48 protein-coding genes and 2 pseudogenes (1 of these 50 only partly in view) are annotated in these 57,671 nt (G+C 70.4%); 29 read left to right on the top strand and 21 right to left on the bottom strand.

Annotated features, from left to right (window positions below; genetic code table 11):
• The first annotated feature begins 31 nt into the window (after window positions 1–31).
• Entirely contained in the window at window positions 32–1,252 is a 1,221-nt protein-coding gene (dnaJ, locus tag O7621_RS04835; protein ID WP_282232920.1) for a molecular chaperone DnaJ, read from the top strand.
• A gap of 7 nt (window positions 1,253–1,259) precedes the next feature.
• Window positions 1,260–1,727 (top strand): MerR family transcriptional regulator, encoded by a 468-nt coding sequence (locus O7621_RS04830; RefSeq protein WP_278172684.1) that lies wholly within the window; start codon window positions 1,260–1,262, stop codon window positions 1,725–1,727.
• Here the strand turns inward: O7621_RS04830 and O7621_RS04825 are convergent.
• The 4 genes from O7621_RS04825 to O7621_RS04810 form a co-directional block, all read right to left on the bottom strand.
• On the bottom strand, window positions 1,724–2,368 hold the full coding sequence (locus O7621_RS04825) for a hypothetical protein (RefSeq protein ID WP_282232919.1): 645 nt from the start codon (window positions 2,366–2,368) through the stop codon (window positions 1,724–1,726). The two genes, O7621_RS04830 and O7621_RS04825, sit on opposite strands and share 4 nt — an antisense overlap.
• A gap of 109 nt (window positions 2,369–2,477) precedes the next feature.
• The gene (locus O7621_RS04820) at window positions 2,478–2,909 is read right to left on the bottom strand and encodes a hypothetical protein (RefSeq protein WP_123606516.1); all 432 of its coding nucleotides are present in this window, start codon (window positions 2,907–2,909) and stop codon (window positions 2,478–2,480) included.
• Window positions 2,910–3,026: 117 nt separating this feature from the next.
• Window positions 3,027–4,256: a cation:proton antiporter gene (locus tag O7621_RS04815; protein ID WP_282232918.1), complete on the bottom strand. Its 1,230-nt coding sequence runs from the start codon at window positions 4,254–4,256 to the stop codon at window positions 3,027–3,029.
• Window positions 4,257–4,263: 7 nt separating this feature from the next.
• Window positions 4,264–4,764, bottom strand: coding sequence for a cation:proton antiporter regulatory subunit (locus tag O7621_RS04810; RefSeq protein ID WP_282232917.1), 501 nt, complete (start codon window positions 4,762–4,764; stop codon window positions 4,264–4,266).
• Between the two features lie 69 nt (window positions 4,765–4,833).
• On the opposite strand from O7621_RS04810, the gene O7621_RS04805 reads away from it, so the two are divergent.
• The 7 genes from O7621_RS04805 (at window position 4,834) to O7621_RS04775 (ending at window position 12,439) form a co-directional block, all read left to right on the top strand.
• Window positions 4,834–6,045 carry a hypothetical protein gene (locus O7621_RS04805; RefSeq protein WP_282232916.1) on the top strand — a complete coding sequence of 404 codons (1,212 nt, stop codon included), beginning with the start codon at window positions 4,834–4,836 and terminating at the stop codon, window positions 6,043–6,045.
• Window positions 6,046–6,155: 110 nt separating this feature from the next.
• Complete coding sequence (gene clpB, locus O7621_RS04800) at window positions 6,156–8,747, top strand: ATP-dependent chaperone ClpB (RefSeq protein WP_282232915.1); 2,592 nt, start codon at window positions 6,156–6,158, stop codon at window positions 8,745–8,747.
• A 158-nt stretch (window positions 8,748–8,905) separates the two neighbouring features.
• Window positions 8,906–9,691 (top strand): hypothetical protein, encoded by a 786-nt coding sequence (locus O7621_RS04795; protein WP_282232914.1) that lies wholly within the window; start codon window positions 8,906–8,908, stop codon window positions 9,689–9,691.
• Between the two features lie 84 nt (window positions 9,692–9,775).
• Window positions 9,776–10,567, top strand: coding sequence for an SDR family oxidoreductase (locus tag O7621_RS04790; RefSeq protein ID WP_282232913.1), 792 nt, complete (start codon window positions 9,776–9,778; stop codon window positions 10,565–10,567).
• Window positions 10,568–10,722: 155 nt separating this feature from the next.
• Entirely contained in the window at window positions 10,723–11,262 is a 540-nt protein-coding gene (gene pyrE, locus O7621_RS04785) for an orotate phosphoribosyltransferase (RefSeq protein ID WP_282232912.1), read from the top strand.
• Window positions 11,263–11,320: 58 nt separating this feature from the next.
• A complete protein-coding gene (locus tag O7621_RS04780; RefSeq protein WP_123606510.1) occupies window positions 11,321–11,698 on the top strand; it encodes a metalloregulator ArsR/SmtB family transcription factor in 378 nt (125 codons plus the stop codon).
• 78 nt (window positions 11,699–11,776) lie between these two features.
• The gene (locus tag O7621_RS04775; RefSeq protein ID WP_282232911.1) at window positions 11,777–12,439 is read left to right on the top strand and encodes a class II aldolase/adducin family protein; all 663 of its coding nucleotides are present in this window, start codon (window positions 11,777–11,779) and stop codon (window positions 12,437–12,439) included.
• Window positions 12,440–12,483: 44 nt separating this feature from the next.
• Here O7621_RS04775 and O7621_RS04770 read toward each other — a convergent pair whose 3' ends face one another.
• The 4 genes from O7621_RS04770 to O7621_RS04755 form a co-directional block, all read right to left on the bottom strand.
• On the bottom strand, window positions 12,484–13,422 hold the full coding sequence (locus O7621_RS04770; protein ID WP_282232910.1) for a DUF368 domain-containing protein: 939 nt from the start codon (window positions 13,420–13,422) through the stop codon (window positions 12,484–12,486).
• A gap of 25 nt (window positions 13,423–13,447) precedes the next feature.
• Window positions 13,448–16,015 (bottom strand): polynucleotide kinase-phosphatase, encoded by a 2,568-nt coding sequence (locus O7621_RS04765; protein ID WP_282232909.1) that lies wholly within the window; start codon window positions 16,013–16,015, stop codon window positions 13,448–13,450.
• Window positions 16,012–17,499: a 3' terminal RNA ribose 2'-O-methyltransferase Hen1 gene (locus O7621_RS04760; protein WP_282232908.1), complete on the bottom strand. Its 1,488-nt coding sequence runs from the start codon at window positions 17,497–17,499 to the stop codon at window positions 16,012–16,014. Before O7621_RS04760 ends, O7621_RS04765 begins: the two co-directional genes overlap by 4 nt.
• Window positions 17,500–17,574: 75 nt before the next feature.
• Window positions 17,575–17,790: a hypothetical protein gene (locus O7621_RS04755; RefSeq protein WP_123606506.1), complete on the bottom strand. Its 216-nt coding sequence runs from the start codon at window positions 17,788–17,790 to the stop codon at window positions 17,575–17,577.
• Between the two features lie 136 nt (window positions 17,791–17,926).
• Between O7621_RS04755 and O7621_RS04750 the strand changes: the two genes are divergently transcribed.
• The 3 genes from O7621_RS04750 (at window position 17,927) to O7621_RS04740 (ending at window position 20,121) form a co-directional block, all read left to right on the top strand.
• A complete protein-coding gene (locus O7621_RS04750) occupies window positions 17,927–18,310 on the top strand; it encodes a phage holin family protein (protein ID WP_282232907.1) in 384 nt (127 codons plus the stop codon).
• Between the two features lie 144 nt (window positions 18,311–18,454).
• The gene (gene fbaA, locus O7621_RS04745) at window positions 18,455–19,480 is read left to right on the top strand and encodes a class II fructose-bisphosphate aldolase (protein WP_282232906.1); all 1,026 of its coding nucleotides are present in this window, start codon (window positions 18,455–18,457) and stop codon (window positions 19,478–19,480) included.
• Between the two features lie 122 nt (window positions 19,481–19,602).
• On the top strand, window positions 19,603–20,121 hold the full coding sequence (locus tag O7621_RS04740; RefSeq protein WP_278172659.1) for a hypothetical protein: 519 nt from the start codon (window positions 19,603–19,605) through the stop codon (window positions 20,119–20,121).
• A 45-nt stretch (window positions 20,122–20,166) separates the two neighbouring features.
• Here the strand turns inward: O7621_RS04740 and O7621_RS04735 are convergent, their stop codons facing one another.
• Window positions 20,167–20,925 carry a metallophosphoesterase family protein gene (locus O7621_RS04735; RefSeq protein WP_282232905.1) on the bottom strand — a complete coding sequence of 253 codons (759 nt, stop codon included), beginning with the start codon at window positions 20,923–20,925 and terminating at the stop codon, window positions 20,167–20,169.
• A 135-nt stretch (window positions 20,926–21,060) separates the two neighbouring features.
• Between O7621_RS04735 and O7621_RS04730 the strand changes: the two are divergent.
• A pseudogene (locus tag O7621_RS04730) lies at window positions 21,061–21,970 on the top strand (MerR family transcriptional regulator).
• Between the two features lie 8 nt (window positions 21,971–21,978).
• Here O7621_RS04730 and O7621_RS04725 read toward each other — a convergent pair.
• Window positions 21,979–23,223, bottom strand: a complete 1,245-nt coding sequence (locus tag O7621_RS04725; RefSeq protein ID WP_282232904.1) for a hypothetical protein — start codon at window positions 23,221–23,223, stop codon at window positions 21,979–21,981.
• Window positions 23,224–23,473: 250 nt separating this feature from the next.
• On the opposite strand from O7621_RS04725, the gene O7621_RS04720 reads away from it, so the two are divergent.
• Window positions 23,474–23,902, top strand: a complete 429-nt coding sequence (locus O7621_RS04720; protein WP_282232903.1) for a DUF3151 domain-containing protein — start codon at window positions 23,474–23,476, stop codon at window positions 23,900–23,902.
• Window positions 23,903–23,906: 4 nt separating this feature from the next.
• Here the strand turns inward: O7621_RS04720 and O7621_RS04715 are convergent.
• Window positions 23,907–24,863, bottom strand: a pseudogene (locus tag O7621_RS04715) (chromosome partitioning protein); the annotation flags it as partial.
• A 1,186-nt stretch (window positions 24,864–26,049) separates the two neighbouring features.
• Window positions 26,050–27,078 (bottom strand): hypothetical protein, encoded by a 1,029-nt coding sequence (locus O7621_RS04710; RefSeq protein ID WP_282232902.1) that lies wholly within the window; start codon window positions 27,076–27,078, stop codon window positions 26,050–26,052.
• Window positions 27,079–27,206: 128 nt separating this feature from the next.
• Between O7621_RS04710 and O7621_RS04705 the strand changes: the two genes are divergently transcribed.
• The 3 genes from O7621_RS04705 to O7621_RS04695 all read left to right on the top strand — a co-directional run bounded on the left by O7621_RS04705 (window position 27,207) and on the right by O7621_RS04695 (window position 31,696).
• Entirely contained in the window at window positions 27,207–28,493 is a 1,287-nt protein-coding gene (locus tag O7621_RS04705; RefSeq protein ID WP_281552466.1) for an adenylosuccinate synthase, read from the top strand.
• Window positions 28,494–28,725: 232 nt separating this feature from the next.
• The gene (locus O7621_RS04700; protein ID WP_282232901.1) at window positions 28,726–30,078 is read left to right on the top strand and encodes a ferredoxin reductase family protein; all 1,353 of its coding nucleotides are present in this window, start codon (window positions 28,726–28,728) and stop codon (window positions 30,076–30,078) included.
• A 148-nt stretch (window positions 30,079–30,226) separates the two neighbouring features.
• Window positions 30,227–31,696 carry an FAD-dependent oxidoreductase gene (locus tag O7621_RS04695; RefSeq protein ID WP_282232900.1) on the top strand — a complete coding sequence of 490 codons (1,470 nt, stop codon included), beginning with the start codon at window positions 30,227–30,229 and terminating at the stop codon, window positions 31,694–31,696.
• Here O7621_RS04695 and O7621_RS04690 read toward each other — a convergent pair.
• Both O7621_RS04690 and O7621_RS04685 read right to left on the bottom strand, forming a co-directional pair.
• Window positions 31,690–32,556 carry a S1 family peptidase gene (locus O7621_RS04690; RefSeq protein WP_282232899.1) on the bottom strand — a complete coding sequence of 289 codons (867 nt, stop codon included), beginning with the start codon at window positions 32,554–32,556 and terminating at the stop codon, window positions 31,690–31,692. The genes O7621_RS04695 and O7621_RS04690 overlap by 7 nt on opposite strands.
• A 164-nt stretch (window positions 32,557–32,720) precedes the next feature.
• Window positions 32,721–32,864: a hypothetical protein gene (locus O7621_RS04685; protein ID WP_282232898.1), complete on the bottom strand. Its 144-nt coding sequence runs from the start codon at window positions 32,862–32,864 to the stop codon at window positions 32,721–32,723.
• Window positions 32,865–33,060: 196 nt separating this feature from the next.
• Between O7621_RS04685 and O7621_RS04680 the strand changes: the two genes are divergently transcribed.
• Window positions 33,061–34,281 carry a hypothetical protein gene (locus O7621_RS04680; RefSeq protein ID WP_282232897.1) on the top strand — a complete coding sequence of 407 codons (1,221 nt, stop codon included), beginning with the start codon at window positions 33,061–33,063 and terminating at the stop codon, window positions 34,279–34,281.
• Window positions 34,282–34,385: 104 nt separating this feature from the next.
• Here the strand turns inward: O7621_RS04680 and O7621_RS04675 are convergent, their stop codons facing one another.
• Window positions 34,386–35,696: an ABC transporter permease gene (locus O7621_RS04675; protein ID WP_282232896.1), complete on the bottom strand. Its 1,311-nt coding sequence runs from the start codon at window positions 35,694–35,696 to the stop codon at window positions 34,386–34,388.
• The gene (locus O7621_RS04670) at window positions 35,693–36,391 is read right to left on the bottom strand and encodes an ABC transporter ATP-binding protein (RefSeq protein WP_282232895.1); all 699 of its coding nucleotides are present in this window, start codon (window positions 36,389–36,391) and stop codon (window positions 35,693–35,695) included. Before O7621_RS04670 ends, O7621_RS04675 begins: the two co-directional genes overlap by 4 nt.
• A gap of 321 nt (window positions 36,392–36,712) precedes the next feature.
• On the opposite strand from O7621_RS04670, the gene O7621_RS04665 reads away from it, so the two are divergent.
• The 4 genes from O7621_RS04665 to O7621_RS04650 all read left to right on the top strand — a co-directional run bounded on the left by O7621_RS04665 (window position 36,713) and on the right by O7621_RS04650 (window position 39,784).
• Window positions 36,713–37,780 (top strand): histidine kinase, encoded by a 1,068-nt coding sequence (locus tag O7621_RS04665; RefSeq protein WP_282232894.1) that lies wholly within the window; start codon window positions 36,713–36,715, stop codon window positions 37,778–37,780.
• Window positions 37,777–38,460, top strand: coding sequence for a response regulator transcription factor (locus O7621_RS04660; RefSeq protein ID WP_282232893.1), 684 nt, complete (start codon window positions 37,777–37,779; stop codon window positions 38,458–38,460). The genes O7621_RS04665 and O7621_RS04660 overlap by 4 nt, the downstream gene beginning before the upstream one ends.
• Before the next feature lie 85 nt (window positions 38,461–38,545).
• On the top strand, window positions 38,546–39,154 hold the full coding sequence (locus O7621_RS04655; protein ID WP_282232892.1) for a hypothetical protein: 609 nt from the start codon (window positions 38,546–38,548) through the stop codon (window positions 39,152–39,154).
• 21 nt (window positions 39,155–39,175) lie between these two features.
• Window positions 39,176–39,784: a hypothetical protein gene (locus O7621_RS04650; RefSeq protein WP_282232891.1), complete on the top strand. Its 609-nt coding sequence runs from the start codon at window positions 39,176–39,178 to the stop codon at window positions 39,782–39,784.
• A 73-nt stretch (window positions 39,785–39,857) separates the two neighbouring features.
• Here O7621_RS04650 and O7621_RS04645 read toward each other — a convergent pair whose 3' ends face one another.
• Window positions 39,858–41,978 carry a UvrD-helicase domain-containing protein gene (locus O7621_RS04645; RefSeq protein WP_282232890.1) on the bottom strand — a complete coding sequence of 707 codons (2,121 nt, stop codon included), beginning with the start codon at window positions 41,976–41,978 and terminating at the stop codon, window positions 39,858–39,860.
• A 135-nt stretch (window positions 41,979–42,113) separates the two neighbouring features.
• On the opposite strand from O7621_RS04645, the gene drmD reads away from it, so the two are divergent.
• Both drmD and O7621_RS04635 read left to right on the top strand, forming a co-directional pair.
• On the top strand, window positions 42,114–45,347 hold the full coding sequence (gene drmD / locus O7621_RS04640; RefSeq protein ID WP_282234453.1) for a DISARM system SNF2-like helicase DrmD: 3,234 nt from the start codon (window positions 42,114–42,116) through the stop codon (window positions 45,345–45,347).
• Window positions 45,347–49,480, top strand: coding sequence for a DNA methyltransferase (locus O7621_RS04635; RefSeq protein WP_282232889.1), 4,134 nt, complete (start codon window positions 45,347–45,349; stop codon window positions 49,478–49,480). Before drmD ends, O7621_RS04635 begins: the two co-directional genes overlap by 1 nt.
• Window positions 49,481–49,497: 17 nt before the next feature.
• Here O7621_RS04635 and O7621_RS04630 read toward each other — a convergent pair whose 3' ends face one another.
• On the bottom strand, window positions 49,498–49,926 hold the full coding sequence (locus O7621_RS04630; protein ID WP_282232888.1) for an Imm1 family immunity protein: 429 nt from the start codon (window positions 49,924–49,926) through the stop codon (window positions 49,498–49,500).
• Between the two features lie 908 nt (window positions 49,927–50,834).
• Between O7621_RS04630 and O7621_RS04625 the strand changes: the two genes are divergently transcribed.
• Window positions 50,835–51,446: a DUF6879 family protein gene (locus O7621_RS04625; protein WP_282232887.1), complete on the top strand. Its 612-nt coding sequence runs from the start codon at window positions 50,835–50,837 to the stop codon at window positions 51,444–51,446.
• 3 nt (window positions 51,447–51,449) lie between these two features.
• The gene (locus O7621_RS04620; RefSeq protein WP_282232886.1) at window positions 51,450–53,846 is read left to right on the top strand and encodes a tetratricopeptide repeat protein; all 2,397 of its coding nucleotides are present in this window, start codon (window positions 51,450–51,452) and stop codon (window positions 53,844–53,846) included.
• Between the two features lie 106 nt (window positions 53,847–53,952).
• Here the strand turns inward: O7621_RS04620 and O7621_RS04615 are convergent, their stop codons facing one another.
• The 3 genes from O7621_RS04615 to O7621_RS04605 all read right to left on the bottom strand — a co-directional run bounded on the left by O7621_RS04615 (window position 53,953) and on the right by O7621_RS04605 (window position 56,510).
• Window positions 53,953–54,786, bottom strand: coding sequence for a hypothetical protein (locus tag O7621_RS04615; protein WP_282232885.1), 834 nt, complete (start codon window positions 54,784–54,786; stop codon window positions 53,953–53,955).
• A 624-nt stretch (window positions 54,787–55,410) separates the two neighbouring features.
• The gene (locus O7621_RS04610) at window positions 55,411–55,617 is read right to left on the bottom strand and encodes a DUF397 domain-containing protein (protein WP_282232884.1); all 207 of its coding nucleotides are present in this window, start codon (window positions 55,615–55,617) and stop codon (window positions 55,411–55,413) included.
• Window positions 55,614–56,510: a helix-turn-helix transcriptional regulator gene (locus tag O7621_RS04605; RefSeq protein WP_282232883.1), complete on the bottom strand. Its 897-nt coding sequence runs from the start codon at window positions 56,508–56,510 to the stop codon at window positions 55,614–55,616. Before O7621_RS04605 ends, O7621_RS04610 begins: the two co-directional genes overlap by 4 nt.
• Before the next feature lie 138 nt (window positions 56,511–56,648).
• Between O7621_RS04605 and O7621_RS04600 the strand changes: the two genes are divergently transcribed.
• The 3 genes in view from O7621_RS04600 to O7621_RS04590 are tightly spaced (at most 18 nt apart) and all read left to right on the top strand, a layout consistent with a single transcriptional unit that may run on beyond the window.
• Window positions 56,649–56,978, top strand: a complete 330-nt coding sequence (locus tag O7621_RS04600; RefSeq protein WP_282232882.1) for a hypothetical protein — start codon at window positions 56,649–56,651, stop codon at window positions 56,976–56,978.
• Between the two features lie 2 nt (window positions 56,979–56,980).
• Window positions 56,981–57,634 carry a DUF433 domain-containing protein gene (locus O7621_RS04595; protein WP_282232881.1) on the top strand — a complete coding sequence of 218 codons (654 nt, stop codon included), beginning with the start codon at window positions 56,981–56,983 and terminating at the stop codon, window positions 57,632–57,634.
• An 18-nt stretch (window positions 57,635–57,652) separates the two neighbouring features.
• Window positions 57,653–57,671, top strand: partial view of a DNA-processing protein DprA gene (locus O7621_RS04590; protein ID WP_282232880.1) — the 5' portion only. It continues 992 nt past the right edge of the window; 19 of the gene's 1,011 nt are visible here — the first part of the coding sequence; its start codon is at window positions 57,653–57,655; the stop codon falls past the right edge of the window.

Raw genomic sequence — 57,671 nt, 5'->3', positions numbered from 1 at the left:
GGGGTCCGGTGACGGACAGGAGGAGGACAGGGTGAGTTCCAAGGACTGGCTGGAGAAGGACTTCTACGCCGTGCTGGGGGTGCCCAAGACAGCCTCCGCCGACGAGATCAAGAAGGCGTACCGCAAGCTGGCCCGCGAGTTGCATCCCGACCACAATCCCGGCAACTCGGCCTTCGAGGAGCGGTTCAAGGCGGTGTCGGAGGCGTACAACGTGCTCGCCGACGATCGGCGGCGCAAGGAGTACGACGAGATGCGCTCGCTGTTCGGTTCGGGTGCGTTCCGCCGGGGGGCGCGTGGCGGCGGGCCGGGCTTCGACCCGGCCGACCTGTTCGGTGGCTTCGCCGGGGCTGGTGGTGCCGGGGACCGTCGGTTCGGTGGGGCCGGGTTCTCCGACATTTTCAGCTCGATCTTCTCCGGCGGCGGGGCCGGGGCCGGGATGCGTACCCGTGGACCGGCCCGGGGCCGCGACGTCGAGGCCGAGGTGGTGCTGGACTTCGGCGCCGCCGTACGCGGCACGACGTTGCCGCTGAGCCTGCGGGCACCCGGGGTGTGCGACACCTGCCACGGCAACGGTGCCAAGCCGGGCTCGGTGCCGAGGACCTGCCCGACCTGTGCCGGGTCCGGGCTGACCACCCGCAACCAGGGGTCGTTCAGCTTCTCCGAGCCGTGCCGTGACTGCCAGGGGGTGGGCACGATCGTCGACGAGAAGTGCCCGGAATGTCATGGCTCCGGCGGGGTGACCAAGACCCGGACGCTGAACGTCCGTTTCCCACCCGGCGTGGCGGACGGTCAGCGGATCCGGCTGGCCGGGCGGGGCGAGCCGGGCGACCGGGGCGGCCCGGCCGGTGACCTGTTCGTGCTGGTCAAGGTCCGCAACGACGAGCTGTTCGGGCGGGCCGGCGACGATCTCACGTTGACCGTGCCGATCACCTACGCCGAGGCGGTGCTCGGCACCGACCTGCGGGTCCCGACCATGGACGGGGCGGTGACCTTGCGGGTGCAACCAGGTACGCCTAGTGGGCGTACCTTGCGGGCGCGTGGCAAGGGCGTGCCCCGCCGGGACGGCACCGCCGGCGATCTTCTGGTGACCGTCGAAGTCGTCGTTCCGGCTACCGTGGACGAGTCGGCACAGGCCGCCCTGCGGACCTTCGCGGAGCACACCCCCGCTGCCGACCGGGAACGTCTCGCCGCCCGGCTGCGTCGCAACGAGGAGCAGGCCGCCGGGTCGCGGCGAGGGACAGACGGGAGGTGAGTGAGGGGTGGACGAGGAGCTGCTGATCACGTTCGAGGCCGCCTCCGACGCCAAGGTTCTGATCATCTCGGTGGCGGCGCGGATGGCCGGCATGCATCCGCAGACGCTGCGCCAGTACGACCGGCTGGGCCTGGTGCAGGCCGGCCGGGCGGCTGGCGGCGGCCGCCGGTACAGCGTCCGGGACGTGGTGCTGCTGCGCGAGGTCCAGCGGCTCAGCCAGGACGACGGCGTCAACCTGGCCGGCATCAAGCGGATCATCGGGCTGGAGCAGCTCGTCGGCGACCTGCAGCAGCAGGTTGACGGGTTGCGCGCCGAGCTGGCCGAGGCGTACCAGCGGATCGCCGAGCTGGAGTCGGTCGGCCCGTACCCGCGACGTGACCTGGTCCCGACCAGCCGCACCTCGACCGCCCTGGTGGTGTGGCGGCCGCAGCGCCGGGACCGGCCGGCCCGCCCAGGTTCCGAGCAGACCGGCTAGCCGGCCCTGCGGACCGGCCACCAGGCGCGGTGACTGAGCAGGCTCAGCAGCGTAGTCCATCGGCAGGCCGAACAGCACGGCGAAGAGCAGCATCGGCACCACGGACATGATCGGTACCGGGCGGTCGACACGATCAGCCACAGTCCCCACCTCCGCTGGAAGACCACCACCAGTACGCCGTACGCGGTGCCGATGGACAGCAGCGCCAGCACGGCGGCCTTGACCGCGATCAGCGGTGCCCGGAACATCGCCACCAGCAGCAACCCGGCGAGGATGTCAATTCCGGCACCAAGGAGGAGGTCCTCTTCGCGGACAACACCGAGCGGCTGCGCCTGGCCCAGGCCGAGATCCGGCTTCGGCACCCCGGCGAAAACCCGGCCGACGTGCTGCTGCGTACCGCCCAACGGATCTTCGCCACCAGCACCTTTTCCGACCAGCTGTTCGCCCGGCTGGTACCGGTCCGGGTCCGGATGATCCTGGCCAGCCCGGCGCTGCAGGGCTACGCGCTCCGGCTGCTGCTCAGCGGACAGACCGAGCTGGCCCGAGGGCTGCACGAATCCTTCCCGGACGAGCTCGACGAGGTCACCGCCGCCGCGATGGTGGGATCGTTCGTCGGCGCGCTGGTCGCGGTGATGATGCAACTCCTCACCGAGCTGCCCGAGCCGGAGCGGGCGATCCTGGTCGACCAGGACCAGCTGCTGGCCAGCCTGCAGCGGGCGATGCAGGTCGCGGTCGCGGGACTCGCGGATGCTAGCTCAGCCGGCGGGACTTGCGGACCAGGCCGCCCTCGCACCAGTCGTGATAGTCGAACAGCTGCGGCTTGGCCAGCAGCACCCGGGTGTTGTGCGCCCAGACCGACATCAGCTCGTCGCCGTCCTGCTCGGCCTGCTCGACCAGCTTGCGCAGCCGCCGTTTCGGGTGGGCGCGGAAGTTGGTCCGGATGCCGTCCGCCGCGTAGATGTAGAGGCAGTGCAGCGCGAACCGGCGGGCCGGACAGGTCGGATCCATCGCCAGGTCGAACAGCGTGGTGATCAGCCGGTCACCGGAGACGAGCAGGTCCCAGTCCTGCGGCATCGACTGCAGCGGGACCGAGTCCGGCTGGTACGCCCAGGCGCGCAGCTCGGCGGGCGCTGGGTCCACCGGGTTGGCGAAGCCGCGGAACGCCGACTCTTGCACGCTCAACGGGGACCCTCCCGTTCGCGGCCGACAGGGCACAACCGGCCCTGGGCCTACCACTAGCTACTGCCGCGCCACGGTAGCGTGTCGGAGGGTGATCGGGGAAGTCCCTGGTAATGCCTTTCACGAAGCCGGTACGTGTTGGTCCGCTCCCGTCAGGTGATCTCCGCTGGCCGCGAGGGGTGCGGGCCGCCCCCGCAGCCGATGCTTGAACCAGCGGGAATCCGGAATCCGGGCCAGCACCGGTCCGGTTACCACCGTGATCAGCACGTACGCGGTGGCCAACGGCGCGAGCGCCGGCTCGATGCCGGAGCTGGCGACCGCAAGGCCGGCGATCACGATGGAGAACTCCCCACGCGGCATCAGCGCAAGCCCGGCCCGCCACCGACCGGGAGCGGCGATGCCGGCCCGCTTGGCGGCCAGGTAGCCGGTCAGCACCTTGGTGCCCATCGTCACCACCGCCAGGCCGAGGGCCGGTAGCAGCACCGGCGGGATGTCCCGGGGGTCGGTCACCAGCCCGAAGAAGACGAAGAAGACCGCGGCGAACACGTCCCGCAGCGGGGTGAGCAGTTCGGTGGCGCTGTGCGCCACCGGCCCGGACAGCGCGATGCCGACCAGGAACGCGCCGACCGCCGCGGAGACCTGCAGTTCGGCGGCGATCCCGGCGACCAGCAGGGTCAATCCGAGTACGCCGAGCAGCAGCGCCTCCGGGTCGCGTACCGACAGCAGAGCGGAGATCCGGTGGCCGAACCGGACCGCGACCAGCAGCACGACGGTGACCGTGGTGACCGCTACCGCTACCGCGACGCTGCCGGCGGCGAGCCCGGCGCCGATCAGCACCGCGCTGAGCACCGGCAGGTAGAACGCCATCGCCAGGTCCTCGACGACCAGGATCGACAGGATGACCGGCGTCTCCCGGTTACCCAGCCGGCCCAGGTCGCCGAGCATCTTGGCGATCACGCCGGACGACGAGATCCAGGTGATCCCGCCGAGCACCACGGCGGCGGTCGGCCCCCAGCCGAGCAGCAGGGCGAACGCGACTCCCGGCAGCGCGTTGAGCAGCGCGTCGATCAGGCCCGCCGGTGCCGCCCGGCGCAGGTTGCCGATCAGCTCGCTCGCCGAGTACTCCAGCCCGAGCATCACCAGCAGCAGCACCACGCCGATCTCCGCCCCGACGGCGAAGAAGTCCTGGATGTCGTGCAGCGGGAGCAGGCCGCCGTGACCGAACAGCAGCCCGGCGAGCAGGTAGAGCGGGATCGGCGACAGCCCGTAGCGCCGGGACAGGCGGCTGAGCAGACCGAGGAGCAGCAGCAGCGCGCCGAGTTCGATCAGCAGCAGTGCGCTGTCGTGCATGGCCGGGTCAGCCGGCCGGGTCGTCGTTGGCGAGGATGCCGCCGACGCCGTCCAGCCCCGACCTGGTGCCGACGACCACCACCACGTCGCCGGCGGCGAACCGGAACTCCGGCCCGGGAGAGGCCAGCACCTCCCGGTTGCGCAGCACCGCCACGATCGACGCCCCGGTACGGGTCCGCGTCTTGGTGTCGCCGAGGGTACGGCCGACGAACGGCGAGCCGGCCGAGATCGGCACCTGCTCGGTGAGCAGCCCGGCGGCCTGGTCGCGCAGCCCGGCGAGCTGGCTCAGCATCAGCGACGCGCCGAGGATGTCGGCGAGCGCCTCCGCCTCGTCGTCGGTCAGCGGGATGTCGGCGTCACAGGCATCCGGGTCGTCCCGGTCGTAGAGGACGAGGTCCCGACGCCCTGACCGGTGACTCACCACACCGATCCGTCGGCCTGACTCGGTCATCAGGTCGTGGCGTACTCCGATGCCGGGCAGGTCGATCTGTTCCACACGTGCGCGCACACCGTCCACGCTACGCCGTCGCGGGCCGACCGGCCGCGCCGGTTCCGGTCAGACTGAGGGAACAGGTGCGTGAGCGACGGGAGGCGGCAGATGCGAGATCGGGTACGCAGGCCCGCGACGACGGTCGGCCGGCGGGCTCTCCTGCTGTCGGCACTGCTGTTGCCGGCCGTACTGGTGCTGGCGGGTTGTTCGATCGGCGACATCCGGCGTACCCCGCCGCAGCGGACGGTCGCCTCGGCCGACCCGACGGCGCCGGCCGGCGGGCCCGGCGCCGTCGAGGTGCGCCCGATGCGGGTGCCGGCCGGCTACGATGCCCCGTTCATCGGGTTCGACGACGCCGACCACGGGTACGCCTTCTATCACGGATGCAACGCCCGGGCGTCCGTCGGGGTTGCGTCGGGTTGCCCGTCGCTGCTCTACGCGACCGCCGACGGCGGCCGGTCCTGGCAGCACCGGGAGCACCCGGACCCGGCGGCGGCGGAGCATTCGATGCTGGTCGGCTACGGCAGCCTGGTGCTGGCCGCCGACGCAACCTGGTACCGGTCGGTCGACGGGGGTGTGACCTTCACCCGGGGTGACAGCCCGGACGGGTCGATGCCGCCCGAGTTCGCCAGTTGGGACGGGCCGTACCAGGTGTGTTGCCAGACCGATCCCGTGCCGCGGGTCGTCGAGGTGACCGAGCAGGGGACGGTCCCGTTGGCGCCGCAGCCGCCGATCCCGGTGGTGCAGACCGTCGGCCACATCGGCGACAAGCTGACCGTCGCCGGGCTGCATGACGGCCGGCTGCACGTGGCGTTCGGCGCGCCGGTGGCGACCGACGATGACGGCGGCGGTGGGCCCGGGGTGCGCTGGCTGTGGCGGACCGACGCGGTCACCGGAGCGGATCCGGAGCGGATCCGTCGGTTCATCGTAGAGACGACGCCGTCGGGCGGTTACTGGCTGATCGGCGAGCCGGTGCCCCTGCCGGGTGAGTTTCCGCTCGTCTGGCGGGCCGATTGGGGTCGGCTGGAGCCGGTGCCGGTTCACGACCCGCCGCCGGACGTGATGTCGGTGCTGCCGGACGGTGGCCGGTTGCTGGTCACCACCCGTACCGGTGTCTGGTCGCTCGGCTCCGATGGCCGATTCGAGCCGATCGACTGGCCGGTGCATGGTGCGTACCTCACCCGGCTGCGGGACGGGACGGTGCAGGCGGTCCGACCGGACGGAGCGGTGCTGCTCAACGTGCGGCGGCCGTCGGGTGCCGGGTGGGTGGAGATTTCCTGGGAACCATACGGCCGGTAGCCCGGTGCACGTCGGGCTTCGGCGGTCGGCTCGTCGATCGGAGTTGAGTGGAATAGACTCAAGTCTGGTGGTGTCCTTACCCGTGGACCACCTGCCGTACAGGGGAGCACATGAACGCCGAACGTTTGACCACCAAGAGTCGTGAAGTCATCACCGCCGCGGTCGCCATCGCAAACCAGCGGGGCCACGCCACGGTCGAACCGTGGCATCTGCTGCTCTCCCTGCTGGACACCGGCGGCTCGACCGCCGCCGGCCTGCTACGGGCCGTCGGCGCCAACCCGGTGGAGATCCGCCGTTCCGCCGTACGGACCGTGGAGAACCTGCCCGCCGCGCGCGGCTCCAGCGTCGCCGAGCCGAGCCTGTCCCGCGAGTTCGCCAACGCGATCGGCGCGGCCGAGCAGATCGCCCGTCCACTCGGCGACGAGTACACCTCCACCGAGCACCTGTTGGCCGGCCTGGCCCGGGTCGGCGGGGCCGTCGCCGGGCTGCTCAAGGATGCCGGAGCCACCGAGGAGAACCTGGTCGCCGCGTTCCCGTCGGTGCGCGGCGGGGACCGCCGGGTCACCACCGCCGACCCGGAACAGACCTACCAGGCCCTGGAGAAGTACGGCGTCGACCTGACCGCCAGCGCCCGGGACGGCAAGATCGACCCGGTGATCGGCCGTGACGCCGAGATCCGCCGGGTGATCCAGGTGCTGTCCCGGCGTACCAAGAACAACCCGGTGCTGATCGGCGAACCCGGCGTCGGCAAGACCGCGATCGTCGAAGGGCTCGCCCAGCGGATCGTCGCCGGCGACGTACCCGAGTCGCTGCGCGACAAGCGGCTGGTGTCGCTCGACCTCGGCGCGATGGTCGCCGGTGCGCAGTACCGGGGCCAGTTCGAGGAGCGGCTCAAGTCCGTCCTGGAGGAGATCAAGAGCTCCGACGGCCAGGTGATCACCTTCCTCGACGAGCTGCACACCGTGGTCGGCGCCGGCAAGGGCGAAGGCTCGATGGACGCCGGCAACATGCTCAAGCCGATGCTGGCCCGCGGCGAGCTGCGGATGGTCGGCGCGACCACCCTCGACGAGTACCGCGAGCACATCGAGAAGGACCCGGCGTTGGAGCGCCGGTTCCAGCCGGTGCTGGTCGGCGAGCCGACCGTCGAGGACACCATCGGGATCCTGCGCGGGCTCAAGGAACGCTACGAGGTGCACCACGGCGTACGGATCACCGACGCCGCGCTGGTCGCCGCCGCCGGCCTGTCCGACCGCTACATCACCGACCGGTTCCTGCCGGACAAGGCGATCGACCTGGTCGACGAGTCCGCCTCCCGGCTGCGGATGGAGATCGACTCCCGGCCGGTCGAGGTCGACGAGATCGAGCGGGCCGTGCGCCGGCTGGAGATCGAGGAGATGGCGCTGGCCAAGGAGCCCGACCCCGGCTCGGCGCAGCGGCTGGAGCGGCTACGCCGGGAGCTGGCCGACAAGCGCGAGCAGTTGACCGCGCTCAGCGACCGCTGGCAGCTGGAGAAGGGGCACATCACCCGGATATCCACCGCCCGCGAGGAGCTGGAACGCCTCGGCGGCGAGGCCGAGCGGGCCGAACGCGACGGCGAGCTGGAGCGCGCCGCCGAGCTGCGGTACGGCCGGATCCCGGCGCTGCAGGGCGAGCTGGCCCGCGCCGAGACCGAGCTGGCCGCGCTGCAGGCCGACGGCGCGATGCTCAAGGAGGAGATCGGCGCGGACGACATCGCTGCCGTCGTCGCCGCCTGGACCGGCATCCCGGCCGGCCGGCTGATGGAGGGCGAGACCGCCAAGCTGCTGCGGATGGAGTCCTCGCTGGGTGCCCGGGTGGTCGGTCAGCCCGCCGCCGTCGCCGCCGTCTCCGACGCGGTCCGCCGGGCCCGGGCCGGGGTCGCCGACCCGGACCGGCCGACCGGCAGCTTCCTCTTCCTCGGCCCGACCGGCGTCGGCAAGACCGAGCTGGGCAAGGCGCTGGCCGAGTTCCTCTTCGACGACGAGCGGGCCATGGTCCGCATCGACATGAGCGAGTACGCCGAGAAGCACTCCGTGGCCCGGCTGGTCGGTGCCCCGCCCGGCTACGTCGGGTACGAGGAGGGCGGTCAGTTGACCGAGGCGGTACGCCGCCGGCCGTACTCGGTGATTCTGCTCGACGAGGTGGAAAAGGCTCACCCGGACGTCTTCGACGTGCTGCTGCAGGTGCTCGACGACGGTCGGCTCACCGACGGGCAGGGCCGTACGGTCGACTTCCGCAACGCGATCTTGATCCTCACCTCCAACCTCGGCTCGACGCTGGTCAACGACCTGACGTTGACCGAGGAGCAGCGCCGCGACGCGGTGCTGGCCGTGGTCCGGGCGCACTTCAAGCCGGAGTTCCTCAACCGGCTGGACGACATCGTGGTCTTCGCTATGCTCAGCGGCGCGGAGCTGCGGTCGATCGTGGACATTCAGCTGGACCGGATGCGCCGGCGGTTGGCCGACCGGCGGCTGACCCTGGACGTCGACGACACTGCCCGCAGCTGGCTGGCCGAGCACGGCTACGACCCGATCTACGGAGCCCGGCCGCTGCGTCGACTGGTCCAGTCGGCGATCGGCGACCAGTTGGCCAAGGCGCTGCTCGCCGGCGAGATTCGTGACGGCGACACCGTCCGGGTGCAGCTCGCCGACGACAAGGAAGGGCTGGCGGTGCAGGCCGGCTGACCAGCATCGATGTGTATCGGTGAGTGCCGTCGATTGCTCTGCTCGACGGCGAGGCCGGGTTCGGCGACGAAACGCGAGGTCGACGCGGCGTCCGTTTGCCCCGTGTCACTGGCGGGGTACCGCTACGGTGATCTTCCGAAGCTTCGGGAAGGAGAGCCGTGTCGGATCCGAATCCGGCCGCGCCACCGGTCAGGGCGCGGCCGAGCACCGTCACCATTTCGAGTTACCTGCTGTTCCTGATCGCCGCGCTGCAGGTCGTCGGCCTGATCGTCGCGCTGTCGGTGATGGGCACGATGCAACAGGTCTACGAGGACGCCTACGCCGACACCGACATGGAGGCCATCAGCAGCCTCACGACGATCTCCCTGATCGCCGGCGCGATCTTCGGCCTGCTGATCGCCGCCGGCCTGGTGGTGCTGGCTCTGCTGAACAACCGGGGCAAGAACCCGTCCCGGATCGTCACCTGGGTGCTCGGTGGCATCTTCCTCTGCTGCTCCGGGGGCGGGCTCGCGCTCGGCGCGGCCGGCAGCGCGTTGCCCACCGGCCCGACCAGCACCGACCCGAACATGCCGGACCCGGCGCAGGTGCAACGGGATCTGGAGGCCGCGCTGCCCGGCTGGTACGAGCCGGCCAACCTGTTGCTCGGCGTCGTGACCGTGCTGGCGCTGCTGGCCGCGCTGATTCTGCTGGCGCTGCCGCCGTCGAACGACTTCTTCCGTAAGCCCGCCGTCGCCTGGGAGCCGCCGGTGCCGGGCGGCGGGTACGGCGTGCCGCCGATGCCGGGCGGCGCCTACCCGAGCTACCCCGCCGCTCCCGGCACACCGCCGGCCGCCGGCCCACCACCGCCGGCCACCCCGCCCGGCCCACCGCCGGCACCAGGTGCGCCGCCGGCTGCCGGACCGTCGGAGAATCCGCCGGGCAACCCCCCGCCGCCGACCAGCTGACGGTCGGTCGATCACGGGTCGGTCCGCCCCGGGCGGACCGACCCGCCGGTCCGGGGAGACCCGGTCCTCGTAGGAGGTGACAACGTGGGGGACAAGCCTGCCCTGCGTACCGCACTGGTCACCGGGGCCACTGCCGGCCTCGGTGCCAGCTTCGCCCGTCGGCTCGCCGGCGACGGGTACCGGCTGGTGCTGGTCGCCCGTGACCGGCAGCGGCTCACCACGCTCGCTGACGAACTGGCCGACCGGCACGGCGTGACCGTCGAGGTGCTCGACGCCGACCTGGCTACTGACGGTGGAGTGACCGTCGTGGCCGACCGGCTGCGGTCCGTCGACGCACCGGTCGACCTGCTGGTCAACAACGCGGGCATCGGTCTGAACCGGTCGTTCCGGCGCACCGACGAGGCGGACGAGCTGCGGCTGCTGCGGCTCAATGTGGAGGCGGTGCTGCGGTTGACGCATGCCGTCCTGCCCGGCATGGTGCAACGCCGACAGGGCAGAGTGATTAATGTCTCGTCGGTGGCGGGCTTTGGTCCGTTAGCAGCTGGTTCGACCTATTCGGCGAGCAAGGCCTGGGTGACGAACTTCAGTGAGTCGATCGACATGTCGGTCCGCCACCTCGGGGTGCGGGTGATGGCGTTGTGCCCGGGTTACGTCCGCACCGAGTTCCACGAACGCGCCGGTATCCGGACCTCCGGCTCGCCGACCTGGCTGTGGCTGCGGGCCGACGACGTGGTCTCCGATGGTCTGCGGGACCTGGCCAGGGGGCGGGCGGTGAGTGTCCCGGACTGGCGCTACAAGGCGCTCGCCACTGTGGTGCGTCACGCTCCGCATGGACTGCTCCGGTTGGCGGCCGGGCGTCCGAAGGTTGGCGAGTGAGCCGAAGAGCGTATCAGCGGGTACGTCGCTGCGCTGTTCGCCGCGTTGACCAGGGGTTTCGTGGTGTATGACCAGGTAGCGAGGTGGATGGTGGATATCGGCGAGTTGCCGGGCCGGCGGATGGGGACCCAGTGACGGGCAGTACTCTTTGTGACATGGGGAACCTCGACGACCTGCGCAAATTCATCACTGACCTGGCCGTGGTGCACGGCAGGGTGGTGTTGTCGTCAGGTCGCGAGGCTGACTGGTACGTCGACCTGCGGCGGGTGACGCTGCACCACGCCGCCGCACCGCTGGTGGGACGGGTGCTGCTCGATCTCACCGCAGACTGGGAGTACGACGCGGTTGGTGGCCTGACGTTGGGAGCGGACCCGGTGGCTCTGTCCATGTTGCACGCCGCTGCGGCGGAGCAACGGCGACTGGACGCCTTCGTGGTGCGCAAGGCTGGCAAGACGCACGGACTCCAGCGACGGATCGAAGGGCCGGACGTGGCCGGCCGGCGGGTGCTGGCAGTGGAGGACACCTCGACGACCGGCGGAAGCGTACTGACCGCTGTCGAGGCGTTACAGGAGGCAGGAGCTGAGGTGGTCGGCGTGGCGGTGATCGTCGATCGTGGGGCCGGTGACGCGGTTCGGGCAGCCGGACTGGCCTATCGGGCCGCCTGTACGTTGGCTGACCTCGGCCTTCCGGCCTAAAAGTTTGCCGATTCGGATCTGCTGATATGCAGGCGGATCGATGCTGTTTGGTGGAAGGATGGGTTTCGTGGGAACTGCGTTGGCTGAAATGACCATGCCTCAAATCTCGCCGCTTGCCGGCGAGCCGATCGAACGCGCGGACGCGGAGCGACTCGCTGGAGTCCTCAAGGCGCTCGCCGACCCGGCCCGACTCAGGCTGCTCAGCCTGATCCAGTCGGCGCCGGAAGGCGAGGCCTGCGTCTGCGACCTCACCGCTCCGCTGGGGCTCTCCCAGCCGACGGTGAGCCACCACCTGCGTATCCTCACCGAGGCCGGCTTGCTGGAGCGGGAGAAGCGCGGAGTGTGGGCTTACTACCGGCTGGTGCCGACCGCGATCGCCACGATCGCGGATCTGCTGACCCCGCCGCGTAAGCGCGCCACCAAGAAGGCACGCTGACCTGACGGCACCTTGCCTGGTCGACTCGCGGAGGCGGAGCTGCCAGGCAAGGTGCCCAAGGTTTACGGAGGTCGCCGCGTGACGTACATCGCTGGCGATCTGCGGGACCAGCTCGCCCACGTCGGGTCCGACGTGGTGCGCGCCGGTCTCGTCGTGGGCTCCGGTGGCAACCTTTCCGCCCGCCTGCCGGGCGGCGATGAATGCTGGGTAACGGCGTCCGGCACCTGGCTGGACCGGCTCGGCCCGGCATCGTTCGCCCGGGTGCGGATCGCGGACGGCTGCACCCTGCCCGACGAACCGCAGGTCCGGCCGACCAGTGAGCTGGCGCTGCACCTGGCGGTCTACCGTGCCCGCCCCGACGTCCGCGCCATCGTGCACCTGCACCCGCAGAGCATGCTGCTGCTGGACGCGCTCGGCGTACCGATCCGGCTGGTCACCACCGACCACGCCTTCTACCTGCGGCGCGTCGTCACCGTGCCGTTCGCGCCGCCCGGCGGACAGCGACTCGCCCGAGCCGCCGCCGACGCGGCCGCTGACGGCACCAACTGCCTGATCCTGTCCCGGCACGGCTGCTCCGTACTGGCCGGATCGGTGGAGCTCGCCCACAAACGGGCGGTCAACCTGGAAGAGGCCGCCCGGCTCACCTACCGGGCACTGGCCGTCGGTCGGCTCGACGAGCTGACGCCGCTGCCGGCCGACTACCTCGACCAGTTGCCGGACGCGGAGCACGGCACCGTCTGAACCCCTGGCACGGCATCGGCCACACCCGGCCCGGCCGGCCGGGCTCAGTGGTGGGTCGGCAGCTGCGGCGACTCCTCCTGGGTGACATCTACCGCCGCGCGGCGCAGCCGACGCTGCTCCAGAACCACCATCGCGGTGACGATGGCGACCCCCAGCACCAGCAGCAACACCACCGACAGCACGTTGCTGCCAGGGGCGAGCAGCCCGCGCTCCTCGGTCTGCCACGGCCACAGCGCCCGCAGGCTGCCGACAATCACTCCGGTCATCACCGCCAGGGTCACCCGCCGGTGGTGCTCCAACAGGTACTGCAGCAGCTTCACGAACAGCGTCAACCCGACGAGCATGCCGACGGCGAAGACCGCCAGGTAGCCGACGTCGCGGTCGTTGACCGCCTCGATGGTCGGCTCGTAGAGCCCGACGGTCAGCAGCAGGAACGACCCGGACACGCCCGGCAGCACCAGCGCGCAGACCGCGACCGCCGCGGCCAGCAGCACCACCACCGGGTTCGGGTCGATGCTGGCCGACGGCAGACCGGTCAGCACGAACGCCGCGACCCCGGCGGCGACCACCGCGAACACGTCCCGGCCGCGCCACGGCCGGCCGATCATCGAAACCGGCACCAGCACCGAGGCCAGCACCAGGCCGAAGAACAACCCTCGGGTCTGCTCCGGGTGCTCCTCCAGCATCGGCTCCAGCAGCCGGGCGGCGAGCAGCAGACCGGGCAGCATGCCCAGCGCCAGCGGGATGATCACTCCCCAGTGCACCTGCCGGAACTGCTCCCGGCTGCGTGCCCAGCCCTGCCTACGGGGCACGTCGGTGACCGCGTACCGGACCGCGCTGATCAGGTGCCCGGCCGAGGCGATGAGCCGCTCGTACACGCCGGTGACCAGGGCGATGGTCCCACCGCTGACTCCCGGGACGGCCTCTGCCACCCCGATCGCCGCCCCCCGGAACACATGGCCGACACGTTCGCGCACTGACATTTGCAGAACCATACCGGGCCAGTGTTCACAGTCGGGGGTCGACCGGTTCGGACTCGCAGGCGAGCACCGCGAAGACCAACTCGTGTCGGCGCCACAGCGGTGCGCCGGCGGCCAGCAGATCCAGCGCCGCGAGACCGAGACCGTGCTCGCGCAACGCCATCGACCGCTTGCGGCCCAACGACCGGCGGCGCAGCTCGGCCAGCCGCTCCGGTTCGGTGTACTCCGGACCGTAGATGATCCGCAGATACTCCCGGCCCCGGCATTTGACGCCGGGCTGCAGCAGCCGGCCGGTGCCGCTGCGGGCGGTCAGTCCGGCGTACGGCTTGACCACCATGCCCTCACCGCCGGCCGCCGTCAGCTCCGACCACCAGTCGGTGGCGTCGGCCACCGCCGCGTCGTCGGCCAGGTCGACCACCCGCCGTCGGGTGGTGGTGAACAGCTGCGGATCGGCCGTCACCAGCGCGTCCGCGCACTCCAGGTGCCAGCCGTGGTCCCGGTCGGCGTACGAGCGGCCGTCGCCGGCCAGCACCGCGAACGGTGCCAGCGTCACCGCCTCCGGGTCACCGACGTACGCCCGGTAGGCGCCGGCGTACCGGGCGACGTCGCCGGCCCGGCGGGCCAGCCGCTCACGCAGCTGCCCGACCGGCAGGCCCCGACCGGCGGCGGCGTCGAGCAGGTCCAACGCGGCGGGCAGCGCGGCCCGGCCGGCGGCGGCGACGCTGGCGTACTGGTCGCGGATCAGCCCGAGCGCCTTCGCCGACCAGGGCAGCAGCTCGCAGTCGAGCAGCAGCCAACCGGCCGACCCGGAGCCGGTGGCCAGCCGCTGCCACAGCCCGGCGGCTTCGGCCGCAGTCCGGATCCGGGACAGCAACGCGTCGGTCCGCTCACCGGAGGTGAAGAACGGCCGCCCGGTGCGGGTGTGGACCACCCCGCCGCCGTGGCCGAACAGCGGGTCGCCCGCCGGGTCGCGGCAGACCAGCACCACCGCCCGGGATCCCATGTGCTTTTCCTGGCAGACCACCCGGTCGACACCGGCGGCCCGGTAGTCCGCGAACGCCTCCGCAGGATGCTCAAGGAAGCCGTCCCGGGTCGACGTCGAGCAGGGAGCCATGGTCGGCGGTAGCCAGACCAGCCACCGGGGATCCACCGCGAAACGACTCATCACCTCCAACGCGGCGGCCGCGTTCTCGGCCGGGACCGTCGTGGTCCCGTAGCCGTAGTCGATGTGCCGGCGGCCGGTGACGTCACGCAGGTCCAGCACGTCGTCGGGGCGGTCGGTGACCGGCCCGCCGATGTCGGCGGCACCCGGCTCGGCCGTCAGCGGCCGCATCGGCGGGTAGTACTCGCGGTCGGCCGGTACCGAGACGAGCTCCCGCGACGGGTAGCGCAGCGCGGTCAGCTGGCCGCCGAAGACGCAACCGGTGTCGACGCAGATGGTGTTGTTCACCCACTCCGGGCGGGGTGTCGGGGTGTGCCCGTAGACCACGGTGGCGGCGCCCCGGTAGTCGCGCGCCCACGGGTAGCGCACCGGCAGGCCGTACTCGTCGGTCTCGCCGGTCGTCTCCCCGTACAGCGCGAAGCTGCGCACCCGGCCGGAAGCCCGGCCCTGGTATTCGGCCTTGAGCCCGGCGTGCGCCACCACCAGCGCGCCCCCGTCGAGCCGGTAGTGGCTGACCAGGCCGTCGATGAACCTGACGACCTCGTCGGTGAACCCGGCCGGTTCGGCGGCCAGCTGCTCCAGGGTCTCGGCCAGCCCGTGCGCCACGGTCACCTGGCGGCCCCGCAGTTTGCGTAGCAGCTTCTGCTCGTGGTTGCCGGGCACGCAGAGCGCGGTGCCGGCCCGCACCATCCCCATCACCAGGCGCAGCACCCCGGGCGAGTCCGGGCCGCGGTCGACCAGATCACCGACGAAGACCGCGGTACGCCCCTGCGGGTGCCGGGCGCCGATCGGTCGGCCGGCGTCGTCGCGGTCGAGCGCCCAACCCAGCTTCGTCAGCAGCGCCTCCAGTTCGGCGCGGCAGCCGTGCACGTCACCGATGATGTCGAACGGCCCGGTGAGCTCCCGCCGGTCGTTGTACAGCCGGGTCAGCCGGATCTCGGCGGCGTCGATCTCGTCGGTGCCGCGCAGCACGAACACGTGCCGAAAGCCTTCCCGGGCCAGCCGGCCGACCGAGCGGCGCAGGTCACGCTGCATCCGGGTGATCACGTGCCGGCCGAAGGTGCGGTCGGCCCGGCCCTGGGTCCGTTCCCAGCAGGTCTGCTCGGGCACGTCGAGCACCACCGCGACCGGCAGTACGTCGTGTTCCCGGGCGACGGCGACGAGCCCGGCCCGGGCGTGCTCCTGCAGGTTGGTGGCGTCGACCACGGTGAGCCGGCTGGCGCGCAGCCGCTTGCCGGCGACGTAGTGCAGCGCGTCGAAGGCGTCCGCCGACGCCGACTGGTCGTTCTCGTCGTCGGCGACCATCGCCCGGAAGGTGTCCGAGGAGAGCACCTGGGTGGCGGCGAAGTGCCGGCGGGCGAAGGTCGACTTGCCGGAGCCGGAGACACCGACCAGGGCGATCAGGGCGAGTTCGGGGATCTCCAGTACGGTCACCGGGCACCCCCGGCGCCCGCGCCGTTCGGGCCGGTGCTGTCCGGGCCGGCGTCGTCGCGGGTGAAGACCGCCAGTTGGGTCGGTGGCCCCACGTCCGGATCGACCTGGCCGACCGGCCGGAACCCGACCCGGTAGCCGTACGCCGCGGCGACCCGGCCGGCCCAGTCGGCGAACTCGGCGCGGGTCCACTCGAACCGGTGGTCCGGGTGCCGCAGCGCGCCCGCGGCGAGGCCTTCGTAGCGCACGTTGTACTCCACGTTCGGGGTGGTCACCAGCACGGTGCCGGGGCGGGCGTGGCCGAAGACCGCTTCGGCCATGGCCGGCAGCCGGGGCGGGTCGAGATGCTCGACAACTTCCATCAGTACGGCGGCGTCGTAGCCGCGCAGCCGGTCGTCGCGATAGGTCAGCGCCGACTGCCACAGCCGGATCCGCTGCTGCTGGCGCACCGGGAGCCGGTCCAGTCGCAGCCGCCGGGCGGCCAGCTCCAGCGCCCGGGCCGACACGTCGGTGCCGACGATCTCGGTGAACCGGGGCTGGGCGAGCAGTTCGGTCAGCAGCGCACCGCCGCCGCAGCCCAGGTCGAGCACCCGGGTGGCACCGGCCTCGGCCAGCGCGGTGAGCACAGCGGCCCGGCGGGTCGCGGCCAGCGGTCGCGGCCGGACCGCCGCCGGCAGCCACGCGTCCTCGTCGGCACCCGGGTCGGCGTCGGCGAGCCGCAGCTCGGCGGCCCGAGCCTCGGCGAGCCGGTCCTCGGCGCGCCGGGCGAGCACCCGGCGGTGGGCCAGGTAGCGCCGGGTGATCAACCGGCGTTCCGGGTGCCCGGCCAGCCAGCCCTCCCCGGCCCGGATCAGCTTGTCCAACTCGTCCGGGGCGATCCAGTAGTGCTTGGCGTCATCGAGCACCGGCAGCAGCACGTACAGGTGGTTGAGCGCGTCGGCGACCCGCAGCGTGCCGGTCAGGGTGAGGTCGACGTAGCGGCTGTCCCCCCATTGCGGGTAGCGCTCGTCCAGTGGGATGGGCCGGGCGGTCACCGTCCAGCCGAGCGGGGTGAACAGGCGCTCGGCGAGGGCGGCGCCGCCCCGGCAGCGCAGCACCGGCACCCGGATGGTCAACGGCAGGGCGGTGCCGGGCAGCTCGGGGCGGTCCCGGCTCTCCCCGCGCAGCGCGGACCGGAACACCTTGGCGAGGGCGGCGGCGAGCAGGCTGGACGCGGCGTACGGCCGGTCGTTGACGTACTGGCCGAGGGTGAAGCTCTCCGGCATCGCGGCCGTGCGCCGGCCACGGCGTGGGCCGCCGGCGGCGAGGCGTGCCGGGTCGACGTCGAGCAGCAGCGCGGCGGTGCAGCGCTGCTCGGTGGCCTCCGGGTAGAACACGTGCGCGGTGCCGGTGGGTACGTCGAACGACTGCATCCGGTCCGGATGTTTGACCAGCAGGTAGCCGAGGTCGGTGGCGGGCCGGTGGGTCGTCGTCACGGTCATCAGCACCCGGGTGATGGTGCCAGCCGGCCGCCACCGGTCGACACCGGTTATCGCGGTTGCCCGGTGGCCGTCGCGCCGTCGTCAGCGGTAGCCGTCGTCGTCATCGAGGTCGACGATGCGGGACTGCTCGACCGCGTCCCAGTCGTCGACCTCCAGACCGCGGTGTACCTCGGGCTGCTGCTCGACCGGGTTGGCCACGACCGACTGCTCGACCGCGTCGTCGGCGGGTGCCTCCGGGTCACGTTCCTCGGGAGCGAGGTGGTCCCCTGGGGCGATGTCCTCGTCCGGGTAGGTCATGTCGCCCTCCGTCCGTCCGTGCAGGTGCTTCCACCACGGTACGGGTCAACCGGGGTGCCCGCTGACCTCTGTCCAAGACAGGAAGCTTGTCCCCTTTCGTGGCGCGGTGGTTTACTCCGGATGGCAGGATGGCGGTATGGGATTCCTGATCAGGCTCGCGGTCAATGCGGTCGCCCTGTGGATCACCACGCTGATCGTGTCCGGCATCGACGTCACCGGTGACACCGCGACCAGCAACGCGCTGACCCTGGTCATCGTGGCGCTGATCTTCGGACTGGTCAACGCGGTCCTCAAACCGGTCATCAAGGTTGTCGGCTGTGTCTTCTATCTCCTCACCCTCGGTCTGTTCGCCCTGGTCGTCAACGCCCTGCTCTTCCTGCTGACCGACTGGCTGGCGCAGCAACTGGACCTGCCGTTCGTCATCGACGGGTTCTGGCCGGCATTCTGGGGAGCGATCGTGATGGCCGTCGTCGGCTGGCTGATCAGCCTGGTCATCCCCGACAAGTACGACCGTCGCTGACCGTGCCCACAGACAGGGCCGATGTCGCCGGGGCGGTGCCGCTGCGGGATACTGCCTAGCGGAGGACAGCGCGGTCCAGCGCAGTGAGCTGAGCATGGAATCCGGCCCGTCGACGGGCCGAACCGGTACAAAGGAGCGTTCGAGATGCCCATCGCCTCTCCCGAGGTCTACGCCGAGATGCTTGACCGCGCCAAGGCCGGCGCGTTCGCGTACCCCGCCATCAACGTCACGTCCTCGCAGACCCTCAACGCCGCGCTGCAGGGCTTCGCCGAGGCGGAGAGCGACGGCATCATCCAGGTCTCCACCGGTGGTGCCGAGTACCTCTCCGGCCCGACCGTCAAGGACATGGTCAGCGGCTCGCTGGCCTTCGCCGCCTTCGCCGAGGAGGTGGCCAAGAAGTACCCGGTCAACATCGCGCTGCACACCGACCACTGCCCGAAGGGCAAGCTCGACGGCTTCGTCCGTCCGCTGCTGGCCGCCTCCAAGGAGCGGGTCGCCGCCGGCGGCTCGCCGCTGTTCCAGTCGCACATGTGGGACGGCTCCGCCGTACCGCTGAAGGAGAACCTGGAGATCGCCACCGAGCTGCTGGCCGAGGCCGCCGCCGCCAAGGTCGTGCTCGAGATCGAGGTCGGCGTCGTCGGCGGCGAGGAGGACGGTGTCGTCGGCGCCATCGACGAGAAGCTGTACACCACCGTCGAGGACGGGCTGGCCATGGTCGAGGCGCTCGGCCTCGGCGAGAAGGGCCGCTACATGGCGGCGCTCACCTTCGGCAACGTGCACGGCGTCTACAAGCCGGGCAACGTCAAGCTGCGGCCGGAGATCCTCAAGGAGATCCAGGACGCGGTCGGCGCCAAGTACGGCAAGGAGAAGCCGCTCAGCCTGGTCTTCCACGGCGGCTCCGGCTCGCTGCTGGAGGAGATCCGGGCCGCGCTGGACTACGGCGTGGTGAAGATGAACATCGACACCGACACCCAGTACGCCTTCACCCGCCCGGTCGTCACCCACATGTTCACCAAGTACGACGGGGTGCTGAAGATCGACGGCGAGGTCGGCGACAAGAAGTCGTACGACCCCCGGGCCTGGGGCAAGGCGGCCGAGGCCGGGATGGCCAAGCGGGTCGTCGACGCCTGCGAGCACCTGCGCTCCACCGGCACCACGCTGGCCAAGTAACACCCACCGAACCACTCGCCGCGCGGCCGGTCCCGTACCCCGGGGCCGGCCGCGCGTCGCTGCCGGACGAACTACACCGGTAGGATCTACCGATTCAGAGTGGTCCGCTGCGGAGGTCGGTCGTGCTCGGCATCGATGGGTACGAGCCACAGTGGTGTCACGACGCCGCGACGCTCGCCGCCGCCCACCGGGCCCGGTTCTCCCGCATCATCGGACGTCCGCTGGTCGACACCTGGCTGATGTGGGACCTCGACCTGGACACCTGGTACGCCAACGGTCCGGTCATCCTCGGCTTCGGTGACGTCAACGTCGAGGTCACCCACCGCAAGTTCGACGAGTGCGCGATCACCTGGAACCAGGTCGACATGTCCATGCCGCTGGACCTGCCCGGCCTGCGGCTGGACTGGCACAGCGACCGGCACCCGGCACCCCTGCCGGCGCGGGGCCGGCCGCTGCGGGCGGTCAACGTGATCGAGCGGATCATGCCGTCGCACTGGCGTCCGCACGTGCTGCACGCCGTCGAGTTCCTCTTCGACGGGGCCCGGTTGGCGGTCCAGAACGCCCTCGACGAGAACGGCCTGTCCGCCGAGCCCGACGTCGAGCTGCCGATCGTCGCCTGGCGCCGCCGCCCCGTCGCTTGACCCCGTCGCCGCCGGCACCGACTAGCGCTAGCCATCCCGCGAGCGCTAGCCATCCCGGCGTCCGTCGCGGGGCCCGAACACTCGCAGAGCCTCCAGGTCCGACGCTTTCGATCGCAGGTAGTAGTCGGCCCAGGCCGCAGCGTCCGGGTAGCCCGACTCGGCAACCACCCGGGCACAGGCGGCATCGACGTCGAAGCTGGTCCGCCGCAGGGTCACCCCACCGGCGGCGTCCAGCAGCGCCCAGAACGCGCCCGGACCGCCGTACGGCATGCCGATGCTGCCCGGGTTGACCACCGTACGGCGATCGACCAGCCGGACGAACGGCATGTGAGTGTGCCCGCAAACGATCGTGCGCATCGTGTCGCCCAGCCCAGCGAACACCTCGGCCCAGCGGGCTGGTCGGCTGTCCACCAGGACCACCTCCTCGTCGTCGCGGGGAGTGGCGTGACAGAACAGAGTCAGTCCGCGTACCGGCAGATCGAGGGTGACCGTCAGCGGCAGCGTCGCGAGCCGGTCGACCTGTTCGGGACGCAGCTCGGCGGCGGCCCACGGTGCCACAGGGTCAGGGATGGTCTGCATTCCACCCTGCCGTGCGGTGACCAGTTCGCGGTCGGCGTTGCCACGTACCCACACGGCTCGCTCACCGAGGGCGTCGAGAGCGTCGAGGGTCTCGACCGGCTGCGGTCCGGCAGCCAGGTCACCGGTGAGCACGATCTGGTCGGCCGAGCGGACGTCGGGTTCCGCGAGCACCGCCTCCAGCGCCGGAAGTACGCCGTGGATGTCGGACAGCACCGCGATCTGCATCCGCCCAGCATCGCCGCACCGGCGGGCGATGTCGATGGTCTACTCGCTCGGCTGACACCGGGCTTGACCCGGACCTTGGGGCCGACCACAGCATGACCCTTGCCGGTCGACAACGGCCGGCACGAGGAGGGCACGATGCGGCTGCTCACCATCGGCGCGTTCGCCCGCGCCGCCGGGCTGACGGTCAAGGCGTTGCGGATCTACGCCGACACGGGGCTGCTCCGGCCGGCGGCCGTCGACCCGGAGTCCGGCTACCGGTACTACCGGCCGGAGCAGTTGGAGCTGGCCCGGTTGCGGCATGGCGGGATGCCGCTGCGCCGTGTTCGGCAGGTCTGCGTGCACTGGCCGGACGACCCGGTGGCGGTCGCCGGGGAGATCGCCCGCTGGTGGTCGGCCACCCAGGCCGAGACGGCGGCCAGGGAACAACTCGTGACCAGCCTCGTCGCGGAACTCCAGACGAGGGGAGCGACGATGACCGACCGACCGGCAAGCTCAGACCGACCGGCAGGCTTCGATCTGCGCAGTGCGGCCCGTACCGACATCGGCCGGGTGCGGACCAGTAACGAGGACCGGGCGTACGCCGGACGCCGACTGCTCGCGGTCGCCGACGGTGCCGCCGGGCCGGGCGGGTCCGAGGCGAGTGCAGCGGTGATCAAGGCGCTCGCGCAGCTCGACACCGCGCCGCAGGATGTGCCGGATACGGCCCCGGTTGACCCGCGACGACAGCTACGTGCAGGCGCTGGTGGACGCCGGCCGGCTCGACCCGGCGCTGGCGCTGGCACACCGGCGGCGGGCGCTGCTCACCCAGGCGCTGGACGGCACCGGGACGGCGAAACCGGCGTACGCGACGCATCGGCTCGTCGCGTACGACCGGTATCTGCTCTGCTCCGACGGGGTCTGGGCGGTAGTGCCCGACGACGACCTCGTCGCCGCCGTCGGCGCCGGGCTCGACCCGGCCGAGACAGTACGCGCGGTGATCGACCTGGCGTACCGGGCAGGCGCCCCGGACAACGTCGCCTGCCTCGTCGCCGACGTCGTACCCTGAGCCGACGGTCAGCTCGACCGGGTGACCTGGTGCGGTACGACCGGCGGCAGCGCGTCGGCGGTGAGCAGCGCGACCGCCTCGTGCACGTCGTCGGTGAGCCGGATCAGCGGGGACAGGTCGCCGGCCGGGGACAGCGCCAGCAGCGGCGCCAGCATCGCCTCGACCGGCAGGGTCTGGGTCCAGAAGGCGCGGTCCAGGAAGACGTACGGGCCGCTGGCCCCGTCGGTGCCGTAGAACGTCTTCGTGGCCGCCTGGAAGACCTCCTGCACGGTGCCGGCGCGGCCCGGCGCGAACACGATCCCGCCCCGGGCCAGCCGCAGGATGGTGTCCTCCCGGACCGCGTTGCAGAAGTACTTGGCGATCCGGCCGGCGAACAGGTTAGCCGGCTCGTGCCCGTACAGCCAGGTGGGGACGGCGAGCCCGCCGGCCCGCGCCCAGCCGGAGCCGGCGTCGTCGGTCACCGCCGCGTCGACCGGGTACCGGTCGCGGACGGCCAGCGCGGCGGCGGTGTACGGCTGCTGGTCGGCGTAGTCCGGCGCGCCGGCCAGCAGGTCGATGGCGTCGGTCAGCTCCTCGGCGTCGCGGCTGCTCAGGTACGCGCCGAGGTTCGCCGCCTCCATCACGCCCGGTCCGCCGCCGGTGACCACCAGCCGGCCGGCCCGGGCCAGCTCCCAGCCGAGCGTGGCAGCCAGCCGGTACGCGGAGGTGCCGCGCGGCACCGCGTGCCCGCCCATCACCCCGATCACCGAGGCCGGCCCGTACCGGTCGATCCAGGTCCGGGTGGCGTCGGTGAGCGCGTTGTCGATGCCGTGGTCGTGCAGCCGCTGGGCCAGCGCCTCGCGGATCTGCGGCTGGGCGCCGCCGTGCCGGCGGAAATGCCGGTAGACCAGGTTGTCGTACATCCCGTCGGCGCCGTGCTCGGCGAACCCGGCGGCCAGGTCGGCCGGGGTGTACAGCCGGGGCGGGTGACTCGGGTACGGCAGCCCGGCGAACGGCGGGACCACGTGCGCGCCCCGGCGCACCAGCTCCGCTTCCGCCGCCGCCGACGGGAACGAACAGCCCAGGAACAACGTGTCGGTGAGGTCGATGTCGGTCAGGTCGGGCACCGGCGGTACGTCGAACTGCAGTCCCTGCACGGTCAGCCCGGCCAGGCTGCCGGCGCGCAGATGATGGTCGAGCTCGGCGCGGGACTCCACCTCGTGCGGGGTGGAGTCGTAGTCGCCGGACAGCGCTGCGGGAGGTGGCGTGGGCATCCGGCCATTTTTCCGTACCGCCGCAACCGGCGTGGCATGGCGCAGCGAAGCCCGGTGGTACGGCGAAGCCTGCGGTCGTGCAGCGAAGCCCGGTGGCACGAGGCCACCGGGCTTCCCAAACCGGTTCCTGGGGAGGCTCCGGACCTCTATTTCTAGTCGAGTACCGGCATCGGCACACCCGCCGCACGCGTGACGAAGGACTCATCCGTTCAGACACCATGTCGCTGCGAATACAGGTTGAATGGGCAAAATGCAGAACCTGTTGCCCGAACCGCCGGCCACCACGCTGCCCGGCGACGAGCAGGCCGAGGCGGCTCTTGCCGAGGCTGCCCAGGTGGACACCGAGGAGGCGTACGCCGCTGCCGCCGGACGCCACCCCACCTACAGTCGGGCCTGGGCGGTGCTCGCCCAGCGTGCGTTCACCAAGGGGGAGGTCGTCGCCGCGTACGCCTACGCCCGCACCGGCTACCACCGGGGCCTGGACCAGCTGCGTCGCAGCGGCTGGAAGGGGCACGGCCCGGTGCCCTGGTCGCACCGGCCGAACCAGGGTTTCCTGGCCTGCCTGCACCTGCTGTCCCGGGCGGCCGGGGAGATCGGGGAGAGCGACGAGGCCGCCCGGTGCGCGCAGTTCCTGCGGGACTGCGACCCGGCCGCCGGGGACGCTCTCGCCAGCAGTTGACGGCTCAGAGCCCTTCGGCCACCGCCGAGGCGATCTTCAGCCACGCCTGCCGGAACGTCGCGGACAACTGCCCGTACCGGATCGGTTCCCCGCTGTCGATGATCCGCTCGTACGGTGCCAGCAGCACTGTACGGGTGCGGGCGGCGAAGTGCCGGTGGATCGGTGCCAGGTCGATCTCCCGGCGGGACGGCGGCATGGAGATGACGGTGACCGCTTGGCGGACCAGCCGCTGCCGGCCGGTCTGCTCCAGGTGGTCGAGCATTCGGGCGGCCGGCTCGGCGGAGTCGTTGCGGGCCGACATGGTCACCACGAGCTGGTCGGTGGCGTCGATCGCCGCCTGCCAGTTCTGTGCCCGGACGTTGTTCCCGGTGTCCACGAAGATCAACTTGTAGAACCGGCTGACCACCTCACGGATCTCGGCGAACGCGGCGGCGGTCAGCATCTCGCCGGCGGTGGCCGACTCGTCCGAGGCGAGCACGTCGAACATGCCTTCGCCCTGCGCCCGCACGTACTGCGACAGGTCGCCGACCCGGCCGTGTGACCCCTGGAACAGGCGCAGGTCGCGCAGCATGTCCCGGACCGTACGGGAGTGGAAGTCCTGCTGGGCGCGCATGCCGAGAGTGCCCTGGGTTTCGTTGTTGTCCCAGGCCAGCACGTAACCGCCGCGCTTCTGCCCGAACGTCATGGCCAGCATCAGGATGGCGACGGTCTTGCCGGCACCGCCCTTCGGGTTGACCACGGTGACCTGGCGCAGCCCACCGAAGTTGCGGCGCACCATTTCGACGTCCCGCCGGATCTCCTGCTCGTGCTGCCCCGGTGGCAGCTTGACCAGGCCCAGCGTGGTCCGGTTGAGCGCGGCCCGGACCCCCATCGTGGCGACCGGGTTGGCCGGTTTCGCCGCCCGACGCAGGGCGAACTCCTCGGCGGTCGGCACGAACGAGTCGGGTGTCCAGCCCGCCGGCAGCTGGCTGCCGCTGGCCGGCGGGCCTGTCTGCTGGTGCGCCGGCGCGGCCGGCTGCTGCCCGGGATCCTGGCCTGCGGGACCCCGTTGGGTGGGACCCTGCTGCACCGCGCCGAGCACCCCGGGCGGCACCGGGTAGCCCGAGTCGAACATTGCCGACCGAGGCGGCGGCACCGGAGCGTCTGGCCCCGGCGAGCCCGGCCCTGGAGTGTCCGGCCCGGGAGACGATGGCATCCGGTGCACCCCGGGGGCTTCCTGGTACGGCTGTCGGGGCAGTTCGGTCACGCCCGGACTCACCTGCTGGTACGCCGGTGCCGCTGGCGGTGGCGGTGACCAGGCCCCGCCGTCCGTCGGAGTCCAGTCGTCCCAGCCGGGCGTCTCGTCCCAGCCGGGCGTCGCCGTGGGCGCCGACACAGCAGGCGATGTCGCCGTCGGGCCGGCGGCCGGCGGGGCCCACGGGTCGGCGGGCTGGCCCGGCATGGGCTCCGTCGCCTCTTCCTGAGGCTCGCTCGGTCGGCCGGGACCGGTCGGCGGCAGCGGGGGCGGCGTCGGCGTCTGACCGGGTGGTGGGGCGGGCCGGCTGGGACCGGGATGTGGCTGGCGGGGGTGGGTCGGGCCGGGCCGAGGCGGCGTCGGGTGCGGCCGGCCGGCAGCCTCCGACGTGGGCGTGGCCGCGTCCGCCGGCGGTACGGGCTGCTCCGCCGGCGGTACGGGCTGCTCCGTGAGCGGTGCGGGCGCCTCCGCCAGCGGTACGGGCTGCTCCGGTGACCGCCGGGGAGCGGGCGGCACAGCGCCGGACGGACCAGCATCGCCGCTGGTGCCAGCGGCACCGGTCGAGCGGCTGGTCGATCTGCTGGGGGGCTGCGCCCACGGCGACGCGGGCGAATGCGGCAGTTCTGGATCACGGTCGGCGGGTAACCGACCGTTGCCGGCCGTCCTGCCGTTACCGGGCCGGACCTCGGCTCCGGACGTCACCGCAGGAATGACCGGTACGGCGATGGTCTGATCGCTGCGGGGAGTTGCCACTACTTCGTCCGGCGGCCAGAACGGCTCCTCCACCTGACCTCCGTCGGTGCCGGTCGACCGCCCCGGATCGGTGTTGTCGTGCACTGCGTACCTCCCCCTCGCCCCCCGTGGACAACCCGAGGATGTGCAGGTCAGTCGCTACTTAGCGTCGCATACCAGGTCAGTATGTGTACACGGCCCAGGCGCCTGGTTCCACCCACCAGGAGCGTTTCCGGGTCAAGCCGCCCGCCACGCCGTCGTCCAGGAACGGCAGTTCGCCGTCGCGCGGGGTGACCGCGGTCGCGCGACCACGGGCCCGGCGGATTTCGATGCGTACCCGCTCGCCGCGCCACCACGACCTGGTTTTCACCGGTACCGCCACCGCCACCTCCAGCACCCCGTCCGCCGGGTCCGCCCGGGTCACCAGCTCCACCTCCGCCAGCCGGGCGTACCCGTCGGCGTTCGCCACCACGCAGGCCAACAGCGGGTCGTCGCCCGCGCTCAGCACGGCGTCATCGACCTCGATCCGTCCGCGCCAGGGTAGCGGGTGATCGTGCTCGTCGGCGGCGCCCAGCAGCGCGCCGTCCAGGGTCACCGAGCCATTGTCGGTCCGCAGCAGGTCCAGCCGCCGCTGCCGGCCGCCGAGGACCGCGGCGGCGACCGCGGCCGGCTCCCGGGGCAGGCCGAGCCGGCCGGCCAGGTCGGCCGGCGGGGCGTCGTCTGCCGGGGTACCGGTTGCCGTGGACCGCCGGGTGTCGGCAGAACCGCCTGGCTCGAGTGGCAGCACCCCGATCGCCGGCAGGTCCGGCAGGGTCCGGGAGTCGGCCAGGTCGGCGGGTCGCCGGCTCGGCGGCGGCGCGTAGCGGCGTACCATCCGGCGCAGCACCGCCCGCAGCTGCCCGTCGGCGGCCGTGGCGACGATCAGCCGGGTCTCGCCGTCGTCGTCGGGCCAGGTCAGACCGTCCGGCCGGGCCGGGCCGTCCAGTCGGGCGAGGACGTCGTCGATCTCCCGGTCCGACCGCGCCGTCACCGTCTCGACCCGGGCGCCGGCGGCGACCAGCGCGTCCCGGCAGGTCAGCACCGGCACCCGGACCGGTTCGGCGCAGTCGGGCTTCGCCCGGGTGAGTGCCGTGCCACAGCTGATACCGCAGCCGCCGTCGCAGCCCGCGTCCGGCTGGCTGCCGAGTGTCAGCAGCACCACGTCGTACACCGTCGCCGCCTTCCGCCGATCTCTGCGGCCACGTCCACCAGCTTCGTGACCCTTGTTAGCCTGACTCCTCGGGCTTGCCACGCGGTCGCCACCTGGCACCCGAGCCCCATGGAGGCGGGTTACACAAGATGCCAGCGATCGTGCTGCTCGGCGCGCAATGGGGTGACGAGGGCAAGGGCAAGGTTACCGACCTGCTTGGCGAGCGGGTCCACTACGTGGTGCGGTTCTCCGGCGGCAACAACGCCGGGCACACCGTGATCACGCCGGACGGGCAGAAGTACGCCCTGCACCTGATGCCGTCCGGTGCGCTCTCCCCGAACGCGATGATCATCATCGGTAACGGGGTGGTGGTCGACCCGAAGGTCCTGCTGACCGAGATCGACGGCCTCGCCGAACGCGGCGTGGACGTCTCCCGGCTGCGGATCTCCGGTGACGCGCACCTGATCATGCCGCACCACCGGGCGCTGGACAGGGTGGTCGAGCGCTACCTCGGATCGTCGCGGATCGGCACCACCGGGCGCGGCATCGGGCCGGCGTACGGCGACAAGGTGGCCCGGATGGGCATCCGGGTGCAGGACCTGCTCGACCCCGGCATCCTGCGCAAGAAGCTGGAGCTGGCGCTGCGGGAGAAGAACCAGATCCTGTTCAAGGTCTACAACCGCAAGGCGCTCGACCTGGACGCGGTGGTCGAGGAGTACCTGGCGTACGCGCAGCGGCTGCGTCCGCACATCGCCGAGACCCGGGCGATCCTCTGGGACGCCCTCGACCGGGGCGACACGGTGCTGCTGGAGGGCGCGCAGGCCACCATGCTCGACATGGACCACGGCACCTACCCGTTCGTGACCTCGTCCAACCCCACGTCGGGCGGTGCCTGCGTGGGCACCGGCATCCCGCCGACCGCGATCACCAAGGTGATCGGGGTGACCAAGGCGTACACCACCCGGGTCGGCTCCGGGCCGTTCCCGACCGAGCTGTTCGACGCCGCCGGTGACCATCTGCGCAAGATCGGTGCCGAGTACGGCACCACCACCGGTCGGGAGCGCCGCTGCGGCTGGTTCGACGCGGTCGTCGGCCGGTACGCCGTACGGCTCAACGGCATCACCGACCTGGTCGTCACCAAGCTCGACGTGCTGACCGGGCTGGCGAAGGTGCCGATCTGCGTCGGCTACGAGATCGACGGCGAGCGGTTCGACGACATGCCGATGACCCAGACCGGCTTCCACCACGCCACGCCGATCTACGAGGAGCACGACGGCTGGTGGGAGGACATCACCGCGGCCCGCACCGAGGCGGAGCTGCCGGTCAACGCCCGGCGCTACATCGCCCGGATCGAGGAGCTGTGCCGGGCCCGGGTCAGCGTGGTCGGCGTCGGTCCCGGCCGGGAGGAGAACGTGGTACGCCACGAGCTGCTCTGAGCCGTACCGTCGGCTCTGAGCGGTACCCGTGCCCCCGGCACGCAGATCCTCAGAGAATCCTCAGATCTCCGCCAAGCGTGGTGGAGTCTGCCTGCTTCATGATCGAACCGGACCCGAACGTCCGCCGGTTGCCACCAGCGCCGGCGGCGGGGCACCCTTCCCGGTATTCGATTGATAGTAACTGATAGCAGGGAGTAAGGCAGTGAGCCGGCTGTACGGCGATCCCAATCGCGTGCGAGACGCGATGGAGGCCACCCCCACCCCGACCCCTCCGACCGGCATCCCCCCGATGACCCTGGCGCGCTGGACCCTGTGGGGTGTGCTGGCTGCCAACCTGTTGATCCTCGAAGTGGCCTTCTTCGCGTACGGCCAGGGCAAGCACCCGGTGCTGACCGTCGCCAAGTTCTTCGGCCTGCACGCCGCCATGATCATGATGCTGCAGCTGACCCTGGTGGCCCGGATTCCCTGGCTGGACCGGCGGCTCGGGATGGACCGGCTCACCGCCTGGCACCGGTGGATCGGTTTCGGTCTGTTCTGGACCGTGATGCTGCACGCGGTGTTCGTGATCGCCGGCTACGCCACCCTGTACGACATGGGCTTCGGCGAGACGTTCCTGAGCCTGGCCGGGGTGACCGCCTCGCTGCTCGGGATGATCGCCGCCGGCATCATGATCGTCGTGGTCGGGGCCTCCATCCGGTACGCCCGACGCCGCCTGCCGTACGAGGCCTGGCACAGCCTGCACGTGCTGATCTACCTCGCCCTGCTGGCCGGCCTGGTGCACCAGTTCATGGAGACCACCACCTTCGACTCGGCCCCGGCCAACATCTACTGGTGGACACTGTGGGCACTGGTGATCGGGTCGCTGATCGTCAACCGGGCGATCGTCCCGCTGTGGCGCAACGCGTACCACCAGTTCCGGGTCGCCGCCGTGGTGCCCGAGGCCGACAACGTGACCTCGGTGTACGTCACCGGCCGGCATCTGGACCGGCTGCCGTCGCGCGCCGGGCAGTTCTGCATCTGGCGGTTCCCCGGTCACAACCGCTGGTGGCAGGCGAACCCGTTCTCGCTGTCGGCGGCGCCCGACGGACGTTCCCTGCGGCTGACCGCGAAGGCCGCCGGCAAGACCAGCGCCGGGCTACGGCACCTGAAGGTCGGCAACCGGGTCTTCATCGAGGGGCCGTACGGCGCATTCACCAACCTGCACCGCAAACTGGACAAGACCCTGCTGGTCGCCGGTGGCGTCGGGGTCACCCCGATCCGGGCGCTGCTGGAGGAGTCGGGCGGTTCGACGGTGGTGCTCTACCGGGCGGCCAAGGAGACCGACGCGGTGCTCCTCGGCGAACTGCAGGGGCTGGCCGCCGCGCAGGGTGCGCAGCTGCACCTGCTGACCGGGCGCACCGGGTCCGGGTCGCCGCCGAACCGGCCGTTCGACCCGGAGAACCTGCTCGCCCGGGTGCCGGACATCACCGAACGCGAGGTGTTCGTCTGCGGGCCGCCGGCGATGACCACCGCCGTCGTCGACAGCGTCCGGGCCATCGGCGTGCCGAACGCCCAGATCCACGCCGAACGCTTCGGTTTGGGCTGAACCCTGAGGGGTTTGGGCTGAACCCTGGGGCTCAGCCCTTCCTCAGAGAATCCTCAGATTTCCATCACGCGCCGTGTCCGGTCGCGGCCCGATGATCGTAGGACCCGTCGACGGGTCGGCGGGTTCGACCCGGAAGGGCGAAACAAGGGTGAGCGACAGCGACGGCACCAACGCGATCGTGATCGGGGCGGGGATCGCCGGTCTGGTCACCGCCCGGGTGCTGAGCGACCACGTCGATCGGGTGACGGTCCTGGAACGGGACCGGCTGCCCGACGACGCGGTGCCACGCCGGGGCGTCCCGCAGGGCCGCCACGGCCACCTGCTGCTGGCGGCCGGGCGGCGGCTCCTCGACGGCTGGTTCCCCGGGCTGACCGGGGAACTGGCCGCCGCCGGTGCCGTCCCACTGCACGGCGCCGACCTGGTGTGGCATCAGGGCGGCGGCTACCGGGCCCGTCCCGACCTCGGCTTCCTCGCCATGTCGGCGAGTCGGCCGCTGCTGGAGGACGCGGTCCGTCGGTGCCTGCTGCGCCAGCGGCACAACGTCACCGTCGTCGACCGGACCGCGGTCGACGGCCTGGTCGTCGCGACCGGCCGGACTGCCGGCGCCCGGATGCTCGGCGCCAGCATCGACAGTGCCCGGGTCACCGGGGTCCGGGTGGACGGCGTCGAGCACCGGGCCGACCTGGTCGTCGCCTGCGCCGGGCGCAACACCCGCTTCCTGGACCAGCTGGCCGAGCTGGGCTTCCCGGCGCCGGAGGTCGCGGCGGTACGGGTCGACGCGGCGTACGCGTCGCAACTGGTCCGGCGGGGCCCGGACGACCTCGACGGTGCCCTCGCGGTCGTGGTCGACGACTCGGGCGGCGGCCACCGGACCGGCACCATGGTGCCGGTGGAAGGCGACCGCTGGCTGATCACCATCGGCTCCCGGCACGGGGAGGTGCCGCCGAGTGACCCGGCCGAGTTCGAGACCTTCGCCCGGGAGCTCCCGTCACCCACCATCGCCGACGTGCTGACCAAGGCCGAAGCGCTCAGCCCGGTGCTGACCCACCGGATCGCCACCGATCAGCGCCGACAGGTGGAACGGCTGCGCCGTACCCCGGCCGGATTCCTGGTCCTGGGCGACGCGATCTGCAGCCTCAACCCGATCCACGCGCAAGGTGTGACCTCCGCCGCCCTGCAGGCTCGGGCGTTGGACCGGGCGCTGCGGCGGTACGGGCCGACCTCGCCACGGCTGGCCGGTGCCTTCTACCGTCGGGCCGGCCGGGCGGTCGACGCACTGTGGCGTACCGCCGTCGGAGCCGACTTCGCCGATCCCCGGACCACGGGCCACCGGCCGGTCGGTACCGGTCTGGTCAACCGGTACCGGAACCTGGTGTCCCGGGCCTGTCACACGTCGCCGGTGGTGGCCCGGCAGGCGCTGCTGGTGCAGCATCTGCTGGCCCGGCCGGTGTCGTTGGCGACTCCGGCGATGATGCTGCGGGTGCTGCTGGCCGTCCGACATCGGCCGGGCCGGCCACCGGAGAGCACGCTCTCCGGCGACCGGCCCGGCCGCAGTCCGACCACTGGCGGCGGCCGCCGGTCGGGATCAGCGGCGACGGCCAACCGGGCCGATCAGTAGATCGTCACGTCGTAGTCGTCGACCGCCTCGCGCACCGGCTGGTAGAAGGTCGTGCCGCCGGTCCGGCAGTTGCCGCTGCCGCCCGAGGTGAGGCCCAGCGCGGTCGACCCGGAGTAGAGCGGGCCGCCGGAGTCGCCCGGCTCGGCGCAGACGTTGGTCCGGATCAGACCGCGGACGACCCCGCTGCCCAGGTAGCGGACCCGGGCGTTGAGCGCGGTGACCGTACCGCTGTGGGTGCCGGTGGTCGAACCGGTGCGGGTCACCGACTGCCCGACGAAGGCGTCGCCGACGCTGAACCCACCGGGGTGGCTCTGCGCCGGGTTGTCGTAGCGGACCAGCGCGTAGTCGTCACCGGGGAAGCTGTAGTCGATGGTCGGGCCGATCAGGTTGGTCTGCGCGGAGTTGCTGTACCAGGTGCTGACCACTTCACCGCAGTGCCCGGCGGTGAGGAAGTAGTAGGTGCTGCCGCGCACGGCGTTGAACCCGAGCGAGCACCGGCCGCCGCTGCCGTAGATCGGGTCGCCGGACGAGACCAGCCGGGTGAAGACACCGGACGTACGCTCGACCCGGATCGCGCTGGCCTTGCCGCGTGCGGCCAGCCGGATCTTGGCGATCTCGGCGCGGGAGACGCTGCTGTCGGCGGTCACCACGACGCGACCGGAGGCGCTGTCGACGTGCCAGGCGATCCCTTCGACGCCGGAGGCTTCCACCAGGTCGCTGACCTGGGCTAGTTCGCTGGCGGTGTAGACGACCGGGGCGGCTGCCCCGGCGGATGGCAGGGCGAGCGCGCCGGCGGTGACTACGCCGACGGCGACGGCGAGCAGCCGGGTGGCCCGACTGGTCGTGTGGCTGAGCCGCACTGTTCCCTCCTGAATGGGACTGGGGATCTCAGGCTTACTGGATATTGACAGTTTTGTTGTGTGTCGATGCTGATGCAAGCGCTAACATGGCAAAATTACTTAGACAATAGCAAATATGAAAAACAATCCTGGCAGTTGTCTGACTTGGCGGCGTCCCGCTTTGGTCAGAAGGTGGTCCGGTCGGGGTCGGCGATTCGGTCCAGCACGGTCGTCCTGGTGGTACGCAGCGCCAATGGCCAGCCGACGGCTGCCTCACCGCTGTCCGGCCAGCGGATGTCCGCGCGGTCCTGGGGGCGGGCGTTTGGCACGGGAGGGCGGCATCGGGCGATCATGTCGCCCTCTGGTCTGGTGTCCAATGAATGTCTGACACTGACCGTCTCCTGCTTGAACTTGCGACCATTCCGCAACCGTGGACCCTGGTAACGTCTCGGGTCGACGCAGATCGATCTTCATCGATCATGATGTTCCTTGTGTCGATCCAGTTCTTCCTCGAGAGGATCACGGATGTCCCGTCCCGCCCGCCTCACCCGGCGCGCCCTCGTCGCCGCGGTCACCGGCGCCCTCGTCGCCACCCTCACGCCCGGCACCCCGGTTTCGGCCGCCGACCGACCCTTCATCTACCAGCTGACCCCCGGCACCGCGCAGTGGCGCGCGCTGAGCAGCCACCAGGAGATGGTCGACGCCGTACAGATGCCGGACAAGACCGCCGCCGCCTTGCGGACCCCGCTGCTCGTCGACGCCGTCCTGGCGTACCCGTTGCTGCCCGACGCCCTGGCCTTCAACAGCGTCCAACAAGGCTTCGAGACCGTCACCGCCCGCTTCACCGGACTGCAGGAACTGCTCCGCCGCCCCGACGCCGGCCAGGAACTGCTCAAGCGCTACCGGACCACGGATGTCGCGGCCCGTAGCGGCGAGTCCCTCGCCGACGCCGGCGACCGAGCCCTGGCCGCGTGGAAACTGGAGACCATCCTCGCCCAGCCGCAGGTGCTGGCCACCCTGACCACGGCGCAGTCCACGGAGTTGCTGCACGTCGGGCTCGCCGTACACCGAGCCAAGCAAACTGACGCCAAGACGTACGGCGAGGCCGGCCTGGAGCCGACGGCGGTGCTGCTGGGCCGCGCGCTCGCCACCCGGGAAGGCTGGGACTGGTCCCGCTCGGAACTGCTGCGGGAAGGGGTGCAACTGCGGCCGGGCGCGGTGGAGACCACCGTCGCGGCCGTACGGGCACACCTGGCCGACCCCAGCGTCGCGCACCCGGTCAGCGACGGCGTCGGGACGCTGGACTACGCCAGCACCGTCTACACCCCCAACGGCTCGGCGGTCTCGGTGATCACCATGACGTACGAGCTGACCAGCGCCCAGATCACCAGCGCCAACAACTACGTGGCGACCAACTATCCATCGGCCACCCGGGAACGCAACGCGTCGCGCAAGTACAACTGCCACTCGTACGCCTGGTACAGCACCTCGAGCGCGAACGACCGGTGGATGAACACCCCCGGGGACGACCGTTACTGGCTCGATGGCAGCTACACCCGCTGGCACCCGCCGTACATCTGGTTCTCCAACATGAAGCTGTCGTACGCCAGTGACGACCACTCCGGCATCTGGGTCGGCACCGGCAACTACGTCCGGTCAAAGTGGGGCCAGCTCGGCCTGATGTACCACTACTGGAACTACTCCCCGTACAGCAGCGCCACCACCAACTCGTACTTCCCGTCCTGACCGATCGTCGACCTGACCGACTCCTTTGCCCAGCAGCGTGCCTGGCGGGAACGGATCCCGCCAGGCACGTGGTGCATGCCGGCCAACCAGCAGCCGGCCGCTGCCTACTCGTAGCGCAGCGACTCGACCGGATCGGCCCGGGCCGCTCGCGACGCCGGCAGCGTGCCGGCCAGGAACGCGATCGCCATCACCAGCATGACGATCATCGCGATGGAGGCCGGCTCGAAGGCGATCAGCGTGAGCCCTGGCAGATCCGACAGGAAGCCGTCGGCCAGTACGCCGCTGATCGCCGTACCGGCCACGATCGCCAGCACCGCACCGATCGCGCTGCCAAGGAAACCGATGACCGTGGCCTCCAGGCTGAACAGGCCGAACACCTTGCCGGAGCCCATGCCCATCGCCTTCATCAAGCCGATCTCGCGGGTGCGCTCCTGCACCGACATGAACAGGGTGTTGACGATCCCGAAGCTCGCCGCCAGCAGCGCGATCACCGCGAAGGCGTTGAGCACCCAGACGATGCCGTCGATGACGGTCCGGAACGCCCCGAGTTGGTCGGCGACCGTGCTCCCGGTGTAGCCGGCGTCGGCCAGTCGATCCTTCAGCGCGTCGATCTGCTCGTCGGTGGCGGCGGGGTCGAACCAGATGCTCGCCTGGGCGTACCGCTGCGCCTCGGCGGCGGGCAGGCCGGTGGTCTGCGCGTCGAACAGCGCGTCGGTCAGCGCGTCGTTGGGCACGATGCTGGCTCCGGCCGGGGTCGCCAGGGTCTCCTCGGCCACCCCGACGATCGTCGCCTCGATCACCTGCCGGGTGCGCTCGGCGTCGGTGACCGCGATCGAGACGGTCTCGCCGAGCGCAGCCGCCTCGTCGGCGAAGCCGAGGGGTTCGACGTACGACGTCGGGAGTGCGAGCTGCGGCTGGGCGGACGAGTTGTCCGGCTCGGCCCCGACCGCCAGCGGCGTCTGCTGCCCGGCGACCAGCCCGCCGACGTCGACGACGTAGCGCGTGCCGTCGCCGACCTGGATGTAGTCGGCGCTGATCGACCTGGTCGGCGCGACGTCGAGCACCCCGTCGATCCCGGCCAGGGTGTCCAGATCGGCCGGGGTGAGGGCGACGACCGTCTGCCCGGGTGGGCCGGGCCGCCCACTCGACACCGTGTCCGGGTCGTACTCGGCCGGTCCGGTGTCGGTGGCACCGAACCCGTCGCCCTGCTCTGCGGTCTTCACGACCGTCATGACGTCAGAGGCGCCGATCGCGGTCACCGTGTCGTCGATGTACGCGTTGATGCCGGTGCCCAGCCCACTGGTCAGGGTCAGGGTGAACGCGCCGATGAAGATCGCCAGGATCGTCAGCAGCGTACGGGTCTTGGACCGGAAGGTGTTCGCGGTGGCCGAACCGACCAGGTCGGAGATCTTCATGCCGGCACCGCCGTCGAGTCGCTGACCAGCTGACCGTCCCGGACAAGGATGCGGCGGTCGCAGCGCGCCGCTAGCTCCTCGTCGTGGGTGACGACGATCAAGGTGATGCCGTGCTGGCGGTTGAGGCCGAAGAGGATGTCCTCCACCACCGAGCCGGTCGCGGAGTCGAGGTTGCCGGTGGGTTCGTCGGCGAAGATGATCCGCGGATTGTTCACCAGCGCCCGCGCGATCACCACGCGTTGTTTCTGCCCGCCGGAAAGATTCGCAGCCTTGTTCTTCGCCTTGTCAACCAGCTCCAGTTGCTCCAAGGCGGACATGCCGCGCCGTCTGCGCTCGGTGCGCCCCACGCCGGCGATCTTCATCGGAAGCATGACGTTGTCGAGCACCGAGATGTTCGGGGTGAGGAAGAACTGCTGGAAGACGAACCCGAAGGTCTTGTTGCGGGTCTCGTTGAGCCGGCTGCCCCGCAGCGTACGGGTATCGACGCCGCCGAGCATGATCGAGCCCGACGTCGGTGCGTCCAGCAGCGCGAGAATGTGCATGAGGGTCGACTTGCCCGACCCGCTCTTGCCGAGGATGGCGACACTCTCGCCCTCCCGGATGTCGAAGTTCACTCCCTTCAGCGCGTCAAAACTACTCGCGCCGCGACCGTACGTTCTGCGTACGTCGACGGCCGAAATGATGGGGCTCTCCACAGGACTCCTCAATTCCGGATCAGGCCACGTTTCTGTGGGTGTCTCCATCGTTGCCGGTGGTCAGGGCCCGCCGCGTCACCCTGCTGCGGGCACCCACGTACCGCGTACGTGGTAGGCGGATTGCCGCGGCAGGGTGACTCCACTCGCCACGGCGACCGGCACACTGGGGCCATGACGAGCCCGGCCGGCGGAGTTCGGGGACCGAGATACCGCCGCTCACGCGTGCCGGCGTGGGCCGGCGACCTGATCGTCGCCGGTCTCATCGTTCCGGCGGCTTTCCTCCCGTACGATGTGCCGGTTTTCCGGTCGAACGGGCCCGCCGTGACCGCTCTGGTGATAGTGCCGGCCGTACTGCTGCCGGCCCGGCGGCGCTGGCCGGTCCCGGTACTCGCCGGCTGCGTGGCGATCTACGGCGTCGCGGCCTCCGCCGGCACGCTCGCTCCGGGCGTCGTGATCGCGTCGTCGGCCGCTGTGTTCCACGTCGCGAACCGGATGGACCGGCGCACGACGTTCGCCGTGACAAGCGTCGCCGTCGTGGCCACGGCTGTGCTGAGTCTGCTGGCGGCGATCCAGAGCGTGGCCGATCCACGGGCACTCCAGTTCTCCGTGACGATCGCGTTCGCGGCCGCCGCCGGCGACGCCACCCGGTCCCGGCGGGAGTACCTGCTGGCCATCATCGAACGCGCCGAACGCGCCGAACAGACCCGCGAATCGGAGGCCCGTCGACGGGTGACCGAGGAGCGGCTGCGAATCGCCCGTGACCTGCACGACGTCGTCGCCCACCAGATCTCGGTGATCAGCCTCAACGCCGGGGTGGCCTCGTCGGCGCTGCAGACCCGCCCTGACCGGGCCCAGCAGGCCCTCGGCGCCATCCGGGGCGCGGCCCGGACCGTGCTCACCGAGATCGGCGACCTGCTGCGGGTGCTGCGGACTGAGGACGACGACCCGGTCAACGGGGCGGCGACCGCCCCGCAGCCGGGTCTGCACCGGCTCGACCAGCTGGTCGCGGGATTCACCGGGGCCGGCCTCAACGTTTCGCTGCGTACCGAAGGGGACCTGTCGGTGGTCGGCGGCGCGGTCGACGTGGTCGCATACCGGGTCGTCCAGGAAGGTCTCACCAACGCCCACAAGCACGGCGCCGAGCACCGCGCCCACGTCCTGATCGAGGTCGACGCTGATCGGATCCGCGTGGTGGTCACGAACCCGGTGTCCGGTCGGTCTTCCGACGACCGGCCCGAGGTGCCCGTGCCCGTGCCCAGTAGCGGGCACGGACTGGTCGGCCTGCGGGAACGGGTCGCCTCGGTCCGCGGCGTCGTCGAAACGGGCCTGTCCCCGGGCGGCTACCGGCTCGTCGCCACCCTGCCGCTGCCCAAGGAGGATCCCCGGTGACCAGCGTGCTCGTCGTCGACGACCAGCCACTGATCCGGCAGGCCGTGACCGACATCCTGAATGACCACGACGAGATCAGCGTCGTCGGCGAAGCCGTCAACGGTACGCAGGCCGTCGGGCTCGCCGGGTCGCTGCGTCCTGACGTCGTACTGATGGACATCCGGATGCCGCAACTCGACGGCATCGGCGCGACGGCGGCCATCTGCGCCGACCCGGCGCTGGCCGGCACCCGGGTGCTGATCCTCACCACGTTCGAGGAGGACGAGTACCTGGTGGCGGCGCTGCGGGCCGGTGCCAGCGGCTTCATCGGCAAGGGTGCGGAGCCGGAGGAGATCGTCCGGGCGGTCCGCGCGGTGCACGCCGGTGAGGCGCTGCTGTCGCCGGCCGCGACCCGCAGCCTCATCGAGCGGTACGTGCTGCCAGGTCCCGCTCCGGCCACGGTGGGCCGGCCGAATCCGGCCAGCGAGGCGCTCGACCAGTTGACCGACCGGGAACGCGAGGTGCTGCTGCTGGTCGCCCGCGGCCGGTCGAACCAGCAGATCGCCCGGGACCTGGTGATCTCGCCGCACACGGCGAAGACCCACGTCAACCGGATCATGACCAAGCTGTACGCGCACGACCGCGCCCAGTTGGTCATCCTCGCGTACGAGAGCGGCCTGCTGACCCCCGGCCTGACCTGAGTGCCGAGGTGTCTGTCGGAGATCTTGCACCGTGCTGCCCGGGTCCGCCTTGTGATCCGTGGACTGGCCCGCCTACCGTATCGATATGTCCCGATCATTGTTGTTGATGGGGCGGGGGTGCCTGCCGAGCGGGGTACGGGCCGCCGTGGTCGTGGCGGCCGGCACGGCGCTGTCGTTGCTCGCGGTCGCTCCGGTGCGGGCCGCCGACATGGTCCCCCAGGCCTGCCCGATCGAGGAGACCTACGAGGTCTGGTCGCCACAGAAGGTCTGGATCTCCACCGACACCGCGAGCGACTGGCAGACCGGTCCCGGGTCCATCGACTTCACCGGTAGCGGCACGATCGACATCTCGGTCACCACGTCGGCGAGCTTTTCGGTCTCGGCCGGTGCGCTCGTCGCGTCGGCTGAGACCACCTTCGGCGTCGACCTCACCGTCGGTTCGAGCCACACGACCAGCTGGAGCCATTCGATCCCGCTGTCGTCGGGGGTGACGTCCCGCCTGGTACGGACGAAAGAAGGCCGGCTGTTCGGCTTCAGGAAGCATCGGCTCAACACCAACTGCACGGTGACCACGTCGGCTGACGCGGTGGCGTACGCCCCACTCGCGTCACACAGTTCGAACTACTACTGCTGGAAGCGGGACGACTACCCGGCGACGGCCTGGTGGTATCCGAACCCGCAGGGCGGGTGTTAACAAGGGGTGACGTGGGGAGACGTGGGTAGGCTGCCTACCGCCCTGGGCCTCGCTGTGGTCCTGGCGTTCGGCGTCGTCGGGTGCACCGGCGGCTCGGACGACCCGGATACCGGGGCGCCCAGGCAGTCGTCGTCCGCAGGCCTGGCCGACGACGACCATCGAGGTGCCGCCCTCGAATGGGCCGGTCGCGGCAGCCAGCACAGCTCACAGCTGGAGGTCAGCCAGAGCCGCTACGACGGCCTGGTCGTCTTCCGGAACGTGACAGGCTCTCCGGTCCAGCTGATCTCCGTCGAGATGGCGGCAGGTGATTCGACGGTCGTCAGCGTGGACCGGGTCGGCCTGGTGGCGCTGGCGCCGGACCAGGCCGACGGCGTCGGCTTCACCGACCGGTTCCCACCCGTTTTCGCACCTGATCTGACCGCCGTCGACCCGGCTTCGGCCAAGCTGCTGCCGAGCGATGCCAGCCGGGAACGCTACTCGGCCGTATTCAAGATCACGGCCGTCCGGCCCGGCCTGTGGGAGGCCCCACCCGTCACGGTGACCTACCGGTCGACCGGGGGCGTTCGCTCGATCGACTTCCCGCACCGGCTCTCTGTCTGCGTCGAGCCCGCCTCGACGGCCGAGTGTTGAGGCGGGCTCGACGGGCGGTCCCCACCGTGAGTCCGTTGAGCAGGGCTGTGTGGCGGAGGGTTCAAGGGGTTGGTCAGTGGGCGGGCCGGGCGTCGAGGAACGGGCTGGGCGCACCGGCGTAGGAGACGTAGAGCGAGTCCCGGGCGCGGGTGCAGGCGACGAAGAGCAGGCAGCGTTCCCGTTGCAGGTCGTGCCGGTGCGCGGTGGGGTCGTCGTCGGCTGCGGTGATCGTCGATCGGGCCGGCATGGTGTCGGCGTCGACGCCGATCGCCGCGACGCAGCGGAACTCGAGCCCTTTCATCGCGTGCATGGTGCCGACCCGTACCGCGTTGGTCTTGCTGGCGGTGGGGGTGCTGACCGGGATGCCGGCGGTGCCGAGCCGGTCGCGGGCGGCGCGGGCCAGGTGGCCGTTGCGTGCGGCGACGGCGATCGCGTGCGGTTCGACTCCGTCGTCGATCCAGCGGCGTACCTGGTCGACGAGCTGGTCGTGCTCGGCGTCGCGGTCGGGGTGCCCGGCGATCCGTGGCCGCCGGCCGTGCATCGGCGAGCGGTAGCCGGTCAGGTTGTCCGGCTGGTCGTCGAGTCCGGTCGGGTCGACCCCGGTGAGCAGCCGCACCGACCAGGCGAGGATCTCCTGGGTGGTGCGGTAGTTGATGGTCAGTTTCCGGCTGCGCCCCCGGATCCCGACGCCGAGGCTGCCCAGCGACACGTGGTTGTCGTAGATGCGCTGGTGCGGGTCGGCGACGATGAACAGGTCGTCGGGGCCGGCGGCGACGGCGGCCCGCAGCAGTCGCCACTGCGCCGGGTGCAGGTCCTGGCCTTCGTCGACGATGACGTGCCGGTACGGGCGGTCCGGCCGTTCGGCGAGGATCTTCGCCGCCTGGTCGGCCAGCTGCAGGTGGGTGTGCTGGTCCTGTTGCCGCAGCGCGTCGGTGACCTGCCGGATCGCTTCCCAGACGGCGAGCCGCTGGTCGGCGCGCAGCGGTGCGCCCCGGCCGTGCCGGCGGGCGGCGAGGTAGCCGGCCGGCTCGGTGATGCCCTGGGCCAGGATCACCTGTTCCCATTCGCGTTGCAGGAAGGTGGCGCTGTGCTGCCCGCCGGTGGCGTCGGCGGCCTGTTCCCACAGCGGTCGGGTGACGGTCCTGGCGTCGGCGATGACCGGTTGGCGGCCGAGGGTTTCGGTGACGATCCGGTAGGCGAGCCGGTCGACGTTCAGCACGTCGATCCGGTCCCGTATCGGCGCATCGTCGGTGAGCAGGCCGAGTTGCCGGTCGAGGGCGTCGGCGAGGTTGCGGGTGAAGGTGGTCAGCAGCAGCCGGTCCGGGCCGCCGGTGATCCGGGTGGCGAGGAACACCGCCCGGTGCAGGGCGGTCACCGTCTTGCCGGTGCCGGCACCGCCGGTGACCAGCGCTGGTCCGGCGTACGACGGGCGGTGGGCGATCTCCCGTTGGGTCGGGTGCAGGAAGACCCGCCAGGCGTCGAACGGGTGGGCGAGGATGCTGGCCAGCTCGGCGGGGCCGGAGACCAGGTGGAAGCGGTCCGGGGTGCGGGCGGCGGCGGCGGCCAGGTCGTCCGGGTCGACCGGCTCGGCGGGTGCGCTGGTCGGCAGGTGTGCGCTGACCTCGTCCCAGACCTGCTCCGGGGTGTATCCGGCGGCGAGGCCGGTGAGTGCGTCGTACTGGGCGGCGGGTAGCAGGTTCGCCAGGGCTTCCAGGTGCGCTTCGGTGGTGAGCAGCCGGACCAGGGGGAGGATGTCGGCGTCGACGCCGAGTCGGATCAGGTCGGCGTCGTTGACCCGGCTGAACAGCATGCTCGGATTGGCCCTGGCGGCCTGCTGCAGGGCTGGCTCGATGCTGTCGAGGGCCTGCTGGTTGCGGACCTCGAGGACGCCGAGGGCCTGGTTGACGGTGAACCGCCGGCTGGTGGCGTACTCGATGGCGTCGTCATGGGGCAGGACGGTGAGCAGCAGGAACTCGTCGCCGCTGGTCGGGGCGAGCACGACGCCCCGGTAGAACTGGGTGATCCGGATGGTGCGGATGCGGGAGTCCTTGGCGTTGGCGAGTTTCTCCAGGTGGATGCCGGCGTGGGTGTGTGCCGCGAACTTGTCGATCACGGCGGAAACCGATTTCTGGACGGGTTTCTGCAGCTTGGCATAGTCGGCCAGGAAGTCCTTGGCGATTCCGAGCTTGGCCACTGTCGTAACCCCTGTCGACTGTGTGGACGAATTGCACTAGCCTGCACGCCTGCGTTCGCGGAGAGCCCATGCTACGCAACAGTTCCGAGCGCGGAGAACGACGAAAGGTGCAGAGTGGAGGCACGTACGTATGGAATGGGCCGTTCGGACATCTCGCACCAAACTATCGACGATGGTCAGCGTGGTGGATCTGCTGTCCCAACCCTGACGGACCAGTCGGCGGCGCCCGCCGAAGGCCAACTGGTGACGGTGCGAAACCGCAGGTGGGTGGCGGCACAGGTGGTCCGCGGCGAGGTCGCCAGCGCCGACCCGCAGGTGTTCACCGGGCAGGCGCCGCACCTGGTGCAGCTGATCAGCGTCGAGGACGACGCCCGCGACGAGGAGTTGCGGGTGGTCTGGGAGTTGGAGCCCGGTCGGGCGGTGCACGACTCCACCGTCCTGCCCGGTCCGGGTGACGGGTTCGACGACCCGGCCCAACTGGACGCATTCCTCGACGCGGTCCGTTGGGGCGCGATTGCCTCCGCCGACCGTACGGCGTTGCAGGCCCCGTTCCGGTCCGGCGTGGAAATCGAGGACTACCAGCTTGACCCGGTGGTGCGGGCGTTGGCGATGCCACGGACCAACTTATTGATCGCCGATGATGTCGGTCTGGGTAAGACAATCGAATCCGGCCTGGTCATGCAGGAGTTGATGTTGCGGCACCGGGCCCGGACGATGGTGATCGTCTGCCCGGCCGGACTGACCCGGCAGTGGCGCGACGAAATGCGCGACAAGTTCGGCCTCGAATTCCGCATCGTCGACAGCGCACTGCTGCGTGACCTGCGACGCAGCCGAGGCCTGTACGCGAACCCGTGGACCCACTACCCCCGGTTGATCGTCAGCATCGACTGGCTCAAACGCGACCGCCCGCTGCGGCTGCTCCGCGAGGTGCTGCCGACCGCCCCCCGCTACCCGCGCGCCATCGACCTGCTCGTGGTCGACGAGATCCACACCTGCGCGCCGGCCGGCCGGGGCCGCTACGCCACCGACTCCCAGCGGACCAGGGCGATCCGGATCCTCGCCCCGCACTGCGAGCACCGGCTGTTCCTGTCGGCGACCCCGCACAACGGCTACCTGGAGTCGTTCACCGCGCTGCTGGAGCTGCTCGACGACCAGCGCTTCGCCCGAGGCGTGAAACCGACCGACGAGCAGCTGGCCCGGGTGATGGTCCGCCGGCTCAAGAGCGACCTGCCGCCGAGGTGGGACGGCAGCCCACGGTTCCCGGCGCGCCGCCTCGACTACCTTGAGGTCGACTACCCGGCCGCCGAACGGCACGCCCACGAGCTGCTGTCCCGCTACGCCGCCAGCCGCCGCGCCGCCGCCGCTGACCGGGCCGGGCAGCTCGCCGCCGACTTCGTCACCACGCTGCTCAAACGCCGGCTCTTCTCGTCACCGAAGGCGTTCGCCGAAACCGTCGACACCCACCTGGCCACGATGTCCGCCCGCACCCCGGGCGGGTCCGGCAACCCCACACCCGTCCGGGACAAGGCCGACAAGGTGCTGCGGCCGGCGATCGACCGGCTCGACGAGACCGCCGAGGACGACGAGGCGTACGGCGAGGTCGAAACCGACGCCCTGACCGCCGTACGCCGCTGGGCGCCGCCGCTGTCCACCGAGGAGAAGGCGCTGCTCACCGAGCTGCGGACCTGGGCCCGGTCGGCGCAGCACCAGCCGGACGCCAAGGTCACCGCGCTGCGGGCCTGGCTGGACCCGATCGTGCGGCCGGGCGGCGACTGGTCCGACGAACGGGTCATCATCTTCACCGAGTACCGCGACACCCAACGCTGGCTGCACGAACGGCTGGTCACCGCCGGCTACCCGGCGGAACGGATCGCGTTGCTGTTCGGCGGCCAGGACCCGCAGGACCGCGAACACGTCAAGAACGTGTTCACCGAGGACCCGGCCCTGGACCCGGTACGGGTGCTGCTGGCCACCGACGCCGCCAGCGAAGGCATCAACCTGCAGCGCCACTGCCACCGGCTGCTGCACTGGGAGATCCCGTGGAACCCCAACCGGCTGGAGCAGCGCAACGGCCGCATCGACCGGCACGGTCAACGGGCCGCCGAGGTGCAGGTGCTGCACTTCGTCCCGGCCGGCTGGCAGCACGCCGACTACACCGACGGGTCCCTTGAGGACGAGCTGGCGTTCCTGCGGCTGGCTGTGGAGAAGGTCGAGGCGATCCGCACCGACCTGGGCAGCGCCGGTGAGGTCATCGCCACCCAGGTCGAGCAGAAAATGACCGGCAAGCGTACGGACTGGCGGGCCACCGACGCCGAGATCGGCCGGCGGGCCAGCCGTGCCCGGCTACGGTACGAGCGTGACCTGGCCCGTGAACTGCAGCGGCTCACCGAGAAGCTGCATGCCAGCCGTACCCAGCTGAACCTGACCCCGGCCACGGTGGAGCGGGTGGTCCGCACGGCGCTGCGGCTGGCGCACCGCCGCGACCTGATCGCGGCCCCGACCCCGGCGGACGCCACCGGCACCTGGTTCCGGCTGCCGGAGCTGCCGGGCGCGTGGGCGACGGCCCGCACCGACGGGCTGCTGCATCCGGTCACCGGCCGGGAAAGGCCGGTCACCTTCGACCCGGACGCCGCGAAGGGCCGCACCGACGTGGTGCTGCTGCACCTCGGGCACCGGCTGGTCGGCATGTGCCTGCGGCTGCTGCGCGCCGAACTGTGGTCGCGGACCGGCACCGGGAAGCGGCTGCACCGGGTCACCGCCCGGATCGTCCCCGGCGACCTGCTGCGCAGCCCGGCGCTGATCGCCCACGGCCGGGTGGTGATCACCGGCACGGAAGGCACCCGACTGCACGAGGAGATCATCACCGCGGGCGGGCCGATCGTCGCCGGCAAACTGACCCGCGCCCGCCAGGAGGAGCTGGACGCGCTACTCGCCGCCGCCACCGACGAGACACCGGCGGAGCCGATGCTGGGCCAGCTCGTCGAGCTGTGGCCGACGCTGTCCGAGCCGCTCAGCCGGGCCCTCGCCGTCCGCGCCGACCAGCGCAAACGCAGCCTGTACAGCCTGCTGGAGCAGCGCTGCGCCGAGGAGGTCACCGCGATCGGGGCGGTGCTCGACGAGCTGGCGGCCAACATCCGGGCCCGCCTCGACGACACGCCGTCCTGGGAACAGCCGTCGCTGTTCGAGCTGGAACGCGAACAACTGCACGCCGACCGGGACGCCCTGCGGAACCGGCTGCGCGACATCCCGGCGCAGCGGCAGCGGGAGACCGACGCGCTGCGCCGCCGCTACGCCGACCCGACCGCCCGCTGGTTCCCCGCCGCCGTCACCTGCCTGGTGCCCGCCTGGATCGCCCGAGGTGCCCGCTGATGCCGTCCACCCGAAGCACCGCCACCGCAGTCACTGCCGGCCGTCGCCCGTACCGGCCGGCTCCGCAACGTGCCGACGAGCAGCACGCCGAATGGCTCGGCCTGCTCGGCACGGACGGGCCGTTCCTGACCGTGCCGGTGCTGACCGTCGCCCTGCCCGACGGCCTGGACACCGTGCCCGACGAGGTCCGCCAGCGGATCCGCCAAGGCTGGGGTGAGATCCTCGACGCCCCGCCGGACCTGCTCGCCCCGGCCTGGGTGGAGCTGATCCTGACCGAGCTGCTGCGCTACCCGGCCAGCGCCCGTGGCGACGGCACCGCGCTGCCGTCGGAGATCCTCGCCGGCGCCGACCGGCGTCGCCGTCGACCCGACTGGATCATGTACGGGCCGGAGCCCGGCGGCGGCCGGGCCGCCCGGCTGCACGTCTACCACCTGCCGGCTGACACCCCGCTGACCAGGCCCGACGGCGACCGGCCGGCACCCACCGAGCAGGCCGCACAGCTGTGCCGCGACACCCGCACCCCGGTGGCGCTGCTCACCAACGGCCAGCACTGGGCGCTGGTGCACGCCCGCCCCGGCACCGCCACCGGAGTCGCCGTCTTCGACGCCGACCTGTGGTTGGAGGAGCCGCTGCTGCTGCGGGCGTTCGCCACCCTGCTGGCGGCGACCCGGGTGCTGCCGCCGGCCGCCAACCCGGACGGCACCGCGTCGACCAGCCTCGCCGGGTTGTTCGTCCGCAGCGCCGACGCCCTCACCCAGGTCACCACCACCCTCGGTGACCAGGTCCGCCGGGCGGTGGAGCTGTTCGTCGGCGAGCTGGCCCGGCTGGACCGCGAATCCGGCGGGGAACTGCTGCGCGACGTCGCCGACCGGGAGATCTACCGGGGCGCGCTGACGGTGCTGATGCGGCTGGTCTTCCTGCTGTACGCCGAGGAGCAGCGGCTGCTGCCGCTCGGTGACCCGCTCTACCAGGAGGCGTACGCGGCGACCACGCTGCACGCCCAGCTGAGCCTGGCGCGGGACCTGCACAGCGAGGAGGTGACCGACCGGCGGGCGGCGGCCTGGCCCCGGCTGCTGGCCCTGTTCGCGGCGGTGCACGGCGGCTGCACCCACCCGGACCTGATGATCCCGGCGCACGGCGGGTCGCTGTTCGACCCGGCCCGGTTCGGCTGGCTGCACCGGGCGGCGGTCACCGACCGGGTGATCCTGGAGATCCTGGACGCACTGCTGGTGCTGCGCCACCGGGGCAAGGCCGCCGAGCAGCTCAGCTACTCCAGCCTCGGGGTGGAGCAGATCGGCCACGTCTACGAAGGACTGCTCGACTTCTCCTGCCTGCGGGTGGATCAGCCGCACGTCGGGCTGGTCGGCAAACTGGAGCCGGAGCTGCCGCTGACCGAGCTGGTCGAGCGGGCCGCGCTCGGTGAGCCGGAGTTCCGCGACTGGCTGGTGAAACGCTGCGGGCTGACCGCCGGCCAGGTAGGCAGGGCGCTGGCCCGCACACCCCGGCCGGACGAGGTGGCGGCGCTGCACGCCGCCTGCGACAACAACGCCGACCTGGCCGAGCGGGCCCGCCCGTACTGGGGGCTGCTCCGCACCGACCTGCGCGGCCTGCCGACGGTCTTCCCGGCCGGGTCGGTGCTGTTCACCCAGGTCGGCGACCGGCGCGCCACCGGCACCCACTACACGCCGAAGGAGCTGGCCGAGGAGGTCGTCCGGCACACCCTGGCGCCGCTGTGCTTCGCGCCCGGCCCGGCGCAGGGCGTCGCCGAGGAAGGCGTGTGGCGGGCGAAGAGCGCGGAGGAGCTGCTGCGCCTGAAGGTGCTGGACCCGGCGATGGGTTCCGGCGCGTTCCTGGTGGCCGCCTGCCGCTACCTGGCCGAGGTGGTGGTGCGGGCCTGGCAGCGCGACAAGCTGCCGGCCGAGCTGGCCGACCTGCCGGCCGACGGGCGCACCGAGGAGGATCTGCGGCTGGTTGCCCGCCGGATGGTCGCCGCCCGCTGCCTGTACGGGGTGGACCGCGACGACATGGCCGTCGAGTTGGCGAAGCTGTCGCTGTGGCTGGTCACCCTGGCCAAGGGGCGACCGTTCGGCTTCCTCGACCATGCGCTGCGCTGTGGTGACTCGCTGGTCGGCATCACCTCGCTGGACCAGCTGACCGCCTTCCACCTGGACCCGGAGCAGGGCCGTTCGCTGCACGCCCGGCTCTACGGCTCGGTCACCGACCGGCTGCACGAACTGGTCGCCGAGATGACCGAGCTGCGGGAGCAGATCGAGGCGACCGTGGTGCAGGACACCCGCGACGCCGCCGACAAGGCGGCGAAGCTGGGCCTGATCGAGCAGATGGGGGACGGGCTGCGGCTGGCCGCCGACGCCGTCGTGGGCGCGGCGCTGTCCACCGCCGTACGGGCACAGCGCCGCCCGTGGGATCCGGCCGACGACCCCGACGACGATCCCGAGTACAGGTACGACGACCGGCTGTCGGCGATCAGCGATCAGGTGTACGCGGTGCTGCACGACCAGGCGTCGGCGGAGCAGACCCGGCAGTTGACCGACACGATCAGCGGCTGGCTGCGCGGCAGCCGAACCGCCCCGATCCGCCCCCTGCACTGGCCGTTGGAGTTCCCCGAAGTCATCAACCGCGCCGGCTTCGATGCCGTCATCGCCAACCCACCGTTCGTAGGCGGGCAGCGGCTGACCGGGTCGATCGGCGTCGACCTTCGCGAGTATCTGGTGGAGCGGGTCGGCCGGGGTCGACGTGGCAGTGCCGACCTGTGCTCGTACTTCCTGCTGCGCAAACTGGCGGTGACCGGGAAGGGCCGGGTCGGGCTGATCGCCACGAACACGATCGCCCAGGGCGACACCCGCGAGGTCGGCCTGGACCAGGCAATCGACATGGGTTGGACGATCTACCGGGCGAACAAGTCGCAGCCGTGGCCGGGCACCGCCTCGCTGGAGGTGTCGCTGCTCTGGGTGGGGCACGCCGGCAGCGGTGAGGAGCGCATCCTCGACGGCCGCAAGGTGCGGGGCATCACTCCGTCGCTCGACGCCGAGTCCCGAGTGACCGGCAACCCGCACCGCCTCGCCGCCAACGCCGGCCAGTCGTTCCAGGGCTCGAACATCCTGGGCAAAGGATTTCTGCTGGAGCCGGATCAGGCACAGGCGCTGATCGCCAAGGACCCGCGTAACAAGGATGTCCTCTTCCCTTACCTCAACGGTGAAGACCTGAACACCAGTCCGGACTGCTCGGCGACCCGCTGGGTCATCAACTTCCACGACTGGCCCATCGAACGTGCCCAGCAGTACCCAGACTGCTTCGCCATCGTCGAACGCGAAGTCAAACCATTCCGCGAAACCAACAACCGCGCTGTCTACCGTAAGTACTGGTGGCAGTACGCCGAGAAAAGACCAGCCATGCAGGCGGCCATCGAAGGATTCGACCGCGTCCTCGCCATCGCACGTGTCAGTCGGACGGGACGTCCTGCGCTGGTCACCACGGATCAAGTTCTAAACGAAAAGATCGTCGTATTTGCATCCGATCGTCCGGGTCTGCTGACCCTTTTGAGTTCGGATATTCATGTGGAGTGGGCCTGGAGATACTCGGCCACTCTTAAGTCGGACCTGCAATACACGCCTTCCGACTGCTTCGAGACGTATCCGCAGCCGGAGTTGACGGAACGGATGGATCGGGTTGGCGAGGAGCTGGACTCGTACCGGCGGTCGGTGATGTTGGGGCGGGGGTTGGGGCTGACGAAGCTCTACAACCTGGTCCACGACGAAGGGGTGACCAGCGCGGACGTTCGGCGGTTGCGGCAAATCCACGTCGAGATCGACGAGGCGGTTGCCGAGGCGTACGGCTGGTCCAAGCTGTGGCTCAACCACGGCTTCCACGAGACGCGGCAGGGCACCCGCTATACGATCGACCCAACGGTGCAGGTTGAGATCCTTGACCGCTTGCTGGAGCTCAACCACAAGCGCTACGACGAAGAAAACCGCAAGGGCCTGCACTCCGGCGCACGCCGCACACCACGCAAGTCGACCAAGTCGGTCCCGCAACCGCGAAAGCCACAGGAGCCGGAGCCGCTGCTCCCTGCCTTCGACGACGCTCTGTTCCCCCGCCCCGACGCCCTCTTCTAGCGGATCCTGATCCGCCGCTAGCCGACCTCGGGAGCCAGCGGGACGGTGGCGGAGGGTCCGCCGGTGGCAATGAACTCGGCCAGCCACTGGCGGACCTCGCTCAGCGGGATCTCAGCGCTGGCGGGGACGACGTGTTCGTTTCCCATGTAGTCGTAAACGGCATCGCCGCTGCGGCTTGTGTCTCCTATTGAGTAGAAGCCACCGCTGCGGTCAGTGTATGAGATGAATCCTCGGTCGTGGCTGATCCCGGCTTCGATTATAGGCAAGCCGGATGCCCCTAAAATGTTTGCCTGAACAACGGCGGGGACTTGCCGACCTGCTGTGACGGTCAGCACGTGCTCGATCAGCTTGTCAAGGCTGGCCAGGTTGTCCACGATGATTGCCGGATCGCCGGGACCGAAGTCGTTCTCCGGGACCTGGTCGAACCAGACTTCTAGCGCCACCATGGGCTGGCACCTCCTGTATAAGTCTTGCGGAAGTCCGGAGCGTGCACGGTGATGGAGCTGCCTTCCGGGAGGAGGATCGGTAGCATTCCATCGCAGCCGAGTCGACCTCTGCAGGGTACGTTGTTGAGGACCAAATCAAGATGGCGGATGCTGCGGTCTCGCATCTGCATGGCAACCTTCATTTCGACGTCCCCGGTGCGCTGCGGGAGTCGGGGGATGCCCTCGTCGCGCAGGCAACTGTCCACGCGCTCTTGGTCCCCATCTTTGCCGCTGATGGCCTGGTGGACAACACCCGTATCCGGGTCGATCCACCGCCCATGTGTCTTTGTCCGGTCCCTGGTTCGACCGCACCCGGGAGGTCGCTCCTTAACCGCTCGACTTGATCGGGAAGTAGACGTCCGCCGGCTGCTACGGACGAGGTGGCGTCGTAGGGGCCAGACCCATCCGAAGGGGCTGCTGTCGGCTCGCCGACGATTCTACGGGTGTAGTCCAGCAGGTCTCGACCTGCGGCTGTGGTGAGTTCGGCAGCCTCTTGCAGGCGTTGAACAGCCGCTGCGGCAGCAGCAACGGCCTGGCTGGCAGCCGGATTACTCGCCCCACGGGTCAGTTGGCTGAGTTGTCCTTGCTGCTGATGGATGGCTGTTCCGGCGGCTGCGACGGTCTTGACGACGCGGGCCAGCGCAGACCGGGTCGCGTCTAGCGATCTGGCGACATCTCCTGCCGACGTGATTCCCGGACCTCCGTTCGGAGCGGTCGAAGCCTCCAGTAAACATGAAACCGGAACACATCTGGGGCGCTGTCTGAGATCGTTCGATCCGGATACCTCGATGGTACGGTGTCGTGTGCTTGTTTGTGTTGCATAGAGGGTGACGATTAGTGGATCACAAGGGCAAGGGTGGAGATGCCTGATGCGTGAAGTCCTCGGCGGTGACCCAGGTGAAGTGCTGACGCTCGACGACTACTGGTCCGACTTCTACGAGCACTTCTGGCGGATAGAGTCGGTCGGCTTCTGGAAGCTGGAGCGGCAGCAGTTCTTCAAGGAGCCCGGCAACAAGAGCTGGGAGGCCTTCGTCGACGGTCGGTGGGATGAGTCGCTTCGGCTGATCGACGAGCAGCGCGACGACTTCGCCGACTACTACGGTCGGATCGCGCGACAAGGCTTCGTCAACCGGCGGGTGCGAGTCGTCGAGAAGCCGATCATCCCGTACCTGCAATGGGAGCTGCACCTGCTCCGGCTCCGCCACGACTACGGCGGCCTGACCAACGTCGTCGGTCCGGAGCAGGTCGCTCCGTACGAGAACGGGGGTCCGCTGCCGGAGATCTACACGCTCGGTCTCGACGTGATGTACGAGGCGGTCTACGACGACACGGGTGTGCTCGCCGCCGCTCGTCGCTTCACCGACCCGGACCTGATCGCCCGGTGCCAAGGTCTCATCGAAGGGCTGTACCAGCAAGGCGAGCCGTTGGACACGTTCTTTGATCGGGAAGTGGCCACACTGGAGCCGCCTACGGGAACATGAGACATGTTCCAGGGCGGCGCGGCGTCGGACGACCCGGATCCCCGACACGTCAACCGGACCGACCTTTCCGGCAGCGCGGACCTGGTGCAGGCCCGTGACGTGCACGGTGGCGTACATTTTCATGGCGGCGACCCGGCACCCGGTCCGCCGCCACGGCAACTACCCGGCGGGGTCGCCGGCTTCCTCAACCGCAACCGCGAGCTGCTGGCGCTCGACCGCCTGCTGACTGACGCCCACCAAACCGCACCTGCGGTGACCTTGTTCGTCGTCGCCGGCACGGCTGGGGTCGGCAAGACATCGCTCGCTGTTCGCTGGGCGCATCGGGTCAAGGCGCGCTACCCGGACGGGCAGCTCTATGTGAACCTGCGCGGATATGACCGCGGGCTGCCGGTCGATCCAGCGGAGGCCCTGGACCGCTTCCTCCGGTCGCTTGGCGTACCACCTGCTGCGATCCCGGCAGACCTGGACGAGCGGGCAGCGGTGTATCGGTCCCGCCTCGCCGACCGGCGGATCCTCGTCGTGCTGGACAACGCCGCATCGGTTGGTCAGGTTCGGCCGCTGTTGCCCGGAACGGACACCTGCTCGGTCATCGTCACCAGCCGGAGCAGACTCTCCGCACTGGTGGCCAGGGACGGTGGCCAACGCCTAACGCTCGACATCCTGCCGGAACACGACGCCATCGAGCTGCTGCGGACTGTCATGGACGGCTATCGCCAGGGGGACAGTGAGGAGGAGCTGGCCGAGCTGGCACGGCTGTGTGCGCGGCTACCGCTGGCGCTGCGGATCGCCGGCGAACGAGCGGCCAGCCGGCCCTTCATGACACTGCACGAACTGATCCAGGACCTGCACGACGAGTCAGCGCTCTGGGACACGCTCACTGCCGACGACGGTGACGAGTCCGACGCGGTCCGGACGGTGTTCGCCTGGTCGTACCGTGCGTTGACCGAGGAAGCGGCGCGACTGTTCCGGTTGCTGGGGCTGCATCCCGGCCCGGATTTCAGTGCGGCGGCGGCGGTCGCACTGTCCGGCACCCCGGCACGCCGGATCCGGCACCTGCTCGATCAACTCGTTGGCGCCCACCTACTGGAGCACGTCGGGCTGGACCGGTACCAACTGCATGATTTGCTCCGCGCGTACGCGATCGATCAGGTGCGCCAGCACGAGTCGGACGACGAACGCCAAAGGGCGCGGCTGCGCGTGCTCCGCTGGTACCTGCACAGCGCCGACGCTGCGGTGACGGCGATGCTCCCGTTCAACCAGACGGTGCCGCTGGACCCGCCCGGTGGCATCGAGGCGATGGCGTTCAGCGCATCGACGACCGCAGCCGAATGGTTCGAGACTGAGCGGCACAACCTGGTCGCGGCGACCCGCCTCGCCAGCGAGTGCGGCGCACACCAGGTCGCTTGGCATCTGGCGGCGGTGCTACGCGGCGTCTACATGCATCAGAACGCGTTCGACGAGTGGTCGACTACTGCGCGGATCGGGCTGGCGTCAGCCCGGTCGGTCGGTGACCGGCGCGGGGAAGCCGAAACCCTGGAAAGTCTCGGCAAGGCACACTTCCAGGCTCGCCAGCTCGACGAGGCGGCCGAGTGCCACCAGGCAGCCCTTGCGATCCGTCGCGAGATCGGTGATGAGTTCGGCACCGCGGTCTCGATCAACGCGCTCGGCCTGCTGGGGCTGCGGCATCGCCGGCTGACCGACTCGGTCCGCTTCTTCTCCGAAGCCCTGGAGATCGTCACCCGACTCGGCAACCGGCGCTGGCGGGCGCTCGTGCTGAGCAATCTGGGCGAGACACGGTACGAGATGCTGCGGTTGCCGGAGGCCGCCGAATTGCTCCGGGAAGCCCTCGCTGAGCTACGGGACCTCGGCGACCTTGGCCAGGAAGGTAACGCATTGTTCTTCCTCAGCATGGCCGAGCGGGAGATGGGTGACGTGGCCAACGCCGAGGCCAACATTGAGACTGCGGTCGCGATCGCCGAGGAGGCGAACAACTCGCTGTGGCTGGGCCACTGGCTGGTCGAGCTGGCCCGGGTGCGGCGGGCCATCGGTGACCCTGCCGCCGCCGTCGACATCCTGCACCGCGCTGCTGCGCTGCAACGACGGATCGGTGACCGTAGCCGGGAAGCGACCGCGCTCGACGCTGTCGGCGAGGCGTATCAGGATCTTGGCAGGTCGGCGGAGGCAGTGGACTTCCACCGCCAGGCCGCCGGAGTGCACCGCCGGCTCGGCGACTCCTGGCAAACTGCCGTCGCACTGCACAACCTGGCGACTGCCCTTGCTGCGACTGGCCGCGAAGCAGAAGCCCTGCCAGTACGGCAGGAGGCCTTCACCCTGCTCAGCCGCTTCGATGACGCCCGCACAGCCGACTTTCGCGAGCGGATCGAGCGGGCAGTGACGTGATGAATGGAGAGCGGACCTGAGTTGATGATCGAATGCGCCCCATCTGTGCTACATGCCAAGCATGAAGCAGTTGCCTGATGAATCCACCCTGGAGTACTAGCCGATATCACACGCCTTCGCGGTTCCACACCGTTGCCTGGAGGTTGAAGCCTCCCTCGACTACCTCGGTCACCCTGAAGACAACGATGCGGCCGGGCAGTGATCCGTTCCAGGTCAGCAGGCAATACCAGCTACCCACCTGGGGATTATTGATATACTGCGAATCCTGTCCCGCCGGGCTGCGCGCGGTCAACTCGTAGCACTGCTGCGGCGACGGCTCGCCCTCGTTGCCCCACTCCACCAACTTGCCGCTGTTATACGTTCGCATATCGCTGCCGTCGCGCGAGGTTTTGAGATCGCCACCGAATCCCGCGCGGCCGGGCGGTGGTAGGTAGTCGAAGTCGATGCCGCCCGGAAACCGAAGCTGGATCGGGTCGCTCCATCGCTCCTTCCATTCGTATACGATTACGGGAGGTTCACCAGTCGGGATCTGCGAGGAAGGGGCTATCGAGTCCACAGGTGCCGTGGTGGCGGGTCGATCGGCCCCTGGCTGCGAGGTGGAATGGCTGGGTGAACCCTGTCCTGTTGGAGGCGGATAGGTCGAGGTTGGTAGCGGACGGTTCGGGCTGATGATGCGGTCGATCGCTGCCCCGGTGACCCCGGCGATGACAACGAGAAGCAAGGTCAGCAACGTGGCAAAAATTGCCTGGCGGTCACGCCACACCTTGCTGAGGGACCAAGACGTTGCGGCAAGCCCGACCAATCCGAGGACGACAACGGCCCATGCACCGATGCTCGTTAGCCACTGCGCGACGCCAGCTGCCGCGCCAATTACGGTTGCAATGGCGGAAACCAGTGCAAGCCGTCCTTGCTGCCTTGCGCGCTCGTCGGTTGCCTGCACGGATCAGAACCTCCATGTCGGCTTGCATCTCACAATCGGCGCATCGGTTCGATACCGACTCGAAGTCGACCGAGTGGTCCGGTCCTGGGCGCTTTGCAGCCCAGTCCTGCGCCTGCACTCATCGTACCTGACTTGGCCATTCGGCGTGTACAACGATCATCGCCGCTGTGATGCGGATAGTTCGTTCAAACGCCCTGGTCAGAGGTTGAGTACCTGCAAGAGATCGACTTGTCGGATTGACGACTTATCGTTGTCTCTCTGGGTGATGCTGATGCGCGACTCGCGGGTGAAACGCTGTTTCAAGGGTCCGGAATTCAGACATATGAGATGTTGGTACCTGTTCTGGCAAGATTCGACGGTAGGTGTGTCTACATCAAATCTGAGGTGACTTAACCCGGGCAAAACATATCTTGTGCGCCAGGATGTACTGGCGCTGCTCAGCTAGCCCGAGGGCGCCCGCGTAGTCGGCTGTGACGAGTGGATCGAGCGGGCGGTGACGCCGTGAGCGGAGAGCCAACGTCGGCCGATGATCGGATACGCCGCATCTGCGCGACGCGCTGAGCGTGCTTTAGATGGAGCGCATCCGACCATGGAGTCCGGTGGGGCAGCCCAGCCTTGCAGAGGTCAGGGCTGGGTGGGGGTGTGCTTGAGGCCGGTGACGAAGCTGGTCCAGGTGGTGGCGTCGAAGGCGAGAGCCGGGCCGGTGCGGTCCTTGGTGTCGCGTACGTCCACCTGGCCGCCAGCGAAGCGGACCTCGACGCAGGCGGCGTTGTTGGAGCTGCGCGATGACGTGAACCAGTCCCGGTCAGGGGTGCCGACCTGCGGGGTCATCCCATCTCCTTGGCTATCTGGCGGATCAGCGAGAGTGAGTCCTGCGAGCTTAACGCGCGTTCCTCAGCCTCAGCGAAGGTCATCGTGTAGTCGGCTACGCGAGCGGACTGGTCGATGATGTCGCTGGAGGTCAGGACTTCCTGCCAGACCAGGTCAGGCAGCCGGGGCGATGGGAACGAGAGGATCTGGAACGGCCCGCCGAGCGCGGGGTGTGCTCCTGCGGTGAACGGCACGACCCTGATTCGGATCTGATCCGGATGCGAGGACACCAGCTCGGCCAGGTGGTTGAGCTGGTTGTGCATGACCGCTGGACCGCCGATCTGCTGACGGAGGACTGCCTCGCTGATGACGGTGCTCACGTTCAAGGGGTTGAGACCGGTCAACCGAGCCTGCCGTGCCATGCGCGCCTTCACTCGCCTGGTCATCTCGGTCAGCCGGACGTAGGTGTTGCCGCCGCGGATCACGGCACGGGCGTAGTCCTCGGTCTGGAGCAGCCCGTGGAGTAGCTCGTTGTCGTAGCTGCGGACGTGATCCGCGCCGGCCTCGTAGCCGAGGAAGCGGAGGAAGTCAGCGGGGAAGAGTTGAGAGTACTGGTGCCACCAGGCGCGACGGGTCGCTCCCACCCGCAGCTCTTCCAGCTCGGCTGCGTCCTCCGGGTCGATCTCGTAGATCTCAATGAGTTGAGCCAGTCGACCGGCTGGCAGTTTGACCCGGCCGGCTTCTACACCCGAGATGTACGCCTGGGCGATGCCGGTCGCCTTGCCGGAAGCAACCGCTGTCATGCCCAACTCCTCACGGCGCACGCGCAGCCTGATGCCGAGTTCCCATGCCTGCACCGTGGGCGAGACGTCTGCGCCGTCGGTTGCTTCTTGGCCCGTCGGTGACTGGATCATGTTCCTCACTCCTTACAGGACCGGATAGCAGGGTGAGCCTACTTCAGGAAGTCGCCACAGACTAGGGGGTTGATATAACAAACGACTTCCCTGATGCTAGTCACGGTCGGCAGTCCCGCCGCAAACGAGGAGGTTCCCGTGTACCGATTCGGAAAGTTGATCTACCAGCAGGAGGAAGGCGAGCGGTACGGGTTCTCGCTGTGCCGCATCGACAACGCCGGCACGCGTGACCAGACGTACGACCTGCTCGGCGTCATCCGGGTCGCCGTCGACCCACGTCAGCCGGAGAAGCTGGGGGAGAACCTGCGTGGCTGGGCGGTCGCGACCCTCGCGGCCGGCGGCCACGGGTTCGGCTGCTACCACGCCGCCTTCAGCACCCTCGACGAGGACGACCAGCCCGAGAGCGACCTTGGCAACCTCGACATCAACTGGTCCGGCTCGGAAGTCCTCGTGCCCGCCGCCGAGTAGCCGTGTTCACCGAAGCGGCAGCGGCCCGGCTGCTCCGCGTACCGCCGTCGACCCTGCGCCGCTGGCTGGCCGTCACCGACGGCCGCCAGCGGCGGTCCGACCCGTCCGGCAGCCGAGCCGGCCCGCCCAGGCGGCGGGTGCTCGACTGGGCCGAGTTCGTCGAAGCCGCCTACCTGCGGGAACACCGACAGGCGCATCGTGCGCCGATGAGCGGACTGCCGATCTTCCTCGCGTTGCTCCGGGACCACTTCGGCGTGCCGCACCCGATCGCTGACCGGCGCGCCTTCACCGATGGACGCGCTCTCGTCCGGGATGCCCAGGCCGCAGCCGGCCTGCATCCGCGCTGGTGGCTGGTCACGACCACCGGCAACAGGCTGACGCTGACCCCGCCGGCTGCGGCCTTCCACCGACGCATCGGCTGGGCCGGCAACTCCGCGGCCAGTTACCGACCCGACCCCGACCCGGACTCGCCGGTACGCGTCCGGCCCGACGTCCGCTTCGGCCGGCCCGCCATCGGCGGAGTGAGCACCGAGGCCATCGCCGGACAGCACGCGGCAGGCACCGACCCCGAGACGATCGCCGAGATGTATGCCCTGACCCCGAGTGACGTTGCCTGGGCGTTGGCCTACGAGTCCGGCACCCGGCCCAGCCGTTGACTGAATTTGAGAGGTCCGATGCCAGACCCGGTGCTGT

It is taken from the genome of Solwaraspora sp. WMMD937 (assembly GCF_029581175.1).
In the GTDB taxonomy this organism is placed as follows: domain Bacteria; phylum Actinomycetota; class Actinomycetes; order Mycobacteriales; family Micromonosporaceae; genus Micromonospora_E.
Note: the sequence above shows the minus strand (reverse complement) of the source record. Positions and strands in the feature narration are given on the sequence as shown.

What these genes read in the sequence shown, in the direction of transcription:
- O7621_RS04635 (WP_282232889.1), top strand. Translation starts at nt 45,347, where the DNA reads ATGCCGTCCACCCGAAGCACCGCCACCGCAGTCACTGCCGGCCGTCGC.
- O7621_RS04815 (WP_282232918.1), bottom strand. Translation starts at nt 4,256, where the DNA reads ATGCACGACAGCGCACTGCTGCTGATCGAACTCGGCGCGCTGCTGCTG.
- fbaA (WP_282232906.1), top strand. Translation starts at nt 18,455, where the DNA reads ATGCCCATCGCCTCTCCCGAGGTCTACGCCGAGATGCTTGACCGCGCC.
- O7621_RS04720 (WP_282232903.1), top strand. Translation starts at nt 23,474, where the DNA reads ATGCAGAACCTGTTGCCCGAACCGCCGGCCACCACGCTGCCCGGCGAC.
- O7621_RS04610 (WP_282232884.1), bottom strand. Translation starts at nt 55,617, where the DNA reads ATGACCCCGCAGGTCGGCACCCCTGACCGGGACTGGTTCACGTCATCG.
- O7621_RS04625 (WP_282232887.1), top strand. Translation starts at nt 50,835, where the DNA reads ATGCGTGAAGTCCTCGGCGGTGACCCAGGTGAAGTGCTGACGCTCGAC.
- drmD (WP_282234453.1), top strand. Translation starts at nt 42,114, where the DNA reads ATGGGCCGTTCGGACATCTCGCACCAAACTATCGACGATGGTCAGCGT.
- O7621_RS04725 (WP_282232904.1), bottom strand. Translation starts at nt 23,223, where the DNA reads ATGCCCACGCCACCTCCCGCAGCGCTGTCCGGCGACTACGACTCCACC.
- O7621_RS04605 (WP_282232883.1), bottom strand. Translation starts at nt 56,510, where the DNA reads ATGATCCAGTCACCGACGGGCCAAGAAGCAACCGACGGCGCAGACGTC.
- O7621_RS04770 (WP_282232910.1), bottom strand. Translation starts at nt 13,422, where the DNA reads ATGTCAGTGCGCGAACGTGTCGGCCATGTGTTCCGGGGGGCGGCGATC.
- O7621_RS04680 (WP_282232897.1), top strand. Translation starts at nt 33,061, where the DNA reads ATGTCCCGTCCCGCCCGCCTCACCCGGCGCGCCCTCGTCGCCGCGGTC.
- O7621_RS04705 (WP_281552466.1), top strand. Translation starts at nt 27,207, where the DNA reads ATGCCAGCGATCGTGCTGCTCGGCGCGCAATGGGGTGACGAGGGCAAG.
- O7621_RS04620 (WP_282232886.1), top strand. Translation starts at nt 51,450, where the DNA reads ATGTTCCAGGGCGGCGCGGCGTCGGACGACCCGGATCCCCGACACGTC.
- O7621_RS04630 (WP_282232888.1), bottom strand. Translation starts at nt 49,926, where the DNA reads ATGGTGGCGCTAGAAGTCTGGTTCGACCAGGTCCCGGAGAACGACTTC.
- clpB (WP_282232915.1), top strand. Translation starts at nt 6,156, where the DNA reads ATGAACGCCGAACGTTTGACCACCAAGAGTCGTGAAGTCATCACCGCC.
- pyrE (WP_282232912.1), top strand. Translation starts at nt 10,723, where the DNA reads ATGGGGAACCTCGACGACCTGCGCAAATTCATCACTGACCTGGCCGTG.
- O7621_RS04750 (WP_282232907.1), top strand. Translation starts at nt 17,927, where the DNA reads ATGGGATTCCTGATCAGGCTCGCGGTCAATGCGGTCGCCCTGTGGATC.
- O7621_RS04780 (WP_123606510.1), top strand. Translation starts at nt 11,321, where the DNA reads ATGGGTTTCGTGGGAACTGCGTTGGCTGAAATGACCATGCCTCAAATC.
- O7621_RS04675 (WP_282232896.1), bottom strand. Translation starts at nt 35,696, where the DNA reads ATGAAGATCTCCGACCTGGTCGGTTCGGCCACCGCGAACACCTTCCGG.
- O7621_RS04755 (WP_123606506.1), bottom strand. Translation starts at nt 17,790, where the DNA reads ATGACCTACCCGGACGAGGACATCGCCCCAGGGGACCACCTCGCTCCC.
- O7621_RS04735 (WP_282232905.1), bottom strand. Translation starts at nt 20,925, where the DNA reads ATGCAGATCGCGGTGCTGTCCGACATCCACGGCGTACTTCCGGCGCTG.
- O7621_RS04655 (WP_282232892.1), top strand. Translation starts at nt 38,546, where the DNA reads ATGTCCCGATCATTGTTGTTGATGGGGCGGGGGTGCCTGCCGAGCGGG.